The organism is Novosphingobium silvae, from assembly GCF_009856825.1.
Lineage (GTDB): Bacteria > Pseudomonadota > Alphaproteobacteria > Sphingomonadales > Sphingomonadaceae > Novosphingobium > Novosphingobium silvae.
Genome location: NZ_WVTD01000004.1, coordinates 223,947 through 281,617 on the forward strand (window position 1 = coordinate 223,947; position 57,671 = coordinate 281,617).

A 57,671-nucleotide genomic window follows, 5' to 3' on the forward strand; every position below is an offset into this window, starting at 1 on the left:
GCAGACCACGTTCCACCACGTCCTGCCGCTCGCGCTGCCGGGCATCCTCACCGGCACCATCATCGGCATGGCCCGTGCGCTGGGTGAAACCGCGCCGCTCCTGATGATCGGCATGCGCGCCTTCATCGCCACCCCGCCCGACAGCCTGACCGCACCGTCGAGCGTGCTGCCGATGCAGATCTTCCTGTGGTCCGACGAGATCGACAAGGCTTTCGTTCAGAACACTTCCGCCGCCATCATCGTGCTGCTGGTCTTCCTGCTCGCCATGAATGGTATTGCGATCTACCTTCGCAACAAATTCGAAGTCCGCTGGTAGGGACATGACAGAAACCAAGCTCACAGCCCGCAACGTCGACGTCTTCTACGGACAGAAGAAGGCGATCAACGACGTCTCGATCGATATCGACAACGGACTCGTCACCGCTTTCATCGGCCCTTCGGGCTGCGGAAAGTCGACGTTCCTGCGCACGCTCAACCGGATGAACGACACGATCGCGGGGGCCCGCGTCGACGGGCAGATCCTGCTCGACGGGGAGGACATCTACGCCGCTTCCATGGATGCGGTTGCCCTGCGCGCGCGGGTCGGCATGGTGTTCCAGAAGCCGAACCCGTTCCCCAAGTCGATCTACGAGAACATCGCCTATGGGCCCCGCATCCACGGGCTCGCCGCTTCCAAGGCGGACATGGACCGGATCGTCGAGAGCGCGCTGACCAAGGCGGGCCTCTGGGAAGAGGTCAAGGATCGTCTCACCGATGCCGGCACCGCGCTTTCGGGCGGCCAGCAGCAGCGCCTGTGCATCGCGCGCGCCATCGCCGTCAGCCCCGAGGTCATCCTCATGGACGAGCCGTGCTCGGCGCTGGACCCGATCGCCACCGCGCGCATCGAGGAGCTTATCGACGAGCTGAAGGAAAGCTTCGCGATCGTCATCGTCACGCACTCGATGCAGCAGGCGGCCCGCGTTTCGCAGCGCACGGCGTTCTTCCACCTCGGCAGCCTGGTGGAATATGGCGAGACCGACCAGATCTTCACCAATCCGCGCGAGACGCGCACCAAGGACTACATCACCGGCCGCTACGGCTGAGCCGGGACGTCGCTTTATTTCGCATTTTCCGAGCCGCCAGGCGATGCGCCTGCCTTGAAAATGCTCTGACAGGGAAAACGCCATGGTCGATCATACCGTCAAGGCCTTCGACAGCGAGATCGGACAGCTTCGCGGCCTTGTCGCCGAGATGGGCGGGCTGGCCGAAGTCGCCATCCGCGATGCCATCACCGCGCTCGTCCACCACGACGAGGAACTGGCCGCGCAGGTCGTCGCGGCCGATGCCCGCCTCGACGCGCTGGAGGCAGAGGTGGACCGGCTCGCCGTGCGCACCATCGCCTTGCGCGCGCCGATGGCGGACGATCTTCGCGATGTGATCGCCGCGCTCAAGATCTCGGGCGTGATCGAGCGCATCGGCGACTATGCCAAGAACATCGCCAAGCGGGTAAACGCGCTGGAAGGCCGCACCAAGATCGATCCGGTGACGCTCGTGCCCACCATGGCCGAGATCGCCGAGAGCATGGTGCGCGACGTCCTCAACGCCTACGGCTCGCGCGATGCGACGCTGGCAGTGGAAGTCATCCGCCGCGACGAGAAGCTGGACCAGTTCTACAACACGCTGTTCCGCTCGCTGCTGACCCACATGATGGAAAATCCGGCGACGATCACCAGCGCCGCCCAGCTGCTTTTCATCGCCCGCAACCTCGAGCGCATCGGCGACCATGCGACAAACGTCGCCGAAATGGTCTACTACGCCGCGACGGGCGAGTATTGTACCGAGCGCGATTCCCACACGGACGACATCTCGGGGCCGATCGCATGATGGCCTCGGTCCTGGTCGTCGAAGACGACGCGGCGCTGTGCGAGCTGCTCACCTGGAACCTTTCCGCCGAAGGCTATGACGTGCGCTCCACCGCCGATGGCGAGGAAGCGCTGGTCATGGTGCGCGAACAGATGCCCGATGCCATCGTGCTCGACTGGATGATCGAGCAGGTGCCCGGGATCGAAGTCTGCCGCCAGCTGCGCAAGGACAAGGAAACCGCCTCGATCCCGATCATCATGGTGACGGCGCGCGGCGAGGAGGAGGACATGATCCGCGGCCTCAAGACCGGCGCCGACGACTATGTGACCAAGCCTTTCTCCCCGCGCGAGCTGATGGCCCGCATCGAGGCGCTGCTTCGCCGCTCGCGCCCTTCGCTCGCCGGCAACGTGCTGCAGTGGGGCGATATCGAGCTCGACGCGACCAGCCACCGGGTGCGCCGTTCGGGCGAGGCGCTGCACCTCGGGCCCACCGAGTTCCGCCTCCTGCGCTACTTCATGGAGCGGCCTAACCGGGTCGTCTCGCGCCAGCAGATCCTGGACGGCGTCTGGGGCATGGACTCCGACATCGACGAGCGCACGGTCGACGTGCACATCCGGCGCCTGCGCAAGGCGATCAACCGCGATGGTGACACCGATCCCATCCGCACGGTCCGCGCGGCGGGCTATGCGATGGATGTCGCGTAACCGCCAGGGGCACGCTTCAACACCCGTCGGGGTGACGGTTGCGCGCCCCCCCGCCCTTCGTTCGCAGGCTCCGGTGCAGCAATTCACTCCGGTGATGCGGCCTGGGCTTCCGGCGGAGCGCGTCCTCGCATATGCGGAGGGCTTGGCCGGAAAGGTGTTTCCGGCATTCTGCGAGGGATCGAGCAGTGAGGGACGTTTGAGCGCGAAGGTGCGGAAGGACGGCAGCGGTGCCGAGGCCGAGCGGCGTGGTGGGTCGCCCCAGTCGGTCACACGCGTGATCCGTCTTCTCGAAGCCTTGTGCGCCAGCAGCGACCCCGTTTCGCTGGCCGACCTTAGTCGCCGTCTTGCGACGCCAAAGAGCAGCTTGGCCGCGCTTTTGCGTGGGTTGGCCGATGAGCATATCGTGACCGCCGCCGAGGGCGCATGGCGTCTGGGGCCGGGCGCTTTCGGCCTTGGCAGTGCGTTGAGCGAGGCGCGGCGTCGCCTGCACAGTTCAGACCTCGTGCGCGAAGGGATGCGGCGCCTGGCCGAACGCAGCGGCGAGACGGTGCTGCTGGCGATCGGCGATCCCGAGGGCGACTGGGTGACATATGTCGACCTTGTCGAGAGCCGCAACGTCGTGCGGTATTCGGTCTCGATCGGTGACCGGCGGCCCTTCTACGCGACAGCCGGCGGACGGGCGCTTCTTTCCGCTCATCCGCCCGCCGAGGTGAAGGCTTACCTCCGGCGGATCGCACCGCAGCCGCTGGTCGCCACGACCGAGGTCGATACCGCTGCTCTGGTCGCCGCGATCGAGCAGGCGCGGCTGGAAGGCTATGCGCAGACCGTGGATCAGGCGGCGGAGGGGGTAACCGGGACGGCGGCGATCGTGCGCGACGCACCGGGGCGGGTCGTTGGCGCGCTCGTTATTGCGGCGCCCAGCGCCCGTGCGCAGGACCGGTTGGGGGAGTTGGCGAGCCTCGTTCTGGAGGAAGCCGAGGTGATCTCGCGATGCCTGGGTTTCCGCTGAGGCTTCAGGCCGCAGTGCGCAAGGAACTGGCCGTGCCGCTCAGCGCGCTGGCGATCGCGGCGAGGAACTGGTCGGTGGCGCGCTCCCACGAATAGAGGCTGCCGAGCGCGGCGGCATCGGTGCGCTCTGCCAGCAGTGCGGCTTCGACTGCACGGCCAAGCGATGCGTCCACGGCACCAGCCGGCCACCCGACGCGGTGATCGACCCCGCGTCCATCGATGCCGAGGATGTCGACCGGGCCCGTTACCGGATAGGCCGCGACGGGCGTGCCGCAGGCCAGCGCCTCGATGACGACAAGGCCGAAAGTGTCGGTGAGGCTGGGGAAGACGAAGCAGTCCGCCGCGCGGTAGGCGCTCGCAAGGGCTTCTCCGGCAAGCGCGCCGAGGAACAGGACATCGGGATAGCGGCGGCGCAGCGTTTCGAGCGCGGGACCATCGCCGACCACGACCTTGCTGCCCGGCACGTCGAGGCCGAGGAAGGCGTCGAGGTTCTTTTCGGGCGCGACACGGCCCACGTTCAGGAGGACCGGGCCGGGAAGGGATGCCATCTGCGGGTGGCGGGGACCGTCCGGCCGGAACAGCGCATGGTCGATGCCCCGGCTCCAGGCCCGCGTGGGCCCGATGCCGCGCTCTTCAAGCTCGGTGGCGAGACTGCGGGTGGACACCATCACCGCGCAGCTCTGCGCGTGGAAACGCTGGAGTATCGGCCAGAAGTATTCGGCCGAAAGGCCTGTGCGCACGGCCGCATACTCAGGGAAGCGGGTGTGGAACGCGGAGGTGAAAGGCACTGCGCGCGACAGGCACCAGCCCCGGGCGGCCCACCCGATCGGACCTTCGGTGGCGATGTGCACGATGTCGGGCGCCGCCTCGTCGAGCATGCGGCGAAGGCCGAAGCGCGGGGCCATGGCTAGGCGGATGGAGGCATAGCCCGGCATGGGGACGGTAAGGAAGCGGTCGGGAGTGATCGTCTCCACCTCGTGCCCGCGACGGCCCAGTTCCTCGACCGTCGAGGTCAGCGAGCGGACCACGCCGTTGACCTGCGGCAACCAGGCGTCGGTTGCCAGGGCAAGCTTCACGCCAGGGCCTCCAACGCGCCCGCGCCGATCGATGCGGGCTCCTCGTCGGCGGCCTTCACCGCGTGGCCGCCGGTTTCCGCGATCCAGTCGATGATGGCCATGTGCCCGGTCAGGTCCTCGGCCAGTGCGGTGCAGCTCTCCACCCAGTCGCCATCGTTGTAGTAAGTGATGCCGCTGAACTGGCGGATCTCCGCGCAGTGGATATGGCCGCAGACCACGCCATCGAAGCCGCGGCTGATCGCCTCGCTGGCAACCGCTTCCTCGTAGCTGCCGATGAACTGGACGGCGTTCTTGACCTTCTTCTTCATGTAGGCCGAAAGCGACCAGTACGGCATCTTCAGGCGGCGGCGCACCGCATTGAAGGCGATGTTTGCGCGCAGCAGCATGCCGTAGGCCTTGTCGCCAAGGAACGCGAGCCACTTGGCGTAGAGCACGACGCCGTCGAAGGCATCCCCGTGGGTGACCAGCAGGCGGCGTCCATCGACCGTGACGTGCACCGCTTCCAGCGCCAGCTCGACGCCGCCGAAGCTGAGGCCCGCATAGTCGCGCAGCATCTCGTCGTGATTTCCGGCGATGAAGATCACACGGGTGCCGCGATGCGCCATCTTGAGGATGCGTCGGACGACCTCGTTGTGCGCGTCGGGCCAGTACCAGCCCTTGCGCAGCCGCCATCCGTCGACAATGTCGCCGACGAGGTAGAGCGTCTCACATTCGACCGAGCGCAGGAAATCCACGAGCATGGCGGCATTGCAGCCGCGCGTGCCGAGGTGGATGTCCGAGATCCAGATAGTGCGGTACTTGCGCTTGGGCCGAAATCCCTTGGGATCGGGGATATCCAGCCACGCAGGGATGCCTCCCATGCGTTCGGCTTCACGTTTGAGGAGGGTGTCCACATGTTCGCGCATAGTCGGCAATCCCCGGCTGCTTGCTGGGGCCGCTTTGCCACGATGGCGTTGCGCACAAGTGACGGTTGCGGGTCAGTTCAATGACAAGTGCCGCCCGAGGAGGAGCCCTGGGGCAGAGGCGAGGCCGAGTGTGGGGTTCTTTCACTCCCGTGTCACCGATATGTCACTCGTTCGTCACACTCGGATGCAAAAGCCCGCGCGTATCAGGGGCAACCAAGCGGGCCAGGGGGCAGCATAGGCGCGATGCGGCGGATCGACATATTGCTGGCGAGCGAACTTTCCGGGGGGCTGGCGCCTTTCCGGCACGATCAGTTCGACGTGGCGCTGCATCGCTGGACCGACTTCGCCGAACTGCCCTTGATCGAAGGGGCGCTCTGGATTTTCATCGACTGGGTCCTTGCCGACATGTCTGGCCTGGAACTGTGTCGGCGCCTGCGGGCCGATACCCTGACGGCGCATGCGCATGTCACGATGGTGCTTGAAGAGGACAACCAGGAGGACCGCAAGCGCGCGCTGCGCATGGGGGCGGACGACTACCTCGTGGGACCGCTCACCCGGACCGCGCTGCTCGATCGCGTGCTCGGCGCGAACCTTGGTGATCAGGATAGCGCGGGCATCCGTGTGGTGACGCAGGGCGATCTCATGGTAGACGTGGCCGCCTTCCAGGCTCGCTTCCAGGGCAAGCCGATCTCGCTCATGCCCAATGAACTGCGCCTGCTGCGCTACTTCATCGAGCACCCGGGCCGGGTGTTCAGTCGCACGCAGCTGATCGCCGCGCTCGGCAAGCAGGAACCCGCCGTGGACGAGCGGACGGTAGACGTGTGGATCGGCCGCCTGCGCCGCGCGCTCAAGGGCGTGGGCGCGGGCAATCCACTGCGCACCGTGCGCTCGCTGGGCTACGTGTTCGACACCGTGTGAGCGGGCGCCGTCCTTAGCCCGTCCAGCCTGCGGTCTGCGCAAGCAGCACCAGGCCTATCGCCAGGAACACCACCGCCGCCACGGTACGCACGACCTTGAGCGGTACGCGGCTAATGAGAGCATTGCCGAGGAAAACGGCAGGCACGTTGGCGATCATCATGCCCAGCGTCGTGCCCATCGTCACGGCAACGACGCTCTGGAAACGGGCGCCAAGCGCAATGGTGGCTATCTGGGTCTTGTCGCCCATCTCGACGATGAAGAAGGCGATCATCGTCGAGAGGAACGGGCCGAAGCGGCTGGGCGCGGCTTCCTTCTCCTCGTCGAAAGTGTCCGGGACCAGCGTCCAGGCGGCCATCGCGATGAAGCCTGCCGCCACCAGATAGCGGAACCACCGCCCGGCCAGGAAGACGGCCGCCTGTTCGCCCACCAGCGCCGCGAGGAAGTGGTTGGCGAGCGTTGCGGCGAGGATGCCGGCGACGATCGGCCAGGGACGCTTGAAGCGGGCGGCCAGCACGATGGCGAGAAGCTGGGTCTTGTCGCCGATCTCGGCAAGGGCGACCACGGCCGTGGAGGTGAACAGGGCTTCCAACAGGGTACTCCGGGCCGGGCACGAAAAGCAGACACAACGACGCATGCGGCAACCTGCCCGGCCGAGCCGTGCCGCAAACGCCATTGGTCTCGCCCGGACAGGAACACGCCGGTGTTCCGTCCTCCTGCGCGCCACGGCCTCTCGGCCGAGTGTGTTGACGGCAGGTCCCGCTTTCGGCCGAGGCACGAGCGGGCGGCTACTCCCCAGATGACCCGCGCGCCCTACGCCGCTGCGCGCGCGCTGAAAAGCAAAAAAAGGGCCCGGTCGCATACGCGCCCCGGGCCACCAAGTTGCCGTCGGAAGGGCAGGAACCTTCCGGTCAGGAAAAAGTCAGAAGTTCAGCGCCGCCGACAGCGAGATGACGGTGCCGACATCGTAGGTGTTGAACTCGATCGTGTTGTCGCCGCTCTTCTGGTACTCGCGGTGGCGGGTGCCGAGGAGGTTGCGGGCCTCGAACTTCAGCTCGACGTCCTGTCCGAGGAAATCGACGCCTTCGCGCGCCACGAAGTCGAGCTGGACGCCCGGCTTCTCGATCACGTCGGGCTGCGGCGGCGATCCGTTGAGGCCGCGGCTCACCGCACGCTTGCTGGCGAAGTTCACCAGCAGCGTCTGCTGCGACAGCCGCTCGGTGTTCTCGAGGCCGAGCTGCAGGTTGACGAGGTGATCCGACTGGCCGGTGAGCGGAGCGCCGTCCCGGAAGTAGTCGGTGGCAAGGCCCGAAGATGCCGCATAGACCGAGGTCGTGTCACCCGGCGACACCTTCAGCTTGGAGTTGCTGTAGGTGTAGTTCGCGATGAGCACGGCGCGGCGTTCGGTCATCCAGCCGCCGAGGCCCGACATGTCGAAGTACTTGGTCGCCTCGATTTCGGCACCGTAGAGCTGCGCCTCGGGAGCGTTGGCGTAGCTCGTGACGAGGTTGTCCGACAGGATCGTGATGAACGATTCGATCGGCTTGTCGATCTTCTTGTAGAAGCCGGCGATCGACACGCGCTGCTCGGGCGCGAAGTAGTACTCGAGGCGGGCTTCGCCGTTGTAGAGCTGGCTGTCGGTCAGCAGCGGGTTGCCCAGGTACTGGCGGTTGCTGTCCGGATCGAAGAACGGTTGGTAGATGAGCTCGCGGAACTGGGGGCGAGCGATCGTCTTCGATGCGCTGAGGCGGGCCTGCAGGTCGGGCTGGATCTGCCAGGTCAGCGTGGCCGACGGCAGCCAGTATTCCTTTTTCAGCGCAGGCGTGGGCGTGTAGTTCGGCGCGGTGGTGAATACCTGCGTCGCGGTCACTTCCTGGTCCGCCTTTTCGAAGCGTACGCCGGCATCGAGGCTGACGGTGTCGGTGAACTGCACGTTCGCCTTGGCGTAGCCTGCCCAGTTGCGCAGCGTGCCGCGGAACGCGGGCGTCGATTCGTCCGGTTCGATCAGGTCGACGCCGCCCACGGTGGTGCCGCCGCTGGTGGTGCCGTTGATGATGCCGGGCGAGAGCAGCAGGTCCGGGCGAAGCACGCCGGCTTCGGTCGGGAAAGTGCTCGAAGCGCGGAACAGGAACTGGCGACGCGAGCTGTCGCGCACCGTGTCGCTGAACGCACCACCGATCGTCGCGCGAATGGACGGCGTGATCGCGTAGGTCACGTCAAGTCCGGCCGACCACAGGTCTTCGTTGAGGTCCGAGAAAGTGACGCTGGCATCGCCGACGTTGCCGTTGAGACGGTTCACGAACATCGAGCCGAAGGGGTCCTCCGGGTTGTTCGTGCGCACGTACTCGAACGTGGTCTCGTAGGGTGCTTCGCGCTGCGAGTTCGCGAACCCGCCACGCACGTCGACTGACAGGCCATCGGCGGGCTTGAACTCGCCGACGATCTGGGTGTCGATCAGCTGGCGTTCGTACCATGCAGTGTCCTGCTGCATGTAGGTGAAGCCGTTCTGCGCGCGCTCGCCCACGCCCAGGCGACCCATCTTGAGAGTGTCGCGGATGTAGAGGTTGGTCCAGCGGATCTGGTTCTCACCAAACTCGAGGCCAAGGCCGAGAAGGCCGTTCACGACGATGCGGTTGTCGGTCGTGACGCGGTCGAAGCTGGTCTGCAGCGTCGACAGGTCGTTCGCGAAGGAGGTCTGCTGGCGCGCCTGACGGTCAAGCCACTTGTTGCTGAACCCGGCTGCCGCGATCACGCCGAGGCTGGACCCGCCGAGGTCGAAAGAGGTGCCGCCGGTGATCGACGCCGAGTAGTTGACCGGAAGGTCGCCCACTTTCTGCAGCGTGGCGCGGCTGAAGCGCACCAGTTCGGAGCCGATCGCGCGCGTGTCGACCGCGCCCGAGTTCAGCGAGGCGCCGCTGTCGAAGAAGGCCTGGAGCGCTGGCGGTACGTCGCGGCTGCCGTTGTCGAAACCGGTCCAGTCGCTCTTCGCGCCGTAGTAGCTATAGCCGAATTCGCCGGTCGTTTCGGAATCGACGGAGAAGCCGCCGCCGATCTGCAGGAAGGATTCGGTCGGAACGGCCTTGGTCGTCAGGTTGATGACGCCGCCGCCGAATTCGCCGGGGAAGTTCGCGGAGTAGCTCTTCTGCACCAGCGAAGAGGAGATGACGCCGCTGGGGAACAGGTCGAGGGGAACGACGCGCTTGAGCGGTTCGGGGCTGGGCAGCGGGGAGCCGTTCAGCAGCGCCAGCGAGTAGCGGTCGCCAAGGCCGCGGACATAGACGTAGCCGTTGCCCACCACCGACAGGCCGGTGACGCGGCCCAGAGCGCCGGCGATATTGCCTTCGCCCGTACGCGCGATTTCGGCGGAAGTCAGGACCGAGACAACCTGGTCGGACGACTTGGCGATATTGCGGTTGCGAGCGCCGGTGACGATGATCTCGCCGCCGCCGGGTACCGAGATGTCGACCTGTTCCTCTTCTTCCGGTCCGGTCGTGGTGGCGCCGGTCGCGGTGCTCGCCGACGGCGAGGTGGAAGGTGCAGGCACGTTCTGCGCAAACGCCATCGTTGGCGAGACGAGAGCCGACGAGAGCAGAAGCCCGCCGACAAGCCGCGACGTCATAGACATCGGAATTCCCCTAGTTCCAAATGCAAGGACGGGGGCAGCCTTGACGACTGCCCCCGCGTCATGAGTCAGGCAGTCCCGGCTCAGGTGGTCGGTATCGAGCTGCAGTCGCCCGAGTTGCCGGTGCCGAAGTTGGCGGTCGCGCTGTTGCAGGTCCAACCGGCGAACCAGGTGTCCTCAGCGTTGCGCACGGCGCCGACCCAGGTGGTGGTGTCGAAGAAGGCGTTGATCGTCTTCGGGTCGGTGGCCGTGACGCCGCTTTCATTGGCGCCGTTGACGAAGGTGTTCGTCAGGGTGCTGGTGAATGCGTCGTTGTTGTTGTTCGAACCCGAGCCGAAAGCTGCGGCAACCTGCGCCGGAGTGGTGACGACCACGCCGCTGCTGTTGGTGGTGCCGAGGTACTTCGCCGAGTTGCACTGCATGACGACCGAACGGGCCGTCAGGGTGGCGGGCGTGGCAGCCGAGGTGTTCATGCGGATGCACTCCTCGTCGGCAGCGACGAGGATGCCGTTGACGAGCGTGGTGTCCGAGTTGCCGCGGAAGAACAGCGAAGCGCCGTTGCTGGTCGAGCCGCTCGAGCCGGCCGGCTTGAGGAAGGTGAAGTTGGCGACGTTCAGCTTGGTGCGCGGCGTGTCCGTCGCGTTGCCGTCGCTGTCGATCTCCATGATGCCGTCGCCGAAGCCGGTGCGCTGGGCAATGATGGCGTACTGGACGTTCATCTGGGCACCGGTGTCGACGTCGAGGCTGTCGTCGTCCGAACCAACCGCGATGTAGTACTTCAGGTTCGGGTTGCCGCCGAACCACTCAGAACCGTCGTCCGAGCTGTTGTAGCTCTGGAAGTGGTCGATGGTCGTGCCGGTGCCGACGCCTTCGCCGGTGAGCGACTGGAGCTCGACGTTGTTGCCCAGGATGAAGCCCGAGTAACGGATCTGGAAGTACTTCATGGTGCCGGCGTTGTAGGCCGTGTCCGCACCGCCGAAGCGAGCCGGGTTGGGCGCGCCTTCGGTCTGACGCTCACAGGTGCCTGCAGCGACGGTGCCCACGGTGCAGTCGGTGACGGGCGCGCGGCCCATCAGCACGACCCCGCCCCACTGGCCCTGCGAGTTGGCATTGTTGATGCCAAGGACGTTGTCGCGGCTGGTGAAGATGATCGGCGCGGTGGCGGTGCCGGTCGCGTTGATCTTGTTGCCGCGGTTCACGGCGAGCCAGGACTGGCCGGTGCCGCCCATGATGATGACGCCGGGCTCGATGGTGAGCGTGACGTTGGTGTCGGCGGTCAGAGTGGCGGTGGGGCAGCCCACGGTCGTGGTGGTGAACGGCGCCGTGCTCGAAGGAGCGCTGAAGCCGCCGTCGCAGCCGACGTCGACACGGCCGGGAAGCTGATAGATGAGGCCCGGGATCTTCGGCAGCGTGGAGCTGGCGCTGATCACGTTCGGGAGGTTGCAGACGCGCCAGGTGCCGGTCGGGCCGGTGACTGTGCCGGCGTCATTGGCAACCGTGGGGCAGCCGCCTGCGGGAGTGACCGTGCCGGTGCCGGGCGTTGGGGTCGGAGCAGGGGTGGGAGCGGGCGTCGGCTGGATGATGACGTCGCCGCCGGTGCCGGGCGAGGAGATGTCGCTGGGGCCGCAGCCGGCGAGAGCGAGTGCGCTGCAGCCAACGAGCAGCAGACCGGAAATGTTCTTCACGTTAGTCCCCCGTGTTCAGGTCGGAACGAGGCGGCGACTCCGCCCTCGTTGCCATCCGGCGTCTAGGCCGGGGGGGTGACACTTTGTTGGCGCTATGATGACACTAATCTACAGTAATACGACAACGGTATGACAGCGACTTATATGCAACGGTTAACCAACAGCGGGACTCAAGCGATCCGGGAGATACATACTGCGATTGCAGTTTTATGACAGTTACGTCATTTTCTTGAAGGGGCGCACATTCAGGTGGATCATCCTCGATGTTAAACAAGCTCAAGGGAGAGTTGCCATGCCGCTTTCATCCATCGCTGCTGCCGTTCTGCTGGGTCAGGCAGCCTTTGCTCTTCCAATCGACCGTCCGGCGGATGGCGCCGACGTCGCATACCGCGAACTCGCCGCCGGCCAGTCCCATGAAGTCGTACGCAAGCTGGAGGGCGCAGGTGCCGGGGACATTCAGGACCCTGCCGTCCTGATCAACCTTGGCGCTGCCTATGCAAGGGCCGGCATGACCGACAAGGCGCTCGCCGCATACCGGGCCGCGATCGCCAGCCCCGAGCGGTACGACCTCGAACTGGCCGATGGCAGCTGGGTCGATTCCAGGACCGCGGCACGCATGGCGCTGCGCAACATGCTCGGCAGGAGCGCCATCGCAGCGCGTTGACCCGCCACCTGGCCGGCGCGTTCCGAAATTGAGCCTTCGGGTCGCTGCGCGCCGGCTGTCGCCGAAAACGCTTCGGGCTCCTGCTTCATGACTGCTTATGGCAGATGCAGGAGCCTGTAACGCGAATGTCACACACGGTGGACGGCTTGGCGATACTGCCGCGCCATCGTCACACACCTGTCATCCGGCGAGCGCACTGGGCCCTCATACGGAGGGCATGGTGATTCGATACGCAAAGCTTCAGACCCGCAAGTTCCGCGGTTTTCTCACGTTTCTGGGCGGCCTCGCTGCCCTGATGGCGCCGGGACTGGCGCAGGCGCAGGCCGTCGCCAGCGATCCGGCCGGTTCGGGCCCGATCGTCGCCGCGCTAGGATGGCTGCAGGGCACGCTCCTCGGCAACGTCGCCACCGCCGTCGCGGTCATGGCGGTGGCCGCCGTCGGCTTCATGATGCTCACCGGCCGTATGAACTGGCGCTTCGGTGCGACCGTGATCATCGGCGTGTTCATCCTGTTCGGCGCCGGTGCGATCGTCACCGGCATCCAGTCCGCGGCCGTAGGCTGAGCGCGGCCATGAGCCTCGCCCGCTTCCCCGTCCATCGCGCGCTGACCCGTCCGCAGATGTTCGCGGGCGTGACTTACAGCTTCTTCATCATTAACGCCGCGGTGACGACCGAGATATTCCTGATCACCAAGAGCTTCTGGGCGCTGCCTGCCGCGCTCGCGATCCATGGTGCCGGCTATCTCGCCTGCTTGCGCGAACCGCGGGTGTTCGACCTGTGGATCGCCAAGGTCAGCAAGTGCCCGCGCGTTGCCAACTGGCAGCGCTGGGGCTGCAACAGCTACGCGCCGTAAAAGCAGCAGGCGCGGGGGAACGACAGACATGGCCAAGAGCTTCAAATCGCCGCTGAAGGGTCCGATGGCCCGGTTCGCCAGCAAGGAAGTGCTAGCGGGCGACCGGCTGCCCTATGCCGCGCTGGTGGACGAGAACGTGGTGCGCCTGCGCGACGGCTCGGTCATGCTCTCGCTCATGGTGCCGGGCTTCGCGTTCGAGACGGCCGACACCGACGAACTCAACGCCCATGTCGCGACCCGCGAAGTGCTGCTGCGGTCCTCGCTTGATGCCCGGTTCGTCCTCTACCATCACGTCATCCGCCGCCGCGTGGAGATCGAGATGGACGGGCGCTTCGAAGATCCCGTCGCCGCCCACATCGATGCCCGCTGGCGGGCGCGCACCTCCTCGGGGGCGCTGTTCGTGAACGACCAGTTCGTCACGCTCGTCCGCCGACCGGCGCGCGGCAAGGCGGGCTGGGCCGACCGGCTTGGCCGCATGATGAAGTCCCGGGCGGAAGCGGTCGAGGCCGATCCTGCCGACGTGCGCGCCCTTCGCGCTGCCGCTTCGGCGATGGTCGCCTCGCTCGGCGCTTATGGAGCCCGGCTGCTGGGCGACTACGAGGCGCCTGCGGGGCGCTGTTCGGAAGTGCTGGAGCTTCTGAGCGCGCTTTACAACGGCGAGATGCGGCCGGTGCGCCGTCCCTCGGACGAGACCGACATCGGCCACATGCTTCCCTATCGCCGCGTCAGCTTCGGCATGGATGCGATGGAAGTGCGCGGGGCGACCGGCGGCGGGTTCTGCTCGATCGTGAGCTTGAAGGACTATCCGGATTCGACCGCGCCTGGCCTCACCGACGCGTTGCTGCGTCTGCCTTGCGAACTCGTCCTCACCGAAAGCTACGCGCCCGCCGACAGGCAGATCGCGCGCGAGCGGATCGACCTTTCGATTCGCCGCCTGCGCAGCGCAGACGAGGAAGCCATTGCCGAACGCCGCGAAATGACGACGGCGCGCGATGCGCTCGGCACTGGCTCCGTCGGTTTCGGCGACCACCACCTCTCGGTTCTCGTCAGGTCCGACACGCTCGAACACCTCGACGAAGTGACGGCGGCCTGCGCTGCCGCACTGGCGGATGCGGGCGCAGTCGCCGTGCGCGAGGAAGTCAACCTCGAGCCTGCATTCTGGGGCCAGCTTCCGGGCAACGAGAGCTTCATCGTGCGCCGCGCGCTGATCTCCAGCGCGAACATGGCGTGCTTCGGCTCGCTTCACGGCTTCTCGATGGGGCAGGCGAGCGGGAATCACTGGGGTGATGCGGTTACCCTGCTGGCAACCACCAGCTCCACGCCGTTCTTCTTCAACTTCCACCAGGGCGACCTCGGTAACTTTACTGTCATCGGTCCGTCGGGTTCGGGTAAAACAGTTGTCATGAACTTCCTCGCTGCTCAGGCGCAGAAGTTCGCACCCCGCACGATCCTGTTCGACAAGGATCGCGGCGCCGAAGTGTTCCTGCGCGGGATCGGCGGCACCTACAGCCGTGTCGCGGCCGGCCATCCAACGGGCTTCAACCCGCTTTCGCTTCCCGACACCGCAGCTAACCGAGCCTTCCTGCGCGACTGGCTGGGCGTGCTGCTGGCGGCCAAGGGGCCTGAGGAACTCGCCACGATCGCCAATGCGGTGGACGCGGCCTACCACAACGATCCCTCGCTGCGGCGTCTGTCGCATTTCCGCGAGCTTCTGGCAGGGGCGCGCCGTCCCGAAGCAGGTGACCTCGCCTCGCGTCTCGATGCCTGGCTGCAGGGCGGCGAGCATGGCTGGCTGTTCGACAACCAGCACGATCGGCTTGACCTTTCCCAGCGGGTGCTCGGTTTCGACATGACCGCGCTGCTCGAGAACCCGCGTCTGCGCACGCCGGTCATGATGTACCTGTTCCACCGCATCGACGAGCGTCTCGACGGCGAGCCGACGATGATCCTGATCGACGAGGGCTGGAAGGCGCTGGACGACGAGGTCTTCGCCGCACGCATCCGCGACTGGCTCAAGACCTTGCGCAAGCGCAATGCACTGGTGGGCTTCGCCACGCAGTCCGCGCGTGATGCGCTGGACAGCAAGATCGCAACCGCACTGGTCGAGCAGACCGCGACGATGGTGTTCATGCCCAACTCGCGTGCGCGTCCGGAGGACTACTGCGAGGGGTTCGGCCTCTCGCACCACGAACTCGACGTGATCCGCACCCTTCCGGCCCAGTCGCGCTGCTTCCTCATCCGGCAGTCGGACGCGTCTGTCGTGGTGCGCCTCGATCTCTCCGGCATGCCCGAAGTTCTGACCGTGCTTTCCGGCCGGGAGAGCACGGTGCGCAAGCTCGATCAGCTGCGTGAACGCTACGGCGACGCGCCGGAGGCATGGTATCCGGTGCTCACCGGCATGCAGTGGCCCGGTGACGAGTGGGGTGAACTGGGCGAAGACGCGCCCTGGACGGCGGCGGCAGAGTAAGGCCGATGGCGAGCGCCTGCGAACAACTGACCGAAGTCGCCTCCGCCGGCGTCGCGCCCGCGCTGCGCGCGGTGGACTGCGTCGCGAACGAAATGGCGGCCTCTGCCTTTGGGCGGCTGTTCGGGGCCGGGGGCGCGATGGGGCCGGTGCTCACCATCCTCCTCACGCTCTATATCGCCTTCTTCGCCTTTTCGCTGCTGACAGGTCGCTCGAGCCTCGGCATTTCCGCGCTCACGCCGCGCATGCTGCGTCTGGGCGTCGTGCTGACTTTCGCCACCAGCTGGATCGCCTATCAGGGCGTCGTCTGGAACCTTGCGGTGGGCGGGCCGGACTGGATCGCGGGCGTGCTCATGGGCGCCAAGGGCTCGGCGACGCAGCTTTTCGGCGACCGGATCGACATCGTGTTCGGCGCCATCAACGATATCTCGGAAGCCACGCAGCAGGGCGCGGCCGCTGCACAGGAAAGCGGAGCGGCTGGCGGTACTGCGGGCGGAGCGGCCGGTGCGGCGATCGCGGCGAAGGGCGCGGGCGGCCTTTTCACGCCGGAAAGCGTGATGTGGATGGGCGCGCTGCTGCTGCTGCTCGGCACCGTCGGCGTCCTGCTGACGGCCCGCATCGCGCTTGCCGTGCTCCTGGCGCTCGGCCCGGTGTTCGTCGTCATGGCCCTGTTCGGCGGTACGCGCGGTCTCACGGCGGGTTGGCTGCGCGGTGTTGCGCTGACGGCGATCACGCCCTTGTTCGTGGTGCTGGGCGGCGGGATCACTCTCGAACTGCTGGTGCCGATCATCTCGGGCCTGGTGCAAAGCGCCAATGCGGGCGAGATCGACGGGCGGGGCGCCATGGCCTTCTTCCTCGTCGCCTCCGTCCATGTCGCATTGATGGTGATGGTCGTGAAGGTAGCAGGCACGATGGTGGCCGGCTGGCAGGTCTTCGGTCTTGCCGGGAGCGGCGAACGCGACAAGGAGCGCGGCGCGGCGATGCAGGGTGGCGCAGCTGCTGCCGCAACCCCGAGCAGCGCACCTGCGGCGAGCGCATCGGCCTACCAGGGACGTGCTTCCGTCATCTCGGCTGCAGGCGCGGGCGCAATGAGCGAGGCGTCTTCGCAGGCGAGCGGTGGCGCAAGCCGTTCAAGCGAGCGCAGAACGGTGGTAACACAAGTCGTGGGCGGCGGGATCGAACCTCTTCGTCATGGTGATTCGGCGCCGCGTGCGAAGGGCATCGGCAGTCGCTTCCGCGCCTCGAACGACCCCGGCAGATTGCCGGCGAAGGAGAAGACACGATGATCGGCGCATTTCCGCGCAACCTTGTCCGGCATGTCGCTGCTGCGGCAAGCCTGTGCGCCCTGGCTGCGGCGCTGCCCGCGCAGGCCGACGACCGCCTCATCCAGCATGCCTTCAGCGACAACGAAGTCGTCCGCATCGACGGCAAGGCGGGCGTCCAGGCGACCATCGCCTTCGGTGACGGCGAGGCGATCGAGAACGTCGCGGTCGGCGATTCGCAGGCCTGGCAGATCACGCCCAACAAGCGCGCCGACCTGCTGTTCGTGAAGCCGCTCGAGGCGAAGGCGCGGACCAACATGACGGTCGTGACCAACCGCCACACCTACTTCTTCGACCTCGTCGCCTCGGCCACCGCGAAGCCGCTCTACATGCTGCGCTTCACCTACAAGGACGAGCCTAAGAACGCCTCCACCGGCCTTGCTGCAGGCGGAGCGCCGCTCGATCCTTCCGAGATGGCGCTGGCCTCGGGCGATCCCGCAGCCATTCCCGCAGATCCCGCCGCCCTGAACTTCTCGTGGAAGCGCACCGGCGTCGAGAAGCTGATGCCCTCGCGCATCTACGATGACGGCACCTCGACCTACCTGCTCTGGCCGGAAAAGGCTTCGGTGCCTGCGATTCTCGTGACCAATGAAAAGGGCGACGAGGGGCCGGTGAACTATGCCGTGCGCGGCGCTACGATCGTGCTCGAGGACGTGCCGAACAGCATCGTCCTGCGCTCGGGCAAGGCCAAGGCCGAGCTGATCAATGGCCGGCCTCTGGCGTCCCGCCCGGCACCCACCGCTCCCGCCGCCGTGGTTCAGGCCACGCCCGGGCCGGTCGTCGCTTCGGCAGCGCCCGCATCCACGCCGACTTCCGCTCCGATCGCCTCCACGGCGGCAGCTACATTCTCGGGGAACTGACACATGGCGCCCAACTCCTCGCTGCGCGAACGCTTCGCTCCCGCCGCCGCGACCGATCCGCGCGACGGCGAAGGGGCGCAGGTTATCGACCTTGCGACCCGCAATGTCCTGCCGCGCGTATCCCAGCGCAAGAAGGCCGATGGCCTGGGCCTCGCCGCGGGCGTCCTGATCGTGGCGGCGCTGGGCGGGCTGACGCTCTGGTCGATGGATTCTGCACGCAACGGACCGGTCGATCAGACCCCCGCCCCCACGCCGCAGCCTGCCGGGCCGGCGCCCGCCGCCGTCGCCACCCCCATGCCTGCGCCTGCGGCAGTGGCCGCTCCGGCGCCGCTTCCCGCCCCCCAGCCGGCGCCCGTCCTTGCCGCGCCGCCTGCAGCAGCGCCAGGCCTCGCTCCGCAGGCCAACCGCTATGCAAGCCCCACCGTCGTCTTCGATGTAGGGACGGGAGCTGCGGTGCCCGTCTCCGGCGTCGCGGCCGATGCGGCCAAGGGCGGAAACCCGAACGACGATTTCGCGGCGCGCGTGGGCGGCACGGGTGGAACCGCCTCGGCGGCGCACTCGTTCGATCCGGCGACCACCGTCACGCAGGGCACGCTGATCCCCGCAGTCCTCGAAACCGCGATTGATACCGACGTGCCGGGATACGTGCGCGCCATCGTCTCCACCGACGTGCGCAGCTTCGACGGCAAGCGCGTGCTGGTCCCGAGGTCGTCGCGGCTCATCGGGCAGTACAAGAGCGGCCTGACGGCAGGTCAGAAGCGCGCCTACGTGATCTGGTCGCGCCTGATCCGGCCGGACGGCGTTTCGGTGAACCTGGGGTCTCCGGCCATCTCCTTCGGCGGCGAAACCGGTCTTCCGGGCAAGGTCAATAGCCACTTCTTCGAGCGCTTCGGCTCGGCCATGCTGCTGTCGGTCGTGGGCGGCCTGACCACGCTGGCATCGAGCGGATCGAACGTGGTCATCGGCGGCGGCAGTTCGGCGGCTTCGGCGGCCGTGCAGAGCGGATCGCAGATCGGCCCGACGATCCGCGTGCGGCAGGGGCAGCCGATCCGGGTGTTCACCGCCAAGGACCTGGACTTCAGCAAGGTCCAGTGACGCGTCATGGCCGAAGTGCTTACCTTGCAGCCGCATCTGGCGCAACCCGCCATGGCTGACGCGCCCGTGGAAGTACCCGCACCGCGCAGCGTCTATCTCGATGCCTATCTCGCACCGCTGCGCCCGTGGCTGGAACGCGAGACGGTGACCGAGATCCTCGTCAACCGCCCCGGGGAAATCTGGGTTGAGGACGCGGCGCTCTCCGGCATGCAGCGGGTGGACCTGCCGCAGATGGACAACCGGCTGCTGCAGCGCCTTGCCGAGCAGGTCGCGCGGATCAGCCATCAAGGCATCAACCGCGAACACCCGCTGCTTTCGGCGACACTGCCGGCCTATGGCGGGCAGTCGGGCGCGCGCATCCAGCTTGTGGGCCCCCCCGCGACACGCGCCAACTGGGCACTGGCGATCCGCCGGCACCGCTTGCTGGAGCTGCCGCTCGACGCCTACGACAGGGGCCCCATCGTCCCGCCCGAGGAAACGCCTGCGCCCGATCCCATGGCCGAGCCGATCGCCTTCCTGCGCGATGCGATCCGGCGCCGCCGCACCATCCTGATTTCGGGCGGCACATCGACGGGCAAGACGACCTTCCTGAACGCCATGCTGTCCGAAATCCCGGAGCACGAGCGGGTGGTCCTCGTCGAGGATACTGCGGAGCTGCGACTGCCGGGGGCCAATGGCGTCGGGCTCATCGCGGTGAAAGGGGAGCTTGGCGAAGCGAAGGTGTCGGCAAACGACCTGCTTCAGGCCGCGCTGCGCCTGCGGCCAGACCGGATCGTGTTGGGAGAGCTGCGCGGCACCGAGACAGTGAGCTTCCTGCGCGCCATCAATACCGGGCACCCCGGCTCGTTCTCCACCGTGCACGCGAACTCTCCGCGAGGCGCGCTGGAGCAGATCGCGCTCATGTCGATGCAGACCGGGATCGGGCTCACGCGCGCGGAGACGCTGGAATATGCGGCATCCGTGATCGACATCGTGGTCCAGCTCGATCGCAGCGGCGGCAAGCGCGGGATCTCGGCGATTTCGGAAAGCGCAACGCTGGTCTGAGGGCGAAGCCCGGCGACGCCATGCTGGATCAGGTCCGCGGTGCGGCGTCCTCGATCAGCGTTCCGTCCGCCTTCTGCACTCGCCAGGCCAATCCCAGCCAGTCGGCCAGGCACTTGACGTCCTTGCAGTTGCTCGGGCCATAGAGGGGCAGGGCCGGGTCCTGCAGCGTGAGGACGAGGACCCCGTTCTCCACCAGTACGCTGGATGCTTCCATGCCACGTGCCGTTCCGCCCGTCAGCCTGCGGCACAGGCGCACGGCGAGGCCCCAGCCCACAGCGCGCTCTAGGTCGGCCTTGGCGGTCAGTCGGGTAAGCTCTGGCGGCGCTTCCGTGCGGCCGGAATTGGCGTGTACCGTCATCGCCATCATGCCACGCCCGCACATGTCGAGCCCGATCCAGCGCTTGCGCATCGCCCAGGTCCGCGCTTCCTCGGTGCGCATGTTCGGCTCGGTCCGCATCGCGGCAAGGGCGAGCAGGCTGGCGGCCTTGCGCAGGTCCCCGTCGGCATCCGCGTCGCGGCAGACCGGCGCGGTCCATTCCGCGATGCGCACGGCGTCGGCCGCATCCACGCGCGCGCTTTCCGCGAAAGCGGCCACGCTGGCCAGCATCGGGCTTTCCTGCTGGATCGCCTCGGGCAGTTGCATGTGCAGCAGTCCCTCGCGCAGGCCCCACGAGGAAAACACCAGCTTGGAAGGGTGAAGATTGCCCACCAGATGCGCCATGAGCGCTGCGGCGTCGGACAGCGTGGCAAGCCGCGAACTGGAAATGCGCGGGTCTGGATCCTCGAGCTTGCCTTTCTCGAAGATGCGGGCAAGGCGCAGCGCCTCGGACGCGGAGAGTTCGAAGCCGTGCGGATCGTCGACCGGCCAGTCGAGCACGCGCATGGCCTGGAGCGCCAGCGCGCGCCATGAACCGCCCACGATGTAGAGCGGCAGGCCGCGCCCGCCGTGATGGCCATCCACGCCCCAGCCCCGCGCGGCAAGGCCCGATCGTACCGCATCGCTGAACTTCTGCGCGCCGAGCGCCCGCATGTCGGGCAGCCGAAGCGTACCGAAGGGCAGGGTGACGCCGCCGGGACAGACGCCGCCCGGCACCGTGGCGTCGATCTCGACCAGCTCGAGGCTGCCGCCGCCAAGGTCGGCCGCAACACCGCGTGCATCGGGAAACGCTGCGATCACGCCCGCCGCGCTGGCTCGGGCTTCCTGTTCGCCGGAAAGAAGGCGCGGCGAGAGACCGAAGCTGCGCACCGCGTCGAGGAACTCGGGCCCGTTCGCCGCATCGCGCGCGGCGGCGGTTGCGACGCATTCGACGTTCGTCACGTCGAGCAGTCGCAGCAGCGCCGCGAAACGCGAGAGCGCGGAGAGTGCCATGCGCATCGACTTCTCGGAAATCGCGCCCGTGCGGCCCAGATCCTTGCCGAGCCTTGCGTTGACCTTCTCGTTCAGGACCACGACCGGGGCCCGCGGCGGGCCGTTGTAGACGACGAGGCGCACCGTGTTCGAGCCGATGTCGATGATGCCGCGTTTTTCGCTGGACTCGCTGATGCCGATCATTCTGGTCAAGACGTACCGCAAAGGCCGAAGGTTCCGGCCGGAGGCTGGTGCCCTAAAGCATTTTCACCGGCGGTGGAAACGCCGGCGTGACGGAAAAGTGCGGAGAACTGAGACTCGCGGCCGGTGTGGCTAGCGCCAGATTCAACGCGACTGGTCCTGGATCGTACCGCGCCGCAGCGACAGCTTTGGAACCTTGCGCCCGCTGTCGAGAGCCGCCCCGCGCCCCGACAGGGAGGGGTTGGTCATGAAGTAGCGGTGGAGGTTGAACGGGTTCTGCACTTCGCCCACGCGCGCATAGGTGCCATCGGGCGAGAGGTCCCAGGACTGCTCGGTGTCGATCAGGTTGGCGAGCATCACCTGGTCGAGCACCTGGTCGTGCACCGTCTTGTTGCGGATAGGCAGCAGCACCTCGACCCGGCGGTCGAGATTTCGGCTCATCCCGTCGGCCGAGGTGATGAACACCTTGGCGCGGCGGTTGGGAAGGTGGGCGCCGTTGGCGAAGGCCCAGATGCGCGCATGCTCCAGGAAGCGACCGATGATCGACTTGACCGCGATGTTCTCGGAGAGGCCGGCGATGCCGGGGCGAAGGCAGCAGATGCCCCGCACGACGAGGTCGATGTCGACGCCCGCGCGGCTTGCCGCATAGAGGCGGTCGATGATGCCGGGATCGGTCAGCGAATTCAGCTTGGCCCAGATCGCCGCCGGCTTGCCCGCCTGTGCATTGGCGATCTCGGCATCGATGCAGGCATTGAGGGTGGAGCGCAGCGAGATCGGCGAGATCGAGAGCAGTTCGGTGCCCTTGGGTTCGACGTAGCCGGTGATGAAGTTGAACAGCCGTCCCACGTCGCGGCCCGCCGCCGGATCCGCCGTGAAGTACGACACGTCGGTATAGATGCGGGCAGTGATCGGGTGATAGTTGCCGGTACCGAAATGGCAGTAGGTGCGGTAGCCCTCTCCCTCGCGCCGCACGATCATCGAGACCTTGGCGTGGGTCTTCCAGTCAACGAAGCCGTAGATGACCTGGACGCCTGCACGCTCGAGCTGGCTGGCCCAAAGCAGGTTCTGTTCCTCGTCGAAGCGGGCCTTGAGTTCGACCACCGCAGTCACGGACTTGCCCTGCTCGGCCGCCTGGATCAGCGCGGAGATGATCGCGGACTGCTTGCCGGCGCGATAGAGCGTCTGCTTGATGGCGATGACGTCGGGGTCCCGCGCGGCCTGGCGCAGGAAGTCGATCACCACCTCGAAGCTTTCGTAGGGGTGCTGGACGACGATGTCCTTCTCGCGGATGGCGGCGAAGATGTCGCCGTCATGCTCGAGGATGCGCTCCGGATAGCGCGGGGTGTAGGGCTCGAACTTGAGCTCGGGGCGGTCCTCGTCGCAGATCGCGGACAGGCCGGAGAAGCCGATGATGCCTTCGGTCTTCATGATGAGCGCCTTGTCGAGACCCAGCTGCGTGCGCAGCAGTTCCTCGGCGGCCGGATCGAACTTCCCCTGCAACTGCAGCACGATGACGAGGCCGCGACGGCGGCGCTGGATGGCGGTGCGATAGTAGCGCACCAGGTCCTCGGCATCCTCCTCGATCTCGATGTCGCTGTCGCGCAGGATGCGGAAGACGCCGTGGCCGTTCAGGCGGAATCCGGGGAACAGTTCGGCGGTATTGCGGCAGATCAGGTCCTCGATCGAGATCCACGCCGCATCCTCGCCGGGGATGCGCACGAAGCGCGGCAGGGGCGCGGGGATCAGCACCATCTCCATCACCGAGGCATCGTCCGCCGTCCGGGTGAGCGAGAAGAGCACGCCGATGCCCTGGTTCGCGACGAAGGGAAAAGGGTGCGCCGGATCGATGGCCTGGGGCGTGATGACGGGCATCACGTGCTCGATGAAATAGGTCCGCAGCCATTCCTCGCGCGCGCGGTCCAGCTTCTCGTCGCCCACGACCCTGATGCCCGCGTCCGCCAGCTCCACCTTCAGCGTGGACCAGACCTTCTGCTGGATCTCCTCCAGCTCCACCACCTTCTCGTGAGTGACGGCGAGGGCCTGGGAAGGCGTGAGCCCATCGATCGAGAGCTCCTCGATCTGGCGGCGCACCTGCCCGGCAAGCCCGGCCACGCGCACCATCAGGAACTCGTCGATATTGCTGCCGGAGATGGAGAGGAAGCGCAGCCGTTCGATCAGCGGGTAATTGGAATTGCAGGCTTCCGCGAGCACACGTTCGTTGAAGGAAAGCCAGCTCAGTTCCCGGTTGAAGAAACGCGAAGGCTGGTTGCCGATGTCGTCGGGGTCCGCGCCGTCGAGGCGGGCTTCGGGTTCTTCGCGGACTTCGAGCATGTTGATCTTCTTCACCCAGGGGCCTCTTGCATGCCATGATGACAGATATGCGGCAATCGCGACCAGCGACGAAGTGTTGCCGATATTGGCTGTGCAGCCAAGTGAACAACGTTGCGGTGCAGCATTGTTTCGCGCACACTCCGCGTTGATGATCAAGGCAGCCCTGCACCACCTCACCCGCTACCGCTATTCGCGGCGCATCCGACTCGGCCCGCAGGTCATCCGGCTTCGTCCCGCCCCGCACAGTCGCACGGCGGTGCCGAACTACTCGCTGAAGATAAGCCCGCCAGAGCACTTCCTGAACTGGCAGCAGGACCCTCACGGAAACTGGCTTGCCCGGGTCGTGTTCCCCGATCCAGTCGATCATTTCTCGATCGAGGTGGACCTGCTGGCGGAACTTGCCGTCATCAATCCCTTCGATTTCTTCGTCGAGCCCGACGCGGAGCAGTACCCCTTCACCTACGACGACACCCTGGCGGCGGACCTTTCCGCCTATTTCGACGTGGAGGAGGCCGGGCCGCTCTTCGAGGCGCTGGTCGCCCGGCACGCGGGCTACCAGGGCGGCACGGTGGACTTCCTCGTCGACATCAACAGCAAGCTGCAGCAGCGGATCGACTACGTCATCCGCATGGAACCCGGCGTGATGACGCCCGAGGAGACGCTGGCGGCGGGCATCGGATCCTGCCGCGATTCCGCCTGGCTGCTGGTGCAACTGCTGCGACGGCTGGGGTTCGCGGCGCGGTTCGTGTCGGGTTATTCGATCCAGCTCGTCGCCGACGTCCTGCCCAAGGACGGCCCCGTAGGCGTGCTCGACGACGTGACGGACCTGCATGCCTGGGCCGAGGCCTATGTTCCCGGAGCCGGCTGGATTGCGCTCGATGCGACTTCGGGCATGTTCGCGGGCGAGGGGCACATTCCGCTTTGCGCCACCCCGCATTACCGATCCGCAACGCCGATCGAGGGCATGGCGGAACCGGCGGAAGTCGACTTCGACTTCAAGATGAGCGTCAGCCGCATCGCCGAGGCCGTGCGCATCACCAAGCCTTTCACCGACGAGCGCTGGGAAAAGCTCCTGGCGCTGGGCGACAGAGTGGACGAGGAACTCGAAGCGGGCGGCGTGAACCTGACGATGGGCGGCGAGCCGACCTTCATCGCCGCGACCGATTTCGAGGCGGACGAGTGGAACAGCGGCGCCGTGGGCCCCACCAAGGCAGCTTACGCCGACCGGCTTATCCGGCTGCTTCGCGCCCGCTTCGCTCCCGGATCGCTGCTGCATCACGGTCAGGGCAAGTGGTACCCGGGCGAAACCCTGCCGCGCTGGGGCTACTCGATCTACTGGCGCAAGGACGGCGTGCCGTTGTGGCGGGACGAAGGCCTGATCGCGGGCGAGAAGCCGCTGGAGAAGGGCGGCGATCCAGATCCGGTGCCGACCATCGATGTTCTCACCGCCGCGAACCTGCTGGCGGGCGCCGCGCAAGGGCTGGGCCTCGATGCGGACTATGTCCAGCCCGTCTACGAAGATCGCGGCGTCTGGATGCTGCGGGAGGACGAACTGGCCGTGAACGCCACTCCGCTGGATCCCGGCATCGAGGACGAGGAACTGGCTCGGCGCTTTCGCCGCACATACCGTCGCGGGCTCGACAAGCCGGTGGGCTTTGTCCTGCCCGTGCAGCGCTGGAATGCGCGAGATCAGTCCAGTCCGCGCTGGCGCTCGGAGTTCTGGCGCGTGCGGAAGGGCGTGCTGACGGCCGTCCCGGGCGATTCCGCGCTGGGTTATCGCTTGCCCCTGGGCTCGCTCCCCTACGTCGTCCCGGCCGATTTCCCCTATATCCACCCGCGCGACACCGCCGAGCCGCGCGAGCCGCTCGCGGACTACCGGCTGCAGGTGGCCGAACGGGGGCAGACGAACGGGCACCGGACGAACGGGCATCAGACCAACGATGGCAACCCGCAGCGCTTCCGAACGGTGCCCGAACCCAAGTCCTTTGCCGAACCAGCGGTGGAGTTGGACCTCATCCAGGGCGCGGTGCGCACTGCCCTCACGGTCGAGCCGCGCGGCGACTATCTTGCCGTCTTCATTCCACCGACAGAGGCTTTGGAGGACTACCTGGAACTCGTCGCCGCCATCGAGGCGGTGGCCGAGGAATTGAAGCTTCCGGTGCGGATCGAGGGCTATCCGCCCCCGCCGGACCCACGCCTCACGGTGCTCAAGATCACGCCGGATCCCGGCGTCATCGAAGTCAACATCCACCCTTCCGCGTCATGGCGCGAAACGGTGGAGATCACCGAGACGCTTTACGACTGCGCGCGCGAGGTTGGCCTTACCGCCGACAAGTTCATGATCGACGGGCGTTCGGTCGGAACGGGCGGGGGGAACCACATCGTGCTGGGCGGCCCCAGCCTGCTCGACAGCCCGTTCATCCGCCGGCCGGACCTGCTCAAGAGCTTCGTCACGTACTGGCAGCGGCATCCCTCGCTCAGCTACCTGTTCTCCGGACTGTTCATCGGCCCGACCAGCCAGGCGCCGCGCATCGACGAGGCGCGGCACGATTCGCTTTATGAGCTCGAGATCGCGCTTGCGCAGGTTCCCGGCCCGCACGAGCAGCAGCCCGCACCCTGGGTGGTGGACCGGCTGTTTCGCAACCTCCTGGTCGACGTGACCGGCAACACGCATCGCACCGAAATCTGCATCGACAAGATGTTCAGCCCGGATGGGCCTACCGGCCGACTGGGCCTGGTCGAGTTCCGGGGCTTTGAGATGCCGCCCGAGCCGCGCATGTCCTGCGCCCAGCAGCTGCTCCTGCGCGCGCTGACGGCATGGTTCTGGCGCGAGCCGGTGGAAGGCCCGCTGGTGCGCTGGGGCACGCAGCTCCATGACCGCTTCATGCTCGGTCATTTCGTATGGGCGGACTTCCTCGGCGTTCTTGATGACCTGCGCGGCGCAGGATACGATTTCGATCCCGCCTGGTTCGAGGCGCAGCGCATGTTCCGCTTTCCCGTCCACGGCGAAGTGGAGGGCGGCGGGGTCAGCCTCGAGATCAGCCACGCGCTGGAGCCGTGGAACGTGCTGGGCGAAACAGGTGCGATCGGCGGCACGGTTCGCTATGTCGACAGCTCTACCGAGCGGTTGGAGGTGAGGGCAAGCGGCCTCGTCGCGGGGCGCCATGTCATCACCTGCAACGGGCGCCGGGTGCCGCTGACTGCGGTCGCGACGGCCGAGGCTGTGGGCGGCGTGCGCTACAAGGCGTGGTTCCCGGCCGAGTGCCTGCACCCGCTGGTGCCGGCACACCCGCCGCTCACCTTCGACATCTACGACCTGTGGAACGGCCGCTCGCTGGGCGGGTGCGTCTACCACGTGGCGCATCCGGGCGGGCGCAACTACGACACCATGCCCGTCAACGGCTACGAGGCCGAGGCCCGCAGGAAGGCGCGCTTCCAGGAGCATGGCCATTCGCCCGGGCCGCTGCCCCGCCCGACGGAGGAACTTGCCACCGAATTTCCCTATACTCTCGACCTCAGGCGTCCCGCCCGGCTACTGTAGGTCGATGATCGCCGGACACCTTTCCTGGAAGTCGCTGCGGGTAGGATCGTGAGCACGAGACCCGCCCCGGGCCGCACGACGCAGTGGCTCGATGGCTACCGTGCGTCCGGCGGCGATCTGTTCGGCGATGCTCCGGCAGGGGTGGCCGGATGCTGGCACAAGGTGGCGGCGGGGCTTGCCGCGCTGGCGGACGGGGAGCCCGCCGCCCTTCAGGAGGCGACCGCCCGCCATGCGGCCGACCTTGGCCTTGCGTTCCGCCTGACCGGCGACGAGGATGAACGGCCCTGGCCGCTCAACGCCATGCCGCTGATCGTCGGCGCGCAGGAATGGCGCCGGGTGGAGCAGGGGCTGGTTCAACGCGCCGAACTGCTCGAGCGGCTTGCGCAAGACATCTACGGCCCGCAGAGCCTCGTGAAGGAAGGTCATCTTCCGGCAGCGGTGGTGGCAGGAAGCCCCTTCTTCGCGCGCCGGATGGTGGGCCGCACGCCTGCGGGCGGGCGCTTCCTCCACGTCTATGCCGCCGATCTTGCGCGCGGGCCCGGCGGGCAGTGGCGGGTGTTGCAGGACCGGGTACGGGTGGCAGGCGGGGTCGGCTATGCGCTGGAGAACCGCCTCGCCATGTCACGCGCGGTGGGCGACCTGCTGGCCGGTGCCCATGGCCGCCGGCTTGCCGACTTCTTTGCGCAGATGCAGGCAGGAATGGCGGCCTCGTGCCGGCGGGAGAACCCGCGCATCGCCCTGCTGACGCCCGGCCGCTTCAACCAGACTTACGCCGAGCAGGCGCATCTGGCCCGCTACCTTGGATTGCCCCTGGTGGAGGGGCGCGATCTCACGGTGCTTGACGGGCGCCTCTATGTCGGCACCATCGCCGGCCCAAAGCGCGTGGATGCGGTGTGGCGGTGGATCGACACCACGGCGCTCGACCCGCTCTCCTTCGACGCCCGGTCGCACCTGGGTGTTCCCAACCTCTTCGAGGCCTGGGCCGAAGGCGGCGTCGGCATGGTCAACTGGCCGGGCGTCGAAGTGCTCGAATCCGCTGCCTTCGCCGCTTTTCTGCCCCGCCTGTGCCGCGTCCTGCTGGGTGAGGCGCCGCTCCTGCCCAACATCGCTACCTGGTGGTGCGGGCAATCGGCGGAACGCTCCACCGTCCTGTCCCGGCTCGACGATCTCGCGCTGCTTCCGGCATTCGGCCAGGCGGCGGAAGGGTTGGACAGCCGCGAACCCGTAGCCGCCGCCCAAATCGATGCCGCCCGCCGCACGGCTCTGATCGATGCCCTTCGGCGGAGGCCGATGGACTATTGCGGGCAGGAGATCGTGCGGCTTTCGACCACGCCCGCGATCATCGACGGCCGCATCGCTGCGCGCCCGTTCACCGTGCGCGCCTTCGTTGCCCGTGGGCCGGATGGGGAATGGACGGTCATGCCCGGTGGTTTCGCCCGCCTTTCCTCCAGCACCGCGCTTCCAACGTCCCTGATGGGTGCGGGCGACCTTTCCGCCGACCTTTGGATCGTCGACGAGAAGCCGGCGGCGCCCCACACCGGCAGCCGGATCGCGGGCGAGCCGCAAGTCTCGCGAGGAGGGGGCATCCTCGCCAGCCAGGCCGCCGACAACCTGTTCTGGTTCGGCCGTTACAACGAACGGGCCGAAACCCTCGTGCGGATCGTACGGGCCATCCTCGCCAACCCGGCGGACAGCGACGGCAACGTCAGCCCGGGCGCCAGCACTCTCCCGCGGCTAACCGCGCTCCTGCGCGACTGGGGTGCGATCAGCCCCGCGACGGCGCAGCTTCCGGTGGCGGGCATCTGCGCACGCGCGCTCACCGAGACGCGGCTCCCCGGAGGCGTGGCCACGCTCATGCGGCGTCGCCAGCAGGTGGGCATGGCCCTGCGCGAACGCTTCGCCCGGGACTTCTGGCGGATCGTCAGCCGCCCCATGCCATCGATCAGGGTCGATCAGCCGCAGTCGATGCTGGGCAGTACGCGGTGGCTGACCGAGCATTTCAGCGCGCTTGCAGGGCTTGTCGCGGAAAACATGGTGCGCTCGGCAGCCTGGCACTTCCTCCAGCTCGGGCAGCGGATCGAACGGGCACAGGCGATCTGCCGCATGGCGCGTCAGCTGGATCCGCAAACCGGGGACGGCGATCCCGCCGTCACGCTGGGGTTGCTGCTCGATCTTTGCGACAGCCAGATCGTCTATCGCAGCCGCTATCTGACAAGGCCCGTCACCGGACCCGTGCGCGACCTCGTGCTGCTCGATCCCGACAATCCCCGCGCGCTGGCTTTCCAGGTCGCCGAGATCGTGCAGCACTTGGCGGCCCTGCCCAGCTTGCGGGACGACAATGTTCCGGAGGCACCGCTTCGGGCGGCTCGCGCGCTGCTGGGCGAACTGCACGCGGCGAGCGCTGCGGATATGACGACCGAGAGGCTGGCCGTAATAGAAGTGCGGCTGCTCAGCCTGTCCGACGCGATCTCGGCGCGCTATTTCCTGCAGCTCGACACCGAAGAGGCGGAAAGGCGCTCGCGGCTGCTGTGATGCGGTATTCGGTAAGCCATCTCACCACCATGCGGTATGCGCAGGCCGCGCGGATGGGGCAGTTCAACGTGCGGCTGCGGCCTGCCGCCTGGCCGGGGCAAACCGTCGCGGACTTCACTCTCGCGCTCGATCCCCAGCCCGCGCAAGTGATCGAAGGGAGCGGCGGCTACCACGTGAACGAAGCGCGCTTCATCCTGCGCGAGGGCACGGAGCAGTTGCAGATCGAAAGCCGCTTTACCGTGGAAGTGGATCCGCTGCCCTTCTTCATCGGCAGCGCCAGCGGCCCACCGGTGGCGGACCTGCGGCGACGGGCGATGGAGAAGCGCGACCTGTCGAACACGGCGCCTGCATCGTACATCTTCGCTTCGTCGATTGCCGAGCCAGACGCCGGGATCGCACGGTGGGCGTCTTCCATGATGGAGGAGGGCACTCCGGTGATGGAAGCGGGACGCGCCTTGATGTCGGCCATCCACCGGGAGTTCGCCTACGATACGCAGGCGACGCATACCGGCACCGCCCCTGCCGAAGCCTTCAGCCGCCGGCGCGGCGTTTGCCAGGACTTCAGCCATGTGATGATCATCGCCGCCCGGGCGCACGGCGTTCCGGCCGCCTACGTCAGCGGCTACCTGCGCACGCTGCCGCCCCCAGGCAAGGAGCGCCTCGTCGGCGCCGATGCCATGCATGCCTGGGTGAACCTGTGGTGCGGAGAGGAACTGGGCTGGGTGGGCTTCGATCCCACCAACGATTGCCTGACCGACACGGACCACATCTTCCTTGGCATGGGCCGCGACTATGCCGATGTCGCCCCCATCGACGGCACCTTCCACGGCTCCTCCGAGCAGAAGATGTTCACGTCCGTGGACGTGGCGCCTCTGGACTGAGGACCCGAGCGGCAGGAGCCAAGGCGCGGGCAAACCGACCTCAGTTGCTCCGGCGCTGTATCTCGTCGCTGCGCATTGCGGGTTCGCCCGGAAAGATGCCGGCGATGGCCAGCGCGGCGCCGATGCGTGAAAGCGTCTCCAGCATGTCGCCCACGCTGTCCTCCACCACGACGAGTTCGAGCGTATCGCGAGTCGGTTGTGGCCCCCGATCGCGCAGGCTGGTGATCAGCTCGAGGATCACGGCCTCGTGCTCGGAGACATGGCTGCAGCCCATGGGGCAGAATGCCAGCGTGTCGAGTGCATCGCGGTTGAGGAGAACCATCGCGCGGTGGAACGGCTGGAGGCCGCCAATCATGCGCCAACGGGCGAAGGCAGGCGCAAGAAGCTGCGCGGGGCAGCGCTTCTGGCCGATCGCGGTGACCCAGGCGCGCATGGACCATACGAGGAAACGGCAGCCCTCGTCGAGCGTGCTCAGCGGGCGATCGACGTATTGATACATGCCATGACTCCTTAGGGCTTGCACATGCGAATGATTATCATTAGCTACTGTTACGCGGCTTGCTCCTCTCGTCAAGCCTGCACCAAGCCCGGAGGAACGCTTGTCATGGGGCGTTCTTCCCATCCTGTGACCTTTGGCCGGGGCGGCTCCTTGCCTTGCTCGCCCCGGCCTTTTTTTACGCAGGCGGTGCTTCAAGCCTCTGAAATCAAGAGCTTGTTCGATCGGCAGAGCAGTGCTTCGCGACCGTCGCCCGGATGCGACTCGCGGCGTCGTTCCTGCTCCTGCGCTGATGGAATTTGACTGGACCTCAGGGGCGCGGTTTTGCCGACGAACGAACAGCTTTTTGCCCGTGTTATGCACAGGCTTTCGGCGGTGCTTTCTGGTCTTTCAGCGGTAGTCGAATCCGCCTTTCGGCTGAATTTTCAGCGAGTTCTGCTGTAGTGCCGTCATCAGGTATGCGCCGATGAGCATCGGGAACTCCAGCATCTGCTTCTCGTCGTATGTCCTGGCAAGCAGAGCCCAGGTCGAGTCGCTGACGCAGTGGTCTGCGATTAGTTCCTCCACCCCCCGCAGCACGGCCGATTCGTGTTCGGTCCAGCCCGGCGCCTGCGATCCTTCGATCACGCGCTCGATCTCTTCCGGAGTCACCCCGAATGCCTTTCCGATGTCGACGTGCTCGCACCATTCGAACGGTGCCCGAGCGAGGAGTGCAAGCCGCAGTATTGCCAGCTCGCGCTCACGAGGCGGTATCGTCCCCTTGGCGGCAAGCTCGATCCCGAGCACCATCTGTCCCTTGAACATGCCGGGATGCCGCAAGGTTATGAGGCTGACATCCGGAAAAGGGCGGTTTTCGGGGATGGAGAATGCGTCCCGGATTGCGTCCACCTGCTCCTGCCCCTCGGGGCTCACCTCGCCAAGCGCAAGCGGCGAATAGCGCGGGCCCCCGGCCACCGTCTGGCCCATCCGGGCTTCTGCGTCGAACTCGTACCTGCCGGTTGTGGGTTCGGCCATTCTCTTGATTCCTTCGCAAGGGACGTGAAAACGAGGGCTCATGCCGCCACGGCTCGGGCGGCCCAGCAGTCGCTGCGGCAGGGACGATCGGCGAGGCGGGGCGGAACGGCAGGCGGGTCGAGCCTGGAAGCGGCGGGATCGGGCTTGCCCATGCACGCGGTCTGGAAATCGCCAGCGCACGAGGAGGCCATCGCATTGGCGAAGCGAGGATACACTTCCTCGTTGAGGCAGCCATACAGGGGCGAACCTCGCCGAGCGGGTTTGCCTGAATGGCGCGGAAGTGTATGTCGATGAAAGGAGGATGCGCTCGCGCAGCACATCCTCTTTGGGGGCGTTCGGCCGGGCCTTTGCGTCGAGCGCGGGGACGAGCCGTTCAGGCCGGTCGCGAAAGCCGTCGTCGCCAAGGTTGTCGAGGCCCGTGGCGGCGTGGCGGCCGCCATCAGGTTCCTGCTGTCTTTCATCCCCGGCCGCCTCTCCGCCCGGCGAGGCCGGTGCGCTTGCTTTGGGAGGCACTATGCGCCGGGCAGCATCACGCACCAAACGCCGGGACGATGAACGCGCCCGTGCAGGAAAGTCAGTCTTCCTGCGCGATGGTGACCTTGCAGCCTTCCAGGACCGCCGTGACCGGCACCTGACACGATAGGCGCGAATACTCGTTCCGGTGGTCCGAACTGTCGAGCAGGTCGTTCTCGTCCTCGGTCATCGTCGGGAGCTTGTCCATGTACGCAGGATCGATGTGAACGTGGCACGTCGCGCAGGAGCAGCAGCCGCCACAAAGGGCCAGCAGTTCGTCGAACCCTTCGTCGCGGATGACCTCCATCAGCGTGCGCCCCTCCGGAGCCTCGACGTTCGTTTCTTCACCCGACTGATTGACGACGATGATCTGCGGCATGGTTGTCGTTCCCCTTTGATACACCCTGTATCATATCTGTATCTATATGCGCATCTGCTGCAGGCTGCTAGATGCTGCGACATCCTTTTGCAAGGTAGCCGAAAACATGGGTTTGACCGCAGACGAACTTCGTTCTGGCCTCGACGAGATTGCTGACCGGGAACCGAAGATCGCCCGCGCGCTCCAGATCGCCGGATACCCCGAGCCCCGCATCCGCGCGACCGGCTACGCCACGCTTTTGCGCACTATAGTGGGTCAGCAGGTGAGCGTCGCCGCCGCCGCTTCCGTATGGAGCCGGCTTGAAACGCTTCTGGGCGAAACGATCCCGCCCGAAGCCCTGCTCGCCGCCGAGTTCGACGCGCTGCGTGCCTGCGGCCTTTCGCGCCAGAAGCAGGGCTATGTCCGCTCGCTGTGCGAACTCGTCGTTGCCGGCAGCATCGATTTCGACAACCTGCCTGCCGATGACGAGGAAGCCATCGCCCAGTTGGTCGGCATCAAGGGGATCGGCCGCTGGTCAGCGGAGATCTACCTCCTTTTCGCGGAGGGTCGCCCAGATATCTGGCCCGCGGGTGATCTGGCAGTCCAGGCCGGGCTGCACAAGCTCCTCGACCTCGTCGAGCGGCCTTCGGAGAAGCGCACCCGCGAACTTGCCGAAGCATGGCGTCCCCATCGCGGAGCGGCGGCGATCTTCACCTGGCACTGCTACAACAACCCGGCGCTCTAGATATCCGCTTCGGCGGGGAAGACCGGGTGGCGGCTCAGGCAATCGCGTCGATGAACCTTGCCATCTCGACGTCCCTTTCGCTGAGACCGCCGGCCTCGTGCGTGGTGAGAACGATGCAGACCCGGTTATAGACGTTGAACCATTCCGGGTGATGGTCGTGCTTCTCGGCATGCAGGGCGACGCGGGTCATGAAGCCGAACGCCGCGTTGAAGTCGGCGAACCTCAACTCCCGTTCGATGCCGTGCCCCTCCCTGCAAAGCGCCCATCCCGCCAGTTCTCCCAGCGCTTCGTCGCGGCGGGCATCGGTAAGGCAGGCGATCGGCATCTTCGCGTCTCCTTGGCAGCGGCGTGGGTTTCTCCTATCGCTTCGCGCCATGCAAGAGGCTGACCCTGTGCGGATCATCGTGACCGACCTGGCGTGTCGCCGCGGCGACCGGGTCCTGTTCGCAGGGCTCTCGCTCGACGTGGCGGCGGGCGAGGCGGTGCAGGTCGTCGGAGAGAACGGCATCGGCAAGTCGAGCCTGCTGCGCATTGTCGCCGGGCTCGCTCCCGCGTTCGCCGGCTCGGCAAAAGTAATCGGGGTGGCCGGCCTGCTCGACGAGCGGTGCGCTCTCGACCCCGCGCTGGCCCTGGGCCGGGCGCTGGAGTTCTGGAGCGGCATCGACAGCGGGCCGCCGGGAAAGCCGGAGCGTTCGCATCTGGAGCGGCTGGGGCTTGCCGGTCTCTTAGACGTGCCGGTACGCTATCTCTCCACCGGCCAGAAGAAGCGCGCGGCGCTGGCGCGGCTGCTGGGCCAGCGCGCCGGCGTATGGCTGCTGGACGAGCCGCTGAACGGGCTGGACGGGCATGCCGTGGAACTGGTCGAGGCGCTCGCGGGCGAGCACTGCGCCGCCGGCGGAATTGCCTTCATCGCCTCGCACCAGCCGTTCCGCCTGGAAGCTATGCGCTCGCTTCGGTTGGCCGAGTTCTCCGCATGAGCGCGCGCATCGCCGTCTCCCTCCTGCGCCGTGACCTCGCGCGCCTGCTGCTGGGCGGGCGTGGCGGCGGGGCTCTGCTGCCCGTTCTTTTCTTCCTTGCGGTGGCAATGCTTTATCCCTTCGCCGTGGGGCCGGACGCGCCGCTGCTGGCGCGCACCGGGGGCGGAGTGATCTGGGTGGCCGCGTTGCTGGCGGCCATCCTCCCCCTCGATCGGCTGGTGGAACCCGACATCGAAGCCGGCATGTTCGACCAGTGGGCCCTTCGCGGGATTTCCGAGGAACTGGTGATCGCTGTCCGGGTGGCGGCGCACTGGCTGAGTTTCGGGCCGCCGTTGATGGCGGCGGCGCTTCCTGCCGCCGCGCTGCTGGGCCTGGAGGGCGAGACCGTCCGAGTGGTCGAGATCGGACTCCTTGCGGGAACCCCGGGCCTCGCGGCGCTGGGCGTCACCGTGGCGGCGCTTACGGCAGGGCTGCGCGGCGGGGCGGCGCTGGGCGGGCTTCTGGTGATCCCCATGGCCGTGCCGGTGCTGATTTTCGGGGCAGGCAGCCTGGGGACGGGCGGCGAAAGCGGCCTTGCCCTGACCGCTGCCGCCAGCCTCGTGCTCATGGCGCTGGCCCCGTTCGCCGGCGGAGCTGCGGTCCGCGCCGCCCGAGGGTGAGGCGCTTTGCGCAACTTTGCGATCAAATCAATTGCACGCGGCGCTGCGGCTTCCTAATTCTCGCGCCATGACCCCCACCCAGACTTTCGCTCCCCCCGCCCGGGCCTCCACTCTCGATCTTATCGGCAACACGCCCCTGGTCCTCCTCAAAGGCCCGAGCGAAGCTGCCGGCTGTGAGATCTGGGGCAAGTGCGAGTTCGCCAATCCGGGCGCCTCGGTGAAGGACCGCGCGGCCTTGTGGATCGTGCGCGACGCCGAGGAGAAGGGCCTGCTGAAGCCCGGCGGCACCATCGTCGAGGGCACGGCCGGCAACACTGGCATCGGCATCGCGCTTGTCGCCAATGCGCTGGGCTACAAGACGATCATCGTCATGCCCGAAACCCAGTCGCGCGAGAAGATGGACACGCTGCGCGCTCTCGGCGCCGAACTGGTGCTGGTGCCTGCCGCGCCTTTCTCCAACCCGGGGCACTTCGTCCATACCTCGCGCCGCCTCGCCGAGGAGACGGAAGGAGCGATCTGGGCAAACCAGTTCGATAACATCGCCAATCGCAAGGCCCATATCGAATCGACCGCGCCCGAGATCTGGGAGCAGATGGGTGGCCGGATCGACGGCTTCACCTGCGCGGCCGGAACCGGCGGAACCATTGCCGGGACGGGCATGGGCCTCAAGGCCTTCGACGAGGGGATCACCATTGCGCTGACCGACCCTTACGGTGCCGCGCTCTACAACTACTACGCCAACGGCGAGCTGAAGGCGGAAGGCAATTCGGTCGCCGAAGGGATCGGGCAGGGGCGCATCACGGCCAATCTCGAAGGTGCGCCGGTAGACACCCAGTTCCGCATCTCGGACGAGGAGGGGCTGGAGTGGGTCACGCGCCTGCTTTCCGAGGAAGGACTGTGTCTTGGTCTGTCGTCGGGCATCAACGTCGCGGGAGCGGTCGCGCTCGGCAGGCAGCTCGTGGCGGAGGGCAAAACTCAGGTCCGTGTCGCCACGATCCTGTGTGACACCGGCTTCCGCTATCTTTCGACGCTCTACAATGCCGACTGGCTGCGCGGCAAAGGGCTGCCGGTCTTCCCTTGGCTAGCGAAGTGATGTAACAACTTGCCGATGGCAGGAAACATTCCGCCTTTTATGGTCGAACCGAAAAACATCATCGAACCTCTCCAGGCGCCCCGGCACTTCATCCCGCCCACTGCGCGGGAGCTGCGCTCCCAGGCGGTGTACCGGTTGCAAATCGGCCTTTTCGGTCTTTGCGCAATGCTGCTTATCGTGGGGCTGGCCAACATCATCCGCGACCGGTTGCGAGTGACGGAGACGCCGGACCCGATCCAGCAGGTCGTGGCTGTCGATGCCAAGCCCACCCGGACGGCGAGCGACCCGCTGGCCGACATTGGCGTCGTTCCTGCCGCCGACCCCAGTCCCACTCCCGCGCCGACGCCTGCTCCGGAGGCCTCGGGTGACACGGGCGCGCCGGCAAGGCCTTAACCGGCAACGCCTCAGACTTCCGCTTCTCGTCTTAGGCCTTCTCGTCCCCGTGCTTGTCGGCTGCGGGGCGGAGCAGGCCCAGTCTTCACGCGCAGGCAACGGCGCGGAGACGATCGGGCTCTACTCCAGCCTCCCCATCGCCTGGAACGAGAGCGAGGATATTCGCGGCATGCTCGCCGACGAAACGCCACCACACTGGGCTTTGACGGCGTTGCGGGCCCGGGGCAGGGTGGTTCCGCTCGACACGCTGGCAGACGGCGAGGGCGAACTTCCGCTTACCGGCGCCTCCATACTCGTGCTCGCCCAGCCGCGTCCGCTGACGCCGCAGGAGAACGTGGCGCTCGATGCATGGGTCCAGCGGGGGGGACGCGTGCTGCTTTTTGCAGATCCCATGCTCACTGCGCATTCGCGTTTCAGCCCCGGCGATCCCCGCCGGCCGCAGGACATCGCCCTGCTTTCCCCCATCCTTGCGCGCTGGGGATTGGCGCAGGAATTCGACGAAGAGCAGGCTGCCGGTGAGCATGTCGTCCAGCTTCCCGCAGGAGAACTCCCGCTCAACCTTCCCGGCCGTTTTCGCGTGTTGGGGAAATCCGGGGGCGGCTCGGGGATGAGTGGGGATGGGGTGGCCACTTGCCGGCTCGAGGCTGATGGGCTGATCGCTGACTGTGCAGCCGCGGAAGGGCGAATCTTCGCGATTGCGGACGCCGCGCTGCTTGAAAATCCGCAGGAGCCGGGAAGTATTTCCCGTCGCAAGCTGGTGCTGGGGCGCTTGCTCGATCGGCTTTCGTCTCCAGCCGCTGCGCAGAAATGACGGGAATGGCCGGGTGCCGTTCGGGGACAGAGCGGGATAGCTGCGAACCGTTCCCGAAAGTCGCTAAATACAAGAACTTTCGGTGCCTTCTGATGTCCGTTGATCCTCCCGATAGGGAGGGCAGATGGAGTGCTGCTGTTCACGCCAGCGGATAAAACACCATTCATCCCCAAATTTCCCTTTTATCGCCGAATTTCCCTCTGTAGAAGGACAGTCAATCGGAATGGCTGAGTCTCGCCGTGCTGCAACGTGGCACGGGGCCCGGGCGCGCACGTGCGCGCCTTGGCGTGAGCCCGGCTGTGTCCGAGACGGCGACTTCTGGGGCGAAACAGGCGGACATGGCGGGCAGGCCGTTCATCTACAGCGGGCAGGGCTTTTCGCTTCTACGCGACAAGAACCGCTTCGTGCTGCCCAACGTCCTTCGCTCCACGGTGCGCGATTCGAGCGGCAAGGACGTGCTGTGCCTGGCCAAGCATCCCGAGTGGAAGTGCCTCGTCGGTTTCGGCACCTCGCGCGTCGACGAGTTCGAGGAGCAGATCGAGGCCGAACAGGCGCGCGCCGACACTGCCGGTCGGCCCTTCAATCGCGACAAGCGCGCGATGCAGCTCTACAATTTCCAGCAGGTCCCCTTCGACGGTTCAGGGCGCTTCACCATGCCCGATGCGTTCGCCAGCCTTGCGGCGCTTGGTGATCAGCTCTTCTTCCAGGGCATCGGTCGCACGATCCTGATCTGGAATCCCGACGAACTCTACAAGCTGGCCGACGATCCCGAATTCGAGGCAGCGATCGCCACCTGCCGTTCGCTGCAGGACGCCGAACTGGCGAAGAAGAAACAATGAGCAGTCCTGACCAGCCCCACATCCCGGTGCTCCTCGAGGAGGTGGTCGCCGCCCTGAACCCCCGGGGCGGCGACCTCATCGTGGACTGCACCCTGGGTGCAGGCGGCTACACGCGCCGCCTCCTCGACGAGGGCGCGACCGTGCATGCATTCGATCGCGATCCCGACGCGATCGCAGCTGTGCAAAACAATCCGGGGAAATGGCCGGAACTTGCCAGCGATCCGCCCCGCCTCGTGTTGCACCCGCGCCGCTTCTCCGAAATGCTCGCAGGCCTTGGAGATGCGGGGATCGACAAGGTGAACGGCGTTGTGATGGACATCGGCGTGTCTTCAATGCAGCTGGATCAGGCGGAGCGCGGGTTCGCGTTCGGTGCCGATGGTCCGCTCGACATGCGCATGAGCCAGGACGGAATGTCCGCGGCGGACTTCTGCAACGACGCCGATGAGGCCGAGATCGCGGACGTCCTGTTCCTCTACGGAGAGGAGCGCCAGTCTCGCAAGGTCGCCCGCGCCATCGTCGCGGCCCGTCCGCTCGCCACAACCGCCGATCTTGCCCGCGCCGTTCGCAAGGCGCTTGGCTACAACCCGGCCTACAAGGGCAGCAATGCGCCCAAGGATCCGGCGATCCGCACGTTTCAGGCGATCCGCATCCACGTGAACGGCGAACTTGACGAGCTCGACGCAGCGCTGGCTGCTGCCGAAACGGCGCTCGCGCCGGGAGGCCGGCTGGCCGTGGTGACATTCCACAGCCTGGAAGACCGCAAGGTGAAGCGCTTCCTGCGCGATGCCAGCAGCACCGGCGGCGCCACCTCCCGCTACCTGCCGCAGGCCGCGCAAGCCTCGCCGCCGTTCGGCCAGGTGAGCAAGGGCATTCGGCCCGGCGACGGTGAGCTGGCCGCCAATCCCCGCTCGCGTTCGGCCACGCTGCGCAGCGCCGTCCGCACGGAAAGTCCGCCCCGTACCACCTCTCCCCACGAACCTGTTGGACGACCCAACCGCAGGAGCGCTGCATGAATTTCACCAGTGACCGTATCCGATCGATCGGCTGGGCTTCCGTGCTGGTGGTCTGCGGCGCAATGACGATCGCGCTCACGCTGCGCGTCAATGCGGTGAAGAGCCAGGTGCACGATACCGAGAAGCGGATCGTGTGGGTGAAACAGGACATCGATTTCTACGAGACCGAGTTCGCCACCCGTTCGAACCAGCAGGCGCTCAAGCAGCTGAACGATCTCGAGTTCGGCTACAAGGCGCCTACTGCCGCGCAGTACATCGAGGGCGAGCGGCAACTGGCGGCGCTCGGCATGCCGGCGGGCCCGGGTGCACCGCAGCCTATCCGCTACGCCAACGCCGAAGTGCCGGAAGGGTCCGACAAGGGCTCGCTCCTGGCGATGGTCTCGCCGGTAAGCGGCGCGACCGCAGCGGCTCTGCCCGAGCCCGAGACCAAACCCGGCAATAAGGGCCGCGACCCGGAACGCGAGGAAATGGCGCGCGATGCCGCCGCCATCGGCAAGCGTCTGGCCCGCATCGAAGTGGCAGAGGCCGCGCAGCAGTGAACGCTCCGGCGTCCTTCTATCTCGGAACCATCCCGACGACGGTCTCCACCGGCCGGCGCAAGCTGGTGAATGTGCGCCAGCGTTCGCTGCTGGAAGCGAAGATCCGCGTCATGTGGGTGCTCGCCGTTTTCGTGCTGGTGACGGTCTGCGCGCTGCTGCGCATCACCTATCTCGGCTTTACCGGCGTGACGCCACGCCACGGCGAACTGGGCGACCTGCTGATCCCGGCACGCGGTGAGATCGTCGACCGTAACGGGGTGCCGCTCGCACGGGACTTCCGGGTCTACTCGCTCTGGTTCAATCCCAAGGCGATGACGGCCGGCTCCTCGCTGATCCACAGCCCCGAGGAAGTGACCGCCGGGTTGCTGCGGATATTCCCCGACCTTGACCGCGACGACATCCTTGCCCGCCTGCGTGCCGGTCGGCCTTGCTACCTTCGCAAGTCGATCCTGCCCGAGGATGCCAACAAGGTCCACGCGCTTGGCGAACCGGCGCTCGAGTTCCCGCTGGAAGCGACGCGGTTCTATCCACAGGGGTCGATGGCGGCGCACGTGCTCGGCTACGTGGACAGCTACGGCAAGGGCAAGGTCGGCATGGAGCAGGCCTTCGACGACCAACTCGTCAGTTCCGACGGCCGCGCGGGCTCCTCGGTCCTCTCGATCGACTTTCGCGTGCAGAGCGCGCTAGAGGACGAGCTTGCCCATGCCATGCTGCTGAGCCAGGCGAAAGGCGCAGCCGGCGTGGTGCTGGACGTCGACACCGGCGAGATACTGGCGCTGGCATCGCTGCCTTCGTTCGACCCGAACCACGTCAAGCCCACCGACATGGTGATCTCGCCGCAGGAAGCCGCGCAGGGCGATGTACCGCGCGGCTTCAACCGCGTGACCAACCAGGTCTACGAGCTCGGCTCCACCTTCAAGCCGCTGACGGTCGCCTCCGCGCTCGACGCAGGCGTGGTCACGGACCTGGGCCGTCAATGGCCGGCCACGCCGCTGCACGTCGGCCGCTTCACGATCCACGACCTGCACAATTACGGCGCCACGCTGAACGTGCCGGAAACGCTGATCCATTCGTCCAACACCGTCACCGCGCGCATCGCCGACGAGCTTGGCGGCGTGCGCCTGAAGAAGACGATGGAAGCGCTCGGCATGAACGAGCGTCCTTATGTCGAACTTCCGGCCAAGGGCTTCCCGATCTGGCCGCGCGGTGAGTGGCCGCGCCTGCGCACGATGACGGTCGCCTATGGCCACGGCATCGCGGTGACGCCGCTGCACCTCGCCTCGGCCTATGCCGCGCTGGTGAACGGTGGGATCTGGCGCCCCGCAACGCTCAGGAAGCTGGGCGCGGCTGACATTCCTGCCGGACGCCGCGTGTTCAAGGCATCGACCAGCGCGCGCATGCGCCAGCTGCTGCGCATGATCGTGCAGTACGGCACCGGCCGCAAGGCGGACGCTCCGGGCTTTCGCGTGGGTGGCAAGACCGGCTCGGCGGAGAAGCCGGGCGCGGGTGGTTACCGCAAGCACTCGCTTATCGCCACGTTCGCCGCCGCCTTCCCGATGGACAAGCCGCGGTTCGTCGTGATCTCGATGATGGACGAGCCGCAGGGCACTGCCGCCACCTCGTACCAGCGCACCGCCGCCTGGAACGCGGCGCCGGTCATCCAACGGGTGGTGCCCCGCATCGGGCCGCTGCTTGGCGTCATGCCTGACGAGACGCGCGACATCGACATCACGGACCTGAGGCCACTGGTTCCCGGGAGCGCCGAAGAATGAAACTTTCCTCGATCTGCGCAGCGGCCGGAGTGGCCGTTCCCGGCCCGGGCTCCGACGCCAACGTGACCGGCTTCGCAATCGACAACCGCAAGGTTGCGCCGGGCACCGTCTTCGGCGCCTTTCGCGGCTCCCGCTTCAATGGCGAGGATTTCATCGCTGCCGCCGTGGAGGCCGGAGCGGTCGCCGTCGTCGCTCATCCCGACGCGAAGGTCGAAGGCGCGATCCACTTCGCCGACGAGGAGCCGCGCCGCCTGTTCGCGCGTCTCGCCGCGCCATTCTTCTCGCCTGTGCCGCCGACGCTCGTAGCCGTCACCGGAACCAACGGCAAGACATCGACCGTCGAGCTGACCCGACAGCTCTGGCGGATGGCCGGAGAGCGGGCAGCCTCCATCGGGACGCTGGGCGTGACGACGGGCAACGAAACCGTCTCAACCGGCCTCACGACGCCGGACATCGCGACGTTCCTGGCCAATCTCTCCGGGCTGGCCCGCGAAGGCGTGACGCACGTCGCTTATGAGGCGTCGAGCCACGGGCTGTCGCAGTTCCGGATCGAGGGACCACGCGTGTCCGCTGGAGCCTTCACCAATCTCAGCCGCGACCACCTCGACTATCACGAGACGATGGACGCGTACTTCGCCGCCAAGATGCGCCTGTTCGACGAAGTCGTGTCCGATGGCGGCACGGCAGTCGTCTGGGCGGACGATGCCTGGTCGGATAAGGCCATCGAGCATGTATCCGCGCGTGGGCTCAAGGCTTTCACCGTGGGAACGCGGGGGAGCGATCTCCACCTCCTGAGCCGAACGCCGGGCAGCCTCGGCCAGAAGCTCGAGATCGAGCACGCCGGGCGGACCTGCGTGATCGACCTGCCGCTGATCGGCGCCTACCAGGCCGCGAACGCGCTGGTCGCGGCGGGTCTGGTCCTCGCGACCGGCGGTGACCCGGGCGCGACGTTCGATGCGATGAAGCGCCTTGTTACCGTGCGCGGCCGCATCGAGCGGGCAGGGCTCACCGGGTCGGGAGCGCCGATCTACGTCGATTACGCCCATACGCCCGATGCTCTGACGGCCGCAGTCGCGGCGCTGCGCCCGCATGTGGCGGGCCGTCTGATCGTGGTGTTCGGTGCGGGCGGCGACCGGGACCAGGGCAAGCGGCCCGAGATGGGCCGCGTGGCGAGCGAGGGGGCAGACCTCGCGATCGTCACGGACGACAATCCACGCGGCGAGGATCCGGCCGCCATCCGCGCCATGATCCTGGCGGGCATGGCACCGGGCGCGCGCGAGGTGGGGGATCGCAGGGAGGCGATCGGCGCCGCGATCGCGGCGGCAGCGGAAGGGGACGTAGTCCTCATTGCAGGCAAGGGGCACGAACAGGGGCAGATCATCGGCAGGGGCGAGAACGTGCGCATCCTGCCATTCGACGACGTCACCGTGGCCAGGGAAATGGCTGGCACGCTGGGAAGGTAGAGACGCATGGTAGCTGTTGCCCGGATCCTCGATTGGCCGCTCGACCCCGCCGAGGACAACCAGCAGGTCCTTTGGAATTCGATCTCCATCGCCCGTGCCGTTAAAGGCGTCGCCAGCGAGGACTTCACGGTCTCCGGTGTCGAGATCGACAGCCGTGACGTCCAGCCGGGCGACCTCTTCTTCGCGCTCAAGGGCGAGGCGATGGATGGGCATCGTTTCGTGGAAATGGCTTTCGCGAAAGGCGCGGCCGCCGTCGTGGTGGACCGCCCCGTGGACGGGCCACACATTCTCGTCGCCGACACCATGGATGCGCTCGAGAAATTGGGTGCCGCCGCTCGTCTGCGCGCCCGGGGGCCGGTCGTCGGCGTGACGGGATCGGTCGGCAAGACCGGCGTCAAGGAGATGATCTTCGCGGCGCTCGACCGTGCCAGCAGGGGCGATGCCCATCGCTCGGTCAAGAGCTACAACAACCACGTCGGCGTACCGCTAAGCCTTGCGCGCATGCCGGGGCGGGCCCGCTTCGGCGTGTTCGAGATGGGCATGAACCACGCGGGCGAGATCGCCGCGCTGACCCGCCAGGTCCGCCCGCATGTGGCCGTCATCACCACGATAGCACCCGCGCACATCGAGATGCTCGGCTCCATAGAGGCGATCGCGGCTGCGAAAGCCGAGATATTCCAGGGCCTCGAGGAAGGCGGAACGGCGATCATCCCGATAGACAGCCCCTATTACGGCGTGCTCCATGCAGCGGCGCTGGCGTGCGGGGCACAGGTCGTCTCGTTCGGCAAGGCGGCCGATGCTGACGTGCGCCTGCTCGATACGGTTCCCGCGATCGGCGGTGGCTCCCTCGTGACCGTCGACATGGGAGATCGGCGGGTGTGCTACACCGTTGCTGCGCCGGGCGAGCATCAGGTCGTCAACTCGCTCGCGGTGATGGCAGCGGTCAGAGCAGTTAACGGCGATCTGGGCGCTGCAGGCGTGGCGCTTGCCGAGATGGGCGGAATGGCCGGCCGCGGCGCGCGCATCGAGATCGACGTCGAAGGCGGAGAGCCGGATGACCTCGGTCGCCGCAAGGCGCTGCTCATCGACGAGAGCTACAACGCCAATCCGGCATCGATGCGGGCGACGCTTGCGCAGCTCGGCCGCACGCCGGCACAGCGGCGCATCGCAGTTCTGGGCGCTATGAAGGAACTGGGCAGCCACGGACCCGACTATCACGCGGCGCTTGCTGCACCGATCCGCGACGTGCCTGTCGACTATGCGGTGCTCGTAGGCGACGAGATGGCGGCACTCGCCGAGGAATTGGGGAAATCGCAAGGCGCCGAGCTTGGCAAACAGGTGCCCTTCGCGCATTGCCCAAGCGTGCGGGAAGCTGTCGAAACCTTGCGCGCCTTCGGGCTCCGGCGGGATGATGCGATCCTCGTCAAAGGCTCGAATTCGGTAGGTCTGGCAGCGCTCGTCGCGGCGCTCGGCAAGCAGGAAGGGTAGGGGCGAAAGCCCGCAAGATGCTGTATCTCATCGCAGACTGGTTCCAATACGAGGGACTTGCAAACCTCTTCCGCTACCAGACGTTCCGGTCGGGCGCGGCGCTGATGACGGCGCTGGTGATCGGCCTCATCATCGGCCCCAAGTTCATCAACATCCTGCGCGTCCGGCAGGGCAAGGGGCAACCCATCCGCGAGGATGGTCCGCAGAGCCACCTGGCCAAGCGCGGCACGCCCACGATGGGCGGACTGATGATCCTCACGTCGCTCGTCCTGACCATGCTGCTGTTCATGGACGTGACGAACCCGTTCGTGTGGGCGTGCATCGCGGTGACCGTGGGCTTCGGTGCGATCGGTTTCCTCGACGACTACGACAAGGTGACCAAGCGCCACCACGCGGGCCTTTCGAGCAAGCTGCGGCTTGCGCTGGAATTCGTGGTGGCCGGCATCGCCGCCTACATCATCGTCAGCCAGCTCAACACCAATCTCTACGTGCCGTTCCTGTCCGGGCGCTACATCCCGTTGGGGCCGTTCTACTACGTGTTCGCGGCGGTGGTGATCGTGGGCGCCGGTAACGCCGTGAACCTGACGGACGGGCTGGACGGCCTTGCGACGATGCCGGTCATCATTGCGGCGGGCACTTTCGCCATCATCTGCTACCTTGCAGGGCGCGTGGACTATGCCGACTACCTGGGGATCCCGCATGTGCCGCGGGCAGGTGAGCTGGCGATCTTCTGCGCCGGAATTATGGGGGCGGGCCTCGCTTTCCTGTGGTTCAACGCACCGCCCGCCGCCGTGTTCATGGGCGACACCGGCAGTCTGGCACTCGGCGGAGCGCTCGGCTGCATCGCGGTGGCCGCACATCACGAGATCGTGCTTGCCATCGTCGGCGGCCTTTTCGTGCTTGAGGCTGCCTCGGTCATCATCCAGGTCTTCTGGTTCAAGCGCACCGGCCGCCGGGTCTTCCGCATGGCACCGATTCATCATCACTTCGAGCAGAAGGGCTGGCGCGAATCGACCGTGGTGATCCGCTTCTGGATCATCTCGATCGTGCTCGCGGTGATCGGCCTTTCGACGCTGAAGCTGCGATGAGGGGAACGGGCGCATGATCGTCTCCCCCGTTTTCGCCGGCAAGCGCTATGCGGTTCTCGGCCTCGCCCGTTCGGGGCTGACGGCCGTCGCCACGCTGGTCGAAAGCGGGGCTCACGTAATGGCGTGGGACAGCCGCGACGAGGCGCGCCAGCAGCTGTGCGAATGGACGGACTGCGGCAAGGTCGAGCTTGCCGATCCGGTGACTGCCGACCTTTCGGGCTACGACGGCGTTGTCGTCTCGCCGGGGATCCCGCTGAACCGGCACCCAATCGCCGAGGCGGCCGCCCGGGCCGCCGTTCCGGTGATCGGTGATATCGAGCTTTTCGCCCTCGCCCGCGCAGACCTGCCTGCCCACCGCGTGGTGGGGATCACCGGCACAAACGGCAAGTCCACCACGACCTCGCTGGTCCAGCACTTGCTGGAATGCGCCGAGGTGCCATCGCGCGTGGGCGGCAACATCGGTGTGCCGGTGCTTGGGACGGATCCGCTGCCCGCAGGCGGGGTCTACGTGCTCGAACTCTCCAGCTACCAGATCGACCTCACGCGCAGCCTAGACTGCGAGGTGGCCGCGCTGCTGAACATCACTCCGGACCATCTCGACAGGTACGACGGGTTCGAGGCCTATGCCGCCTCAAAGGCCCGCCTGTTCGAGATGCAGACGCGCGGGCGTAGCGCGGTGTTTGGAATGGGGGACAAGGAAACCCGCGCAATCGGCCATATCGAGGCGGCACGTCGCGCGCCCGGCCTCGTCCGCCTGGTAGACGGCGCGGACCTTGCCGGCATCCAGAAGGAATGGCCATCGTTGCAGGGCCCGCACAACCTGCAGAACGCTGCCGTGGCCGTGGCCATCGTCGAGGCGCTGGGGGTCCGGAAAGCCGCATGGCGCAAGGCGCTGCGCACTTTCAGTGGCCTGCCCCACCGCATGGAACGTGTGGCGGAAGCGAACGGCGTCACCTACATCAACGACAGCAAGGCCACCAATCCGGCTTCCACCGCCCCGGCCATCGCCGCGTTCCCGCCCGACCCCGAGCCGCGCATCCACTGGATCCTGGGCGGACTCCCCAAGGGGGACAATCTCGATGAGTGTGCGCCTCACTTCGGCAACATCGCTGCCGCCTACACGATCGGCGACGCGGGGCCGCGCTTTGCAGAGATCCTGGCGCCGCACATGCCGGTCCACAATTCCGAGATGATGGCCGAGGCGATCCGCGAAGCCATGGCTGCCGCCGGGCCGGGGGATGTCGTCATGCTGTCTCCCGCTTGCGCCAGCTTCGACCAGTTCCGCGACTACGAGGCGCGCGGCCAAGCCTTCCGCCAGATCGTCGAGGCCCTGCTCGCGCCCGATGAAGAAGAGGCGCGGCGCTGATGGCGACCATAGCTCCAAACTCCTCCGCCTCGGCGGCCCAGCGCTACCACCGCAATCGCCGCGGCCAGCTTGCGATATGGTGGCAGGAGATTGATCGACCGACGCTGATCCTGGTCCTCGTGCTCATGGCGATCGGCGCCATCGCGGTGGCGGCAGGCTCTCCGGCGAGCGCCCGCCGCCTGTCGACATCGGCGGAGAAGCTGCAGCAACTGCACTTCTTCTACCTGCATATGCGCTGGCAGATTCTCGGTCTTGTCGCCATGTTCTGGGCCTCGACACGGACGAAGGACAGCGCGCGGCGCTTCGGCATCCTGCTTGCAGGGGCGATGCTGTTCGCGCTGGTGCTGGTGCCTATCGTCGGCTCGGAAGTGAACGGCGCCAAGCGCTGGCTGCGCTTCGGTATCTCGCTGCAGCCGTCGGAATTCCTGAAATGTGGGTTCCCTATCCTGCTGGCATGGATTCTCTCGTGGCGCGCGCGCGATCCGAAGCTGCCGGTCGTGGGCATCTGCTTCGCGCTCATGGGCGTGCTGGGCGCCCTCCTGATGCTCCAGCCGGACTTCGGTTCGACGATGCTGTTTTCCGGCGCGTTCCTGGTGCTGATCCTGCTCTCGGGCATCGATCTGAAGCGCATCGGCATGTTTTTCGGCGCCGGCCTTCTCGGCCTCGTCCTGATGTACTTCACCTATGACAACGGACGGAACCGCATCGACAACTTCTTGTTCGGCGGCACTGCGTTCGACCAGGTGGACCTTGCCCAGCGCACGATCCTCAACGGCGGCTGGACCGGGCTCGGTTTCTGGATGGGCACTCGCAAGATGGCCCTGCCCGAAGCGCATACCGACTACATCTTCTCCGTCATCGGGGAGGAATTCGGCCTTTTTGCCTGCATGGTCATCGTGGTGCTGTACCTCGCCATCCTCGCCCGCGTGATCCTGCGCCTGGTAGAGGAGGAGGACCTGTTCACGGTGCTTGCCGCCTCGGGCTTTGCCGCGCAGTTCGGCGGGCAGGCGTTCATCAACATCCTCGTCAACCTGCAGCTGTTCCCGTCCAAGGGCATGACCCTGCCGCTGATCAGCTACGGCGGTTCGTCCACGGTGGCGATGTGCCTTTCCATGGGCCTGCTGCTCGCCGTCACCCGGCGTAATCCCTTCATCAAGCGCGAGAAGTTTTCCCTGCGCGCTCTCGGAGACATTCACCAATGAGCCCGGTTTCCCGCCACTATGTCCTTGCCGCGGGCGGGACCGGCGGACACCTCATTCCCGCATTCGCGCTAGCCGCCGAACTGAACGCGCGCGGGCACCATGTCGCGCTGGTCACGGACGAGCGCGGGGCGGCCATTCCCGGCAAGCCTGATTACCTCCCCGCCCACGTGCTGCCGCCCGGCCGCATCGCAGGCAGGAACCCGCTAGGATGGCTGAAAGGCGCGAAAGGCGTTCTCGACGGTCGGCGCATGGCGCTGCGCCTTTTCGAGACGTTCCGGCCGACTGCAGTGGTCGGGTTCGGCGGCTATCCGGCTTTGCCGACACTGCTTGCCGCCCGCACCGCCGGGTTGCCCACGATCCTGCACGAGCAGAATTCGGTGCTTGGCCGCGTCAACCGCTACTTCGCCAAGTCGGTGAGCGCGATCGCGACTTCGGCCGAGAAGACCGAGAAGCTCGATCCCGCGCTCGCGTCCAAGGTCACTCTCGTCGGCAACCCCGTGCGCGAAGAGGTATTGCGTCTTCGCGAGCAGTCGTTCCCCGAATTCACCGAGGACAGCCTGCTGCGCATCCTCGTCACCGGAGGCAGCCAGGGCGCGCGCGTCCTGTCGGACGTGGTGCCCGATGGGCTCGCGATGCTGCCGCCTGCGCTGCGCTCGCGACTGCAGGTGATCCAGCAATCGCGTCCCGAGGACATCGACCGCGTTCGCGAGCGTTATGCCCAGCACGGCATCCCGGCAGAGCTTGCAACCTACTTCGAAGACATGGCCGAGCGCCTTGCAGGCGCACACCTCTTCATCGGTCGCTCGGGCGCCTCGACGATCGCCGAACTGACCGCGGTCGGCCGCCCGGCGATCCTGATTCCGCTACCTTACGCGACGGATGACCACCAGAGCGTGAACGCGCGCGAGATGGTGGCCGGCGGCGGGGCCCGCGTGATCCGCCAGCCTGCGATCACGACCGAGGACCCGGAGGCCTACAAGGGCGACCGGCGCAATGCGCTGCTCAGCGAACAGGCCGAGGTCCACCAGAAGATGGCGAAGGACCTGTGTCTTCAGATCCAGGCGATCGCCCAGCATCCAGAGACGCTGGCCAATGCGGCTCATGCTTCGTGGAACTGCGGTTATCCCAATGCCGCGCGCGATCTTGCCGATCTGGTGGAGAGTTTCGGCGCCGCTCCGATCATGGACGTGATCCGCATGGAGAAAGCCGGTGCAGCCAAGGGCGGCGAGGCATTGGCAGTGGAGCCTGCGAAGTGAAGGGCGTCGGCACGGAAATCGGCACGATCCACTTTGTGGGCATCGGCGGGATCGGTATGTCCGGCATTGCGGAAGTGATGCACAACCTGGGCTACTCTGTGCAGGGCTCGGACATCGCCGAGGGATACGTTGTCGAAGGCCTGCGGGCACGCGGCATCAAGGTCATGATCGGCCATGCGGCGCAGAACGTCGAAGGCGCTGCGGTAGTCGTCACTTCCACGGCGGTGAAGCGCGACAACCCGGAAGTGGTCTACGCGCTGGAGCACCGGATTCCGGTGGTTCGCCGCGCAGAGATGCTGGCGGAATTGATGCGCCTCAAGAACACCGTGGCGGTCGCGGGCACGCACGGTAAGACCACGACGACCTCGATGGTGGCCGCTCTCCTCGATGCGGGCGGGGTGGACCCAACGGTCATCAACGGCGGCATCATCAACTCCTACGGCTCCAATGCCCGGCTCGGCGCGTCGGACTGGATGGTGGTGGAAGCGGACGAGAGCGACGGCTCCTTCCTGCGGCTCGACGGTACGATCGCCATCGTCACCAACATCGATCCCGAGCACCTCGATCACTACGGCTCGTTCGATCGCATCAAGGATTCATTCGTCGAGTTCATCGAGAACGTGCCCTTCTATGGCGCGGCCCTGCTGTGCATCGACCACCCGGAAGTGCAGGCGATCATCCCCAAGGTGCGCGATCGCCGCGTGGTGACTTACGGCTTTTCCGCGCAGGCGGACATTCGCGGCGAGAACGTGACGCCGATCCCCGGCGGCAACCGCTTCGACGTGGCGCTACGCCAGCGGGACGGCTCCTTCCGCCGGATCGAGGGCATCGAACTGCCGATGCCGGGCCGCCACAACGTCCAGAACGCCTTGGCTGCCGTTGGCGTCGCGGCGGAGATGGGCTGCTCGGATTCGTGCATCCAGACCGGCTTCTCCAAGTTCGGGGGCGTCAAGCGTCGCTTCACGAACGTGGGCGAACTGCCGGTAGGTGACGGCCTCGTCACGGTGATCGACGATTACGGCCACCACCCGGTCGAGATCCGCGCCGTGCTTGCGGCCGCGCGCGAAGGTGTGAAAGGCCGCGTCATCGCCGTCGTCCAGCCGCACCGCTATACGCGCCTGCGCGATCACATGGAGGAATTCCAGGCGGCCTTCAACGACGCCGATGTGGTCTATGCCGCACCCGTCTATGCGGCGGGCGAGCAGCCGATCAAGGGCGTGGACAGCGCCGCGATGGTGGAGGGCATGAAGGCGCGGGGCCACCGCTCGGCGCAGATCGTCGCGGGACCCGATGCGCTTGCCGATGCGCTGGCAGGCACGGTCCTGCCCGGCGACATGGTCGTGTGCCTTGGCGCCGGTGACATCACCAAGTGGGCGGCCGGGCTTGCACAGGCCATTTCAGCGCGGAGGGAAGGGTGAGCGAGGCCCCCAGCCTTCCTCAGGTTCGCGGCAAGCTGACACCCGATGCGCCGCTGGCTCCGCTCGTTTGGTTCAAGGCAGGGGGGCACGCGCAGTGGCTGTTCGAGCCTCGCGACCTGGCCGACCTGCAGGACTTCCTGCGCGGGCTCGATCCGGCCGTGCCCGTCATGGCGCTGGGGCTTGGCTCCAACATGATCGTGCGCGACGGCGGTGTTCCGGGCGTCGTCGTGCGCTTGGGGAAAGCTTTCGCTGCAGTCTCGGCCGATGGAGTAACGCTTGAATGCGGCGGTGGAGCGAGCGGCATTCTCGTCTCCTCCACCGCTCGCAATGCGGGTATTGCCGGAGTGGAGTTCCTGCGCTCCATCCCGGGCACGGTGGGCGGTTTCGTTCGCATGAACGGGGGTGCCTATGGCGGCGAAGTCAGCGATATTCTGCTGGACTGCGACGTGGTCCTGCGGTCCGGCGAAAGGGTCACGCTCGGCAATGCGCAGCTTGGCTATACCTATCGCCATTCCGAACTTCCGGCAGATGCCGTCGTGGTGTCGGCGCGCTTCAAGGGGCGCGCTGGACAGCCGGCAGCGATCCAGGCCGAGATGGACCGCATCTCCGCCGCGCGGGAGGTGAGCCAGCCTCTGCGTTCGAAAACCGGCGGCTCCACCTTCAAGAACCCGGACGGCCACAAGGCCTGGCAGCTCGTGGATGAAGCGGGATGCCGGGGCCTCTCCATCGGCGGCGCGCAGGTGAGCGAGAAGCACACCAACTTCCTCCTCAACACCGGTAACGCTACAAGCACCGAGATCGAGGATCTGGGGGATGAAGTGCGTCGCCGAGTCCGGGAAAAGTCGGGCGTCGAACTGGAATGGGAAATCCAGCGCGTGGGGCAAAAGGCGGCGGCGCCATGACTGAGGCCGACTGGGACGTTTCCGGCTACGAGCAGCAGATCCTCGACAATGTCGAGGAGTTCGGCTGCCACATCACCGTGGTCTCCCCTCCCGGAGAGGATGGAGATGACGACGATTTCGACGACGACGATCTGGATGACCACGACGGCTTCGGTGCAGACTTCGAGGATGAGGAAGAGCCTTCGAAGGAGCGCTTCGCCTACTCGGTCGGGTTCACCCGGACGGTGAAGCAGCCTGAACTGATCGTTTTCGGCTTTTCGACCGAACTTTCGGCGGCCGTCATCAACGGCGTCCTCGACATGTGCCGGGAAGGGCTCGTGCTCGAGGACTGGAAGGAGATCGACGGTCTTCTCAAGGGCCATCGCTGCGTCCTTCGCGAAGTCGAACGCGATTGCATCGTTCCCTACTACTTCAATTCCGCCATGTGGTTCGCGGAGGAGGAGATGGGGCACGAACTCACCCGCGCCATGCAACTGGTCTGGCCCGGGGTCGAGGATGGCCTCTTCCCCTGGGACAAGGGTTGCTCCGAGATGGTCCGCGACCTGCAAACCCCGCTTTATAGAACGAGTCTGAATTCATGAGCCTGCCAACCCTTCACGTCGCGGTCCTGATGGGCGGCTGGTCCAGCGAACGCCCCGTCTCGCTGATGAGCGGGGAAGGCGTGGCCAAGGCCCTCGAAAGCAAGGGTCATAAGGTCACTCGCATCGACATGGACCCCGAAGTCGCTCTGCGGCTGGCGGAAACGAAGCCCGACGTCGTCTTCAACGCGCTCCACGGCGCGCCGGGGGAAGACGGTACGGTCCAGGGCATGATGGACCTGATGGGTCTTACATACACCCACTCCGGCCTCGCCACGTCGGTGATCGCCATCGACAAGGAACTGACCAAGCAGGCGCTGGTCCCTCACGGTATCCCGATGCCGGGCGGGCGCGTGGTCAAGTGTGCCGAGATCCACGAACGTGATCCGCTACCGCGCCCCTATGTGCTCAAGCCAGTGAACGAGGGTTCCTCTGTCGGGGTCGCCATCGTCACCGACGAGGGCAATTACGGCAATCCCGTCTCGCCCCAAGCCAAGGGGCCTTGGCAGGAATTCGACGAACTGCTCGCCGAGCCCTACATCCGCGGCCGCGAATTGACGACGGCGGTCATCGGCGGCCCGAAGACAGGAGAGCGCGCCCTGCTGGTGACGGAGCTCAAGCCCAAGTCCGGCTTCTACGACTTCGATTCGAAGTATACCGACGGCATGACCGAGCATGTCTGTCCGGCGGAGATCCCGGACGAGATCGCGCAGGCCTGCAAGGACCTTGCCCTGCGCTCGCACCAGCTTCTGGGCTGCCGGGGCACGAGCCGCGCGGACTTCCGCTGGGACGATACGCAGGGGATCGAAGGCCTGTTCCTGCTGGAGGTCAACACCCAGCCCGGCATGACGCCGCTCAGCCTTGTTCCCGAGCAGGCCCGGGCCTGCGGGATGGAATATCCCGAACTCGTCGAGGCGATCATCGCCGAAGCGCTTGCCGACAGGCAGGCCGGGGTCAAATGAGCCAGACGATCCGCCGCAAGGGCACCAGTGCCCGAAAGGCCGCTGCGGCGCATGGAGCGCAGCGCAAGGTCCGCGCAGCCAAGGCGCGCACCGGCTCTGCGCTCGACACGGCGATGGCGTGGCTGCCTTTCAGCGAAGCGCAGCTGCAGCGCCTCTTCATGTTCGTGATCCTGGGCAGCGCGGTCGCCCTCGTCTGTGCCGTTGCGGTCTTCGCGGGCCTGCCGGGCCTCGCCGGCAAGCAGATGGCCCTCGTTGCGGGGCAGGCCGGCTTCGAGGTCAAGCGCGTAGAGGTGCGCGGCGTCAAGAACATCAACGAGATGAAGGTCTACGAGAAAGCGCTGGGCGAGCGCGACCGGGCGATGCCGCTCGTCGATATCGCCGCGCTGCGCCAGGATCTGCTCGGCCTCTCGTGGGTCAAGGATGCGCGCGTCTCCCGCCAGCTGCCCGACACGCTGGTGATCGACATCGTCGAGCGTGAGCCTCATGCCGTGCTGCGCAAGGCAGACCGGTTCGTGCTGATCGACGAGACCGGGCACGAACTGGAAGCCATCAGCCGCAAGCAGGCCGGGGGGCGCCTAATCGTCTCGGGCCCCGGCGCCGGCCGGCAAGTGATCGAGCTTGGAAGACTGCTGGAAGCCGCGCCTGCGCTCAAGCCGCGGGTCCAGGAGGCCGAATGGATCGGCAACCGCCGCTGGAACCTCACTTTCCAGTCCGGCCAGGTGCTCGCACTGCCTGAGGGCGACCGGCAATCGGCGGGTGCGCTTGTCACCTTCGCGCGCCTTGACGGCACGAACCGCCTCCTTGGCGGCAAGGTCACCGCATTCGACATGCGTGCGAGCGACCGGATCTACATGCGCGTTCCCGAGCAGGACGGGCAGGAGCTGGCTCTCAAGGCCGGTTCGGTGCCACACACCGCGGGCGAGAGCACCGGCGCTTCCGCGGCGTCTTCGCCAGGTTCGGACGATCAGTGATGAGGAGGCAAGGATAGTGCCCACGCAGCGCATCTCCCGCGTCTTCGGCGCGGTCAACATCGGCTCCTTCCGGATTTCGGCCATCGTCGCCGGGATCAACGAAGTGGGCGACATGGTGGTCCTGGGTTCCGGCCACCGGGCTAGCCAGGGCATCCGGCGAGGATATGTCACCGACATGGCGGCTGCCACATATGCCGTGCGCGATGCCATCGACCGGGCCGAGAAGATGGCCGATACGGCCGTCCAGAAGGTGTGGATCGGTTGCTCGGGCGCGGGGCTCGCCAGCCGGATCGACCAGTTTGATGCCGAAATCGGCGGGCGCCGGATCGAGCAGGAGGATATCGACCAGCTGCTGATCTCCGCGCGCGACGTCATCCAGCCCGACGGGCGCATGGTGCTGCATGCCCAGCCTGCGCAGTATCGTCTCGACGGGGCTCATGGCGTTGGCAATCCAAAGGGCCTCCATGCCGAGCGCCTGGGCGTGGACATCCACATCATGCTGGCCGACGGCGCCCCCATCCGCAACCTGACCGAAGCCGTGCAGAGCGCTCATCTCGAGGTCGAGGCCGTGGTCGCCTCGCCGATCGCTGCGGGTCACGCCTGCCTCTCGCCCGAGGAGCGCGACCTTGGCGTCGCTCTCGTCGAGTTCGGCGGCGAAGTTACCAATGTCGCGATCTACGAGCAGGGCATGCTCAAGGACATGATGGCGATCCCGATGGGTTCGGCCGACATCACCGATGCGATCGCGTCGGCCTTCGGTATCCGCCGTTTCCAGGCAGAGCGCCTGAAATGCGTCAACGGCTCGGCGATCGCCAATCCCACCGACCATCGCGAGATGATCCCGGTGAACGCTCCGGGCGAGGAAGGCACCGGCCCCATCGCCCGGCATGCCGACGACAAGAACCGCATCCCGCGCGCCGAACTGATCGGTGTCATCACCGGACAACTGGGCTCGCTGATGGAAGAGATCAACAAGGCGCTCAAGACCATGCGGTTCACCGGCCAGCGGGGCAAGCAGGTGGTCTTCACCGGAGGAGGTGCTGAACTGGTCGGCCTTGCCGACTATGCGCAGGCGGCGATCGGCAAGCCGGTCCGCATCGGGCGGGTGGCGCAACTTTCCGGGCTGGCCGAGGCGCACGTAAAGCCGGGTTTCTCGACGCTGGCGGGGCTGGTGCTCTACGCCGCCGCCGATCCGGTCGACATCCGGGCGCTCGGCCGCAACAACGCGCGTACGGTCAGGCTGGGCGGCATGGGAATGGCCGGGCGCGTCTACCAGGCGCTGCGCGAGTACTTCTGAGCATGGCGCCGCTCACGGGCCAGACCGTGCAGAAGACTAGACGGACGCGGTCGAAAGCGGCTGTTTTGGCGGCTTTGGCTGTGGACAAAGGTATATGATGCTTTGCCTCGACAAGTCGAAGCATGCAATCAGGCGTGTCAACAGATTTTCTTCGCGCACGTGCCTGCCAGGAGAGCGAAATGAGCATTAACATCGGACCGCCGGCCATCGAAGAACTGCGCCCGCGGATTGTCGTCATCGGCGTCGGCGGGGCGGGTGGCAATGCCATCGCCAACATGATCCAGGCGCAGATCGAAGGCGTGGACTTCGTCGTCGCGAACACCGATGCGCAGGCGCTGAACAATTCGATCGCCGAGACCCGCATCCAGCTCGGTCCCGAGATCACGCAGGGCCTGGGCGCGGGCGCCCGCCCTGAAGTGGGTCGCGCGGCTGCCGAAGAGACGATCGAGGATCTGGAGCGCCTTCTGGAAGGCGTCCACATGGTCTTCATCGCGGCCGGCATGGGCGGTGGCACCGGCACGGGTGCCGCCCCGATCATCGCGGAAGCCGCGCGCGCCAAGGGCGTGCTGACGGTCGGCGTCGTCTCGAAGCCCTTCATGTTCGAGGGCACCCGCCGCATGCGCGCGGCAGACGCGGGCATCGAAGAACTGCAGAAGCACGTCGATACGCTCATCGTCATTCCCAACCAGAACCTGTTCCTGGTTGCCAAGGCCGACACCACCTTCAAGGAAGCCTTCTCGCTCGCCGACGAAGTGCTTCAGCAGGGCGTGCGCTCGATCACCGACCTCATGATCATGCCGGGCCTCATCAACCTCGACTTCGCGGACGTGCGCTCGGTCATGGGCGAAATGGGCAAGGCGATGATGGGCACCGGCGAGGGCGAAGGTCCGAACCGTGCGCTCGAGGCGGCCGAACGGGCGATCGCCAACCCGCTGCTCGACGGCGTGTCGATGCAGGGGGCCAAGGGCGTAATCATCTCGATCATCGGCGGCGACGACATGAAGCTGCTCGAGGTGGACGAGGCTGCGAACCACATCCGCGAGCTGGTCGATCCCGACGCGAACATCATCTGGGGCTCCGCCTTCAATCCCGACCTGCAGGGCAAGATCCGCGTCTCTGTCGTCGCCACGGGCATTGAACAGACGACCGAAATGGCCGAGATCGCATCGCGCCCGCTCAACCTTGGAGCATCGCGCGGGCCCGTGCGCCCGGCTGTCCAGGCGCCAGCGTCGAACACGTTCCAGCCCGCGCCCGCAGCACCCGTCCAGTCGCCGGTGCAGTCGCAGCCCGCCCCCTACGCCGCTGCAGCCGAACCCTACGAGCCTACCACAGAGCTCGAGCTCGGCGCGGCCGACGAAGCACGCGAAGAGCCCGCACCGGCCGCCTTTGGCGGACTTCGCGGTGGTTTCAGCGAGCCGCTGGAACTCGGGCTCGACGAGCAGGCCGAGCCTGTTCCTGTCCCGGCGCCCACTCCGGCTCCCGCCGCTCAGCGCCCGCGCATGCAGGACGAGCTGCGGCTCGACGGAGGTCAGCAGGTTCCGGCTTCCCAACCGGTGCAGCCTGCCG

51 protein-coding genes (2 of these 51 cut by a window edge) are annotated in these 57,671 nt (G+C 66.6%); 40 read left to right on the forward strand and 11 right to left on the reverse strand.

Features of this window, described 5'->3' with window-relative positions; all coding sequences use genetic code 11:
* The 5 genes from pstA to GR702_RS07655 form a co-directional block, all read left to right on the forward strand.
* Window positions 1–316: the final stretch of a phosphate ABC transporter permease PstA gene (pstA, locus tag GR702_RS07635; protein WP_160985372.1), read on the forward strand. The gene continues 572 nt to the left of window position 1, outside the view; 316 of the gene's 888 nt are visible here — the last part of the coding sequence; the start codon falls outside the window, past its left edge; it ends in the stop codon at window positions 314–316.
* A gap of 4 nt (window positions 317–320) precedes the next feature.
* Entirely contained in the window at window positions 321–1,082 is a 762-nt protein-coding gene (gene pstB / locus GR702_RS07640; protein WP_237449602.1) for a phosphate ABC transporter ATP-binding protein PstB, read from the forward strand.
* Between the two features lie 82 nt (window positions 1,083–1,164).
* Window positions 1,165–1,863 (forward strand): phosphate signaling complex protein PhoU, encoded by a 699-nt coding sequence (gene phoU / locus GR702_RS07645; protein ID WP_160985374.1) that lies wholly within the window; start codon window positions 1,165–1,167, stop codon window positions 1,861–1,863.
* A complete protein-coding gene (phoB, locus tag GR702_RS07650) occupies window positions 1,860–2,546 on the forward strand; it encodes a phosphate regulon transcriptional regulator PhoB (RefSeq protein ID WP_160985375.1) in 687 nt (228 codons plus the stop codon). The genes phoU and phoB overlap by 4 nt, the downstream gene beginning before the upstream one ends.
* Before the next feature lie 196 nt (window positions 2,547–2,742).
* Window positions 2,743–3,555, forward strand: coding sequence for an IclR family transcriptional regulator (locus GR702_RS07655; protein ID WP_237449603.1), 813 nt, complete (start codon window positions 2,743–2,745; stop codon window positions 3,553–3,555).
* 4 nt (window positions 3,556–3,559) lie between these two features.
* Here the strand turns inward: GR702_RS07655 and GR702_RS07660 are convergent, their stop codons facing one another.
* Entirely contained in the window at window positions 3,560–4,630 is a 1,071-nt protein-coding gene (locus tag GR702_RS07660) for a glycosyltransferase (RefSeq protein WP_160985376.1), read from the reverse strand.
* Complete coding sequence (locus GR702_RS07665; RefSeq protein WP_160985377.1) at window positions 4,627–5,535, reverse strand: UDP-2,3-diacylglucosamine diphosphatase; 909 nt, start codon at window positions 5,533–5,535, stop codon at window positions 4,627–4,629. The genes GR702_RS07660 and GR702_RS07665 overlap by 4 nt, the downstream gene beginning before the upstream one ends.
* A 243-nt stretch (window positions 5,536–5,778) precedes the next feature.
* Here GR702_RS07665 and GR702_RS07670 point away from each other — a divergent pair, with 243 nt between their 5' ends.
* Window positions 5,779–6,453: a response regulator transcription factor gene (locus GR702_RS07670; RefSeq protein ID WP_160985378.1), complete on the forward strand. Its 675-nt coding sequence runs from the start codon at window positions 5,779–5,781 to the stop codon at window positions 6,451–6,453.
* A 13-nt stretch (window positions 6,454–6,466) separates the two neighbouring features.
* On the opposite strand, the gene GR702_RS07675 is transcribed toward GR702_RS07670, so the two are convergent.
* The 3 genes from GR702_RS07675 to GR702_RS07685 form a co-directional block, all read right to left on the reverse strand.
* Window positions 6,467–7,042 carry a TMEM165/GDT1 family protein gene (locus tag GR702_RS07675; protein ID WP_160985379.1) on the reverse strand — a complete coding sequence of 192 codons (576 nt, stop codon included), beginning with the start codon at window positions 7,040–7,042 and terminating at the stop codon, window positions 6,467–6,469.
* A gap of 330 nt (window positions 7,043–7,372) precedes the next feature.
* Window positions 7,373–10,075, reverse strand: a complete 2,703-nt coding sequence (locus tag GR702_RS07680; RefSeq protein WP_160985380.1) for a TonB-dependent receptor domain-containing protein — start codon at window positions 10,073–10,075, stop codon at window positions 7,373–7,375.
* Window positions 10,076–10,155: 80 nt separating this feature from the next.
* Window positions 10,156–11,757, reverse strand: a complete 1,602-nt coding sequence (locus GR702_RS07685; protein ID WP_160985381.1) for a hypothetical protein — start codon at window positions 11,755–11,757, stop codon at window positions 10,156–10,158.
* A 292-nt stretch (window positions 11,758–12,049) separates the two neighbouring features.
* On the opposite strand from GR702_RS07685, the gene GR702_RS07690 reads away from it, so the two are divergent.
* From GR702_RS07690 to virB11, 8 genes are all read left to right on the forward strand, one after another.
* Window positions 12,050–12,421, forward strand: coding sequence for a hypothetical protein (locus GR702_RS07690; RefSeq protein ID WP_160985382.1), 372 nt, complete (start codon window positions 12,050–12,052; stop codon window positions 12,419–12,421).
* A gap of 217 nt (window positions 12,422–12,638) precedes the next feature.
* Complete coding sequence (locus tag GR702_RS07695) at window positions 12,639–12,983, forward strand: TrbC/VirB2 family protein (protein ID WP_160985383.1); 345 nt, start codon at window positions 12,639–12,641, stop codon at window positions 12,981–12,983.
* Window positions 12,984–12,991: 8 nt separating this feature from the next.
* Window positions 12,992–13,273 carry a VirB3 family type IV secretion system protein gene (locus tag GR702_RS07700; protein ID WP_160985384.1) on the forward strand — a complete coding sequence of 94 codons (282 nt, stop codon included), beginning with the start codon at window positions 12,992–12,994 and terminating at the stop codon, window positions 13,271–13,273.
* Between the two features lie 28 nt (window positions 13,274–13,301).
* Window positions 13,302–15,740 carry a VirB4 family type IV secretion/conjugal transfer ATPase gene (locus GR702_RS07705; protein WP_160985385.1) on the forward strand — a complete coding sequence of 813 codons (2,439 nt, stop codon included), beginning with the start codon at window positions 13,302–13,304 and terminating at the stop codon, window positions 15,738–15,740.
* A gap of 5 nt (window positions 15,741–15,745) precedes the next feature.
* Complete coding sequence (locus tag GR702_RS07710; RefSeq protein ID WP_160985386.1) at window positions 15,746–17,023, forward strand: TrbL/VirB6 family protein; 1,278 nt, start codon at window positions 15,746–15,748, stop codon at window positions 17,021–17,023.
* Window positions 17,020–17,919: a TrbG/VirB9 family P-type conjugative transfer protein gene (locus GR702_RS07715; protein ID WP_160985387.1), complete on the forward strand. Its 900-nt coding sequence runs from the start codon at window positions 17,020–17,022 to the stop codon at window positions 17,917–17,919. Before GR702_RS07710 ends, GR702_RS07715 begins: the two co-directional genes overlap by 4 nt.
* Before the next feature lie 3 nt (window positions 17,920–17,922).
* Entirely contained in the window at window positions 17,923–19,014 is a 1,092-nt protein-coding gene (locus GR702_RS07720) for a TrbI/VirB10 family protein (protein WP_160985388.1), read from the forward strand.
* Window positions 19,015–19,020: 6 nt separating this feature from the next.
* Complete coding sequence (virB11, locus tag GR702_RS07725; RefSeq protein ID WP_160985389.1) at window positions 19,021–20,058, forward strand: P-type DNA transfer ATPase VirB11; 1,038 nt, start codon at window positions 19,021–19,023, stop codon at window positions 20,056–20,058.
* A 28-nt stretch (window positions 20,059–20,086) separates the two neighbouring features.
* Here the strand turns inward: virB11 and GR702_RS07730 are convergent, their stop codons facing one another.
* Entirely contained in the window at window positions 20,087–21,610 is a 1,524-nt protein-coding gene (locus tag GR702_RS07730; protein ID WP_160985478.1) for a Ppx/GppA phosphatase family protein, read from the reverse strand.
* A gap of 141 nt (window positions 21,611–21,751) precedes the next feature.
* On the reverse strand, window positions 21,752–23,938 hold the full coding sequence (locus GR702_RS07735) for an RNA degradosome polyphosphate kinase (RefSeq protein WP_160985479.1): 2,187 nt from the start codon (window positions 23,936–23,938) through the stop codon (window positions 21,752–21,754).
* 148 nt (window positions 23,939–24,086) lie between these two features.
* Here GR702_RS07735 and GR702_RS07740 point away from each other — a divergent pair, with 148 nt between their 5' ends.
* From GR702_RS07740 to GR702_RS07750, 3 genes are read left to right on the forward strand one after another with little or no spacing between them, the layout of a single operon-like run.
* A complete protein-coding gene (locus tag GR702_RS07740) occupies window positions 24,087–27,479 on the forward strand; it encodes a transglutaminase family protein (RefSeq protein ID WP_160985390.1) in 3,393 nt (1,130 codons plus the stop codon).
* A gap of 45 nt (window positions 27,480–27,524) precedes the next feature.
* On the forward strand, window positions 27,525–30,011 hold the full coding sequence (locus GR702_RS07745) for a circularly permuted type 2 ATP-grasp protein (protein WP_160985480.1): 2,487 nt from the start codon (window positions 27,525–27,527) through the stop codon (window positions 30,009–30,011).
* Entirely contained in the window at window positions 30,011–30,892 is an 882-nt protein-coding gene (locus tag GR702_RS07750; protein WP_160985481.1) for a transglutaminase family protein, read from the forward strand. The genes GR702_RS07745 and GR702_RS07750 overlap by 1 nt, the downstream gene beginning before the upstream one ends.
* A gap of 40 nt (window positions 30,893–30,932) precedes the next feature.
* On the opposite strand, the gene GR702_RS07755 is transcribed toward GR702_RS07750, so the two are convergent.
* The 3 genes from GR702_RS07755 to GR702_RS07765 all read right to left on the reverse strand — a co-directional run bounded on the left by GR702_RS07755 (window position 30,933) and on the right by GR702_RS07765 (window position 33,294).
* Window positions 30,933–31,391 (reverse strand): hypothetical protein, encoded by a 459-nt coding sequence (locus GR702_RS07755; RefSeq protein WP_160985391.1) that lies wholly within the window; start codon window positions 31,389–31,391, stop codon window positions 30,933–30,935.
* A 387-nt stretch (window positions 31,392–31,778) separates the two neighbouring features.
* On the reverse strand, window positions 31,779–32,402 hold the full coding sequence (locus GR702_RS07760; protein WP_160985392.1) for a carboxymuconolactone decarboxylase family protein: 624 nt from the start codon (window positions 32,400–32,402) through the stop codon (window positions 31,779–31,781).
* A gap of 574 nt (window positions 32,403–32,976) precedes the next feature.
* On the reverse strand, window positions 32,977–33,294 hold the full coding sequence (locus tag GR702_RS07765; protein ID WP_160985393.1) for a 2Fe-2S iron-sulfur cluster-binding protein: 318 nt from the start codon (window positions 33,292–33,294) through the stop codon (window positions 32,977–32,979).
* A gap of 106 nt (window positions 33,295–33,400) precedes the next feature.
* On the opposite strand from GR702_RS07765, the gene GR702_RS07770 reads away from it, so the two are divergent.
* Window positions 33,401–34,018, forward strand: coding sequence for a DNA-3-methyladenine glycosylase family protein (locus GR702_RS07770; RefSeq protein WP_160985394.1), 618 nt, complete (start codon window positions 33,401–33,403; stop codon window positions 34,016–34,018).
* Between the two features lie 34 nt (window positions 34,019–34,052).
* Here GR702_RS07770 and GR702_RS07775 read toward each other — a convergent pair whose 3' ends face one another.
* Window positions 34,053–34,343 carry a 4a-hydroxytetrahydrobiopterin dehydratase gene (locus GR702_RS07775; RefSeq protein WP_160985395.1) on the reverse strand — a complete coding sequence of 97 codons (291 nt, stop codon included), beginning with the start codon at window positions 34,341–34,343 and terminating at the stop codon, window positions 34,053–34,055.
* Window positions 34,344–34,392: 49 nt separating this feature from the next.
* Between GR702_RS07775 and ccmA the strand changes: the two genes are divergently transcribed.
* The 22 genes from ccmA to ftsZ form a co-directional block, all read left to right on the forward strand.
* Window positions 34,393–34,995 carry a heme ABC exporter ATP-binding protein CcmA gene (ccmA, locus tag GR702_RS07780; protein WP_160985396.1) on the forward strand — a complete coding sequence of 201 codons (603 nt, stop codon included), beginning with the start codon at window positions 34,393–34,395 and terminating at the stop codon, window positions 34,993–34,995.
* Window positions 34,992–35,654: a heme exporter protein CcmB gene (locus GR702_RS07785; RefSeq protein ID WP_160985397.1), complete on the forward strand. Its 663-nt coding sequence runs from the start codon at window positions 34,992–34,994 to the stop codon at window positions 35,652–35,654. Before ccmA ends, GR702_RS07785 begins: the two co-directional genes overlap by 4 nt.
* A 67-nt stretch (window positions 35,655–35,721) precedes the next feature.
* Entirely contained in the window at window positions 35,722–36,747 is a 1,026-nt protein-coding gene (locus GR702_RS07790) for a cysteine synthase A (protein WP_160985398.1), read from the forward strand.
* Window positions 36,748–36,786: 39 nt separating this feature from the next.
* On the forward strand, window positions 36,787–37,140 hold the full coding sequence (locus GR702_RS07795) for a hypothetical protein (protein ID WP_160985399.1): 354 nt from the start codon (window positions 36,787–36,789) through the stop codon (window positions 37,138–37,140).
* Window positions 37,112–37,951 (forward strand): Gldg family protein, encoded by an 840-nt coding sequence (locus GR702_RS07800; protein ID WP_160985400.1) that lies wholly within the window; start codon window positions 37,112–37,114, stop codon window positions 37,949–37,951. Before GR702_RS07795 ends, GR702_RS07800 begins: the two co-directional genes overlap by 29 nt.
* Window positions 37,952–38,289: 338 nt before the next feature.
* The gene (locus tag GR702_RS07805) at window positions 38,290–38,790 is read left to right on the forward strand and encodes a division/cell wall cluster transcriptional repressor MraZ (RefSeq protein ID WP_160985401.1); all 501 of its coding nucleotides are present in this window, start codon (window positions 38,290–38,292) and stop codon (window positions 38,788–38,790) included.
* Window positions 38,787–39,803 (forward strand): 16S rRNA (cytosine(1402)-N(4))-methyltransferase RsmH, encoded by a 1,017-nt coding sequence (gene rsmH, locus GR702_RS07810; protein ID WP_160985402.1) that lies wholly within the window; start codon window positions 38,787–38,789, stop codon window positions 39,801–39,803. The genes GR702_RS07805 and rsmH overlap by 4 nt, the downstream gene beginning before the upstream one ends.
* Entirely contained in the window at window positions 39,800–40,342 is a 543-nt protein-coding gene (locus tag GR702_RS07815; protein WP_160985403.1) for a hypothetical protein, read from the forward strand. The genes rsmH and GR702_RS07815 overlap by 4 nt, the downstream gene beginning before the upstream one ends.
* Window positions 40,339–42,114 (forward strand): peptidoglycan D,D-transpeptidase FtsI family protein, encoded by a 1,776-nt coding sequence (locus GR702_RS07820; protein ID WP_160985404.1) that lies wholly within the window; start codon window positions 40,339–40,341, stop codon window positions 42,112–42,114. Before GR702_RS07815 ends, GR702_RS07820 begins: the two co-directional genes overlap by 4 nt.
* Window positions 42,111–43,577, forward strand: a complete 1,467-nt coding sequence (locus GR702_RS07825) for a UDP-N-acetylmuramoyl-L-alanyl-D-glutamate--2,6-diaminopimelate ligase (RefSeq protein WP_160985405.1) — start codon at window positions 42,111–42,113, stop codon at window positions 43,575–43,577. The genes GR702_RS07820 and GR702_RS07825 overlap by 4 nt, the downstream gene beginning before the upstream one ends.
* A gap of 6 nt (window positions 43,578–43,583) precedes the next feature.
* Complete coding sequence (locus GR702_RS07830) at window positions 43,584–45,065, forward strand: UDP-N-acetylmuramoyl-tripeptide--D-alanyl-D-alanine ligase (RefSeq protein WP_160985406.1); 1,482 nt, start codon at window positions 43,584–43,586, stop codon at window positions 45,063–45,065.
* A gap of 17 nt (window positions 45,066–45,082) precedes the next feature.
* Entirely contained in the window at window positions 45,083–46,153 is a 1,071-nt protein-coding gene (gene mraY, locus GR702_RS07835; protein WP_160985407.1) for a phospho-N-acetylmuramoyl-pentapeptide-transferase, read from the forward strand.
* A gap of 13 nt (window positions 46,154–46,166) precedes the next feature.
* Window positions 46,167–47,519 carry a UDP-N-acetylmuramoyl-L-alanine--D-glutamate ligase gene (gene murD / locus GR702_RS07840; RefSeq protein ID WP_160985408.1) on the forward strand — a complete coding sequence of 451 codons (1,353 nt, stop codon included), beginning with the start codon at window positions 46,167–46,169 and terminating at the stop codon, window positions 47,517–47,519.
* Window positions 47,519–48,721 carry an FtsW/RodA/SpoVE family cell cycle protein gene (locus tag GR702_RS07845; RefSeq protein WP_160985409.1) on the forward strand — a complete coding sequence of 401 codons (1,203 nt, stop codon included), beginning with the start codon at window positions 47,519–47,521 and terminating at the stop codon, window positions 48,719–48,721. Before murD ends, GR702_RS07845 begins: the two co-directional genes overlap by 1 nt.
* The gene (gene murG / locus GR702_RS07850) at window positions 48,718–49,977 is read left to right on the forward strand and encodes an undecaprenyldiphospho-muramoylpentapeptide beta-N-acetylglucosaminyltransferase (protein ID WP_160985410.1); all 1,260 of its coding nucleotides are present in this window, start codon (window positions 48,718–48,720) and stop codon (window positions 49,975–49,977) included. The genes GR702_RS07845 and murG overlap by 4 nt, the downstream gene beginning before the upstream one ends.
* The gene (gene murC / locus GR702_RS07855; RefSeq protein WP_160985411.1) at window positions 49,974–51,395 is read left to right on the forward strand and encodes a UDP-N-acetylmuramate--L-alanine ligase; all 1,422 of its coding nucleotides are present in this window, start codon (window positions 49,974–49,976) and stop codon (window positions 51,393–51,395) included. The genes murG and murC overlap by 4 nt, the downstream gene beginning before the upstream one ends.
* On the forward strand, window positions 51,392–52,297 hold the full coding sequence (gene murB, locus GR702_RS07860) for a UDP-N-acetylmuramate dehydrogenase (RefSeq protein ID WP_160985412.1): 906 nt from the start codon (window positions 51,392–51,394) through the stop codon (window positions 52,295–52,297). Before murC ends, murB begins: the two co-directional genes overlap by 4 nt.
* Complete coding sequence (locus GR702_RS07865) at window positions 52,294–52,878, forward strand: DUF4262 domain-containing protein (protein ID WP_160985413.1); 585 nt, start codon at window positions 52,294–52,296, stop codon at window positions 52,876–52,878. The genes murB and GR702_RS07865 overlap by 4 nt, the downstream gene beginning before the upstream one ends.
* A complete protein-coding gene (locus GR702_RS07870) occupies window positions 52,875–53,837 on the forward strand; it encodes a D-alanine--D-alanine ligase (protein WP_160985414.1) in 963 nt (320 codons plus the stop codon). Before GR702_RS07865 ends, GR702_RS07870 begins: the two co-directional genes overlap by 4 nt.
* Window positions 53,834–54,808, forward strand: a complete 975-nt coding sequence (locus GR702_RS07875) for a cell division protein FtsQ/DivIB (RefSeq protein WP_160985415.1) — start codon at window positions 53,834–53,836, stop codon at window positions 54,806–54,808. The genes GR702_RS07870 and GR702_RS07875 overlap by 4 nt, the downstream gene beginning before the upstream one ends.
* Before the next feature lie 16 nt (window positions 54,809–54,824).
* On the forward strand, window positions 54,825–56,105 hold the full coding sequence (gene ftsA, locus GR702_RS07880; protein ID WP_160985416.1) for a cell division protein FtsA: 1,281 nt from the start codon (window positions 54,825–54,827) through the stop codon (window positions 56,103–56,105).
* A gap of 179 nt (window positions 56,106–56,284) precedes the next feature.
* Window positions 56,285–57,671: the 5' portion of a cell division protein FtsZ gene (gene ftsZ, locus GR702_RS07885; protein WP_160985417.1), read on the forward strand. The gene runs 179 nt beyond the window's last position; only the first 1,387 of its 1,566 coding nucleotides appear in the window; its start codon is at window positions 56,285–56,287; its stop codon lies off the right edge, out of view.

Coding starts and splice junctions, on each gene's coding strand:
- GR702_RS07680 (WP_160985380.1), bottom strand. CDS start 10,075: ATGTCTATGACGTCGCGGCTTGTCGGCGGGCTTCTGCTCTCGTCGGCT.
- GR702_RS07765 (WP_160985393.1), bottom strand. CDS start 33,294: ATGCCGCAGATCATCGTCGTCAATCAGTCGGGTGAAGAAACGAACGTC.
- GR702_RS07825 (WP_160985405.1), top strand. CDS start 42,111: ATGAAACTTTCCTCGATCTGCGCAGCGGCCGGAGTGGCCGTTCCCGGC.
- phoU (WP_160985374.1), top strand. CDS start 1,165: ATGGTCGATCATACCGTCAAGGCCTTCGACAGCGAGATCGGACAGCTT.
- GR702_RS07665 (WP_160985377.1), bottom strand. CDS start 5,535: ATGCGCGAACATGTGGACACCCTCCTCAAACGTGAAGCCGAACGCATG.
- GR702_RS07805 (WP_160985401.1), top strand. CDS start 38,290: ATGGCGGGCAGGCCGTTCATCTACAGCGGGCAGGGCTTTTCGCTTCTA.
- GR702_RS07750 (WP_160985481.1), top strand. CDS start 30,011: ATGCGGTATTCGGTAAGCCATCTCACCACCATGCGGTATGCGCAGGCC.
- GR702_RS07700 (WP_160985384.1), top strand. CDS start 12,992: ATGAGCCTCGCCCGCTTCCCCGTCCATCGCGCGCTGACCCGTCCGCAG.
- GR702_RS07785 (WP_160985397.1), top strand. CDS start 34,992: ATGAGCGCGCGCATCGCCGTCTCCCTCCTGCGCCGTGACCTCGCGCGC.
- murG (WP_160985410.1), top strand. CDS start 48,718: ATGAGCCCGGTTTCCCGCCACTATGTCCTTGCCGCGGGCGGGACCGGC.
- GR702_RS07740 (WP_160985390.1), top strand. CDS start 24,087: ATGATCAAGGCAGCCCTGCACCACCTCACCCGCTACCGCTATTCGCGG.
- GR702_RS07705 (WP_160985385.1), top strand. CDS start 13,302: ATGGCCAAGAGCTTCAAATCGCCGCTGAAGGGTCCGATGGCCCGGTTC.
- virB11 (WP_160985389.1), top strand. CDS start 19,021: ATGGCCGAAGTGCTTACCTTGCAGCCGCATCTGGCGCAACCCGCCATG.
- GR702_RS07865 (WP_160985413.1), top strand. CDS start 52,294: ATGACTGAGGCCGACTGGGACGTTTCCGGCTACGAGCAGCAGATCCTC.
- GR702_RS07735 (WP_160985479.1), bottom strand. CDS start 23,938: ATGCTCGAAGTCCGCGAAGAACCCGAAGCCCGCCTCGACGGCGCGGAC.
- GR702_RS07755 (WP_160985391.1), bottom strand. CDS start 31,391: ATGTATCAATACGTCGATCGCCCGCTGAGCACGCTCGACGAGGGCTGC.
- GR702_RS07775 (WP_160985395.1), bottom strand. CDS start 34,343: ATGCCGATCGCCTGCCTTACCGATGCCCGCCGCGACGAAGCGCTGGGA.
- pstB (WP_237449602.1), top strand. CDS start 321: ATGACAGAAACCAAGCTCACAGCCCGCAACGTCGACGTCTTCTACGGA.
- GR702_RS07795 (WP_160985399.1), top strand. CDS start 36,787: ATGGTCGAACCGAAAAACATCATCGAACCTCTCCAGGCGCCCCGGCAC.
- GR702_RS07710 (WP_160985386.1), top strand. CDS start 15,746: ATGGCGAGCGCCTGCGAACAACTGACCGAAGTCGCCTCCGCCGGCGTC.
- GR702_RS07690 (WP_160985382.1), top strand. CDS start 12,050: ATGCCGCTTTCATCCATCGCTGCTGCCGTTCTGCTGGGTCAGGCAGCC.
- GR702_RS07770 (WP_160985394.1), top strand. CDS start 33,401: ATGGGTTTGACCGCAGACGAACTTCGTTCTGGCCTCGACGAGATTGCT.
- GR702_RS07830 (WP_160985406.1), top strand. CDS start 43,584: ATGGTAGCTGTTGCCCGGATCCTCGATTGGCCGCTCGACCCCGCCGAG.
- rsmH (WP_160985402.1), top strand. CDS start 38,787: ATGAGCAGTCCTGACCAGCCCCACATCCCGGTGCTCCTCGAGGAGGTG.
- GR702_RS07815 (WP_160985403.1), top strand. CDS start 39,800: ATGAATTTCACCAGTGACCGTATCCGATCGATCGGCTGGGCTTCCGTG.
- GR702_RS07730 (WP_160985478.1), bottom strand. CDS start 21,610: ATGATCGGCATCAGCGAGTCCAGCGAAAAACGCGGCATCATCGACATC.
- mraY (WP_160985407.1), top strand. CDS start 45,083: ATGCTGTATCTCATCGCAGACTGGTTCCAATACGAGGGACTTGCAAAC.
- GR702_RS07845 (WP_160985409.1), top strand. CDS start 47,519: ATGGCGACCATAGCTCCAAACTCCTCCGCCTCGGCGGCCCAGCGCTAC.
- GR702_RS07695 (WP_160985383.1), top strand. CDS start 12,639: ATGGTGATTCGATACGCAAAGCTTCAGACCCGCAAGTTCCGCGGTTTT.
- phoB (WP_160985375.1), top strand. CDS start 1,860: ATGATGGCCTCGGTCCTGGTCGTCGAAGACGACGCGGCGCTGTGCGAG.
- ccmA (WP_160985396.1), top strand. CDS start 34,393: ATGCAAGAGGCTGACCCTGTGCGGATCATCGTGACCGACCTGGCGTGT.
- GR702_RS07670 (WP_160985378.1), top strand. CDS start 5,779: ATGCGGCGGATCGACATATTGCTGGCGAGCGAACTTTCCGGGGGGCTG.
- GR702_RS07715 (WP_160985387.1), top strand. CDS start 17,020: ATGATCGGCGCATTTCCGCGCAACCTTGTCCGGCATGTCGCTGCTGCG.
- GR702_RS07760 (WP_160985392.1), bottom strand. CDS start 32,402: ATGGCCGAACCCACAACCGGCAGGTACGAGTTCGACGCAGAAGCCCGG.
- GR702_RS07720 (WP_160985388.1), top strand. CDS start 17,923: ATGGCGCCCAACTCCTCGCTGCGCGAACGCTTCGCTCCCGCCGCCGCG.
- GR702_RS07875 (WP_160985415.1), top strand. CDS start 53,834: ATGAGCCAGACGATCCGCCGCAAGGGCACCAGTGCCCGAAAGGCCGCT.
- GR702_RS07790 (WP_160985398.1), top strand. CDS start 35,722: ATGACCCCCACCCAGACTTTCGCTCCCCCCGCCCGGGCCTCCACTCTC.
- murD (WP_160985408.1), top strand. CDS start 46,167: ATGATCGTCTCCCCCGTTTTCGCCGGCAAGCGCTATGCGGTTCTCGGC.
- GR702_RS07870 (WP_160985414.1), top strand. CDS start 52,875: ATGAGCCTGCCAACCCTTCACGTCGCGGTCCTGATGGGCGGCTGGTCC.